The 57007-nt window shown below is 62.4% G+C and carries 55 protein-coding genes (1 of these 55 running past the window's edge); 35 read left to right on the top strand and 20 right to left on the bottom strand.

All coding sequences use genetic code 11. From position 1 onward, the window contains the following. The 10 genes from AC1DZU_RS06410 to AC1DZU_RS06365 form a co-directional block, all read left to right on the top strand. A protein-coding gene (locus AC1DZU_RS06410) for an ABC transporter ATP-binding protein (protein WP_477282824.1) crosses the window boundary here: on the top strand, nt 1–1809 show its 3' portion. It extends 54 nt beyond the left edge of the window; 1809 of the gene's 1863 nt are visible here — the last part of the coding sequence; its start codon lies beyond the left edge, outside the window; the stop codon is at nt 1807–1809. Beyond that, entirely contained in the window at nt 1809–3701 is a 1893-nt protein-coding gene (locus AC1DZU_RS06405) for an ABC transporter ATP-binding protein (RefSeq protein WP_477282822.1), read from the top strand. Before AC1DZU_RS06410 ends, AC1DZU_RS06405 begins: the two co-directional genes overlap by 1 nt. A gap of 110 nt (nt 3702–3811) precedes the next feature. After that, the gene (locus AC1DZU_RS06400) at nt 3812–4072 is read left to right on the top strand and encodes a hypothetical protein (RefSeq protein WP_477282820.1); all 261 of its coding nucleotides are present in this window, start codon (nt 3812–3814) and stop codon (nt 4070–4072) included. A gap of 95 nt (nt 4073–4167) precedes the next feature. Further along, a complete protein-coding gene (locus AC1DZU_RS06395; protein WP_477282818.1) occupies nt 4168–4860 on the top strand; it encodes a helix-turn-helix domain-containing protein in 693 nt (230 codons plus the stop codon). A gap of 4 nt (nt 4861–4864) precedes the next feature. Then, nucleotides 4865–5947 (top strand): extracellular solute-binding protein, encoded by a 1083-nt coding sequence (locus AC1DZU_RS06390; protein WP_477282816.1) that lies wholly within the window; start codon nt 4865–4867, stop codon nt 5945–5947. Between the two features lie 18 nt (nt 5948–5965). After that, nucleotides 5966–6874 carry an ABC transporter permease gene (locus AC1DZU_RS06385; RefSeq protein ID WP_477282814.1) on the top strand — a complete coding sequence of 303 codons (909 nt, stop codon included), beginning with the start codon at nt 5966–5968 and terminating at the stop codon, nt 6872–6874. Continuing rightward, nucleotides 6871–7659, top strand: a complete 789-nt coding sequence (locus AC1DZU_RS06380; RefSeq protein WP_477282812.1) for an ABC transporter permease — start codon at nt 6871–6873, stop codon at nt 7657–7659. Before AC1DZU_RS06385 ends, AC1DZU_RS06380 begins: the two co-directional genes overlap by 4 nt. Before the next feature lies 1 nt (nt 7660). Next, nucleotides 7661–8779 (top strand): ABC transporter ATP-binding protein, encoded by a 1119-nt coding sequence (locus tag AC1DZU_RS06375; protein WP_477282810.1) that lies wholly within the window; start codon nt 7661–7663, stop codon nt 8777–8779. Nucleotides 8780–8809: 30 nt separating this feature from the next. Further along, on the top strand, nt 8810–10195 hold the full coding sequence (locus tag AC1DZU_RS06370; RefSeq protein WP_477282808.1) for an NAD(P)/FAD-dependent oxidoreductase: 1386 nt from the start codon (nt 8810–8812) through the stop codon (nt 10193–10195). A 55-nt stretch (nt 10196–10250) separates the two neighbouring features. Next, complete coding sequence (locus AC1DZU_RS06365; RefSeq protein WP_477282806.1) at nt 10251–10610, top strand: cupin domain-containing protein; 360 nt, start codon at nt 10251–10253, stop codon at nt 10608–10610. Between the two features lies 1 nt (nt 10611). Here AC1DZU_RS06365 and AC1DZU_RS06360 read toward each other — a convergent pair whose 3' ends face one another. The 9 genes from AC1DZU_RS06360 to AC1DZU_RS06320 all read right to left on the bottom strand — a co-directional run bounded on the left by AC1DZU_RS06360 (nt 10612) and on the right by AC1DZU_RS06320 (nt 21999). Continuing rightward, a complete protein-coding gene (locus tag AC1DZU_RS06360; protein WP_477282804.1) occupies nt 10612–10869 on the bottom strand; it encodes a BrnA antitoxin family protein in 258 nt (85 codons plus the stop codon). Between the two features lie 164 nt (nt 10870–11033). Continuing rightward, complete coding sequence (locus AC1DZU_RS06355) at nt 11034–13904, bottom strand: nitrate reductase (RefSeq protein ID WP_477282802.1); 2871 nt, start codon at nt 13902–13904, stop codon at nt 11034–11036. Nucleotides 13905–13907: 3 nt separating this feature from the next. Beyond that, the gene (gene nirD, locus AC1DZU_RS06350; RefSeq protein ID WP_477282800.1) at nt 13908–14243 is read right to left on the bottom strand and encodes a nitrite reductase small subunit NirD; all 336 of its coding nucleotides are present in this window, start codon (nt 14241–14243) and stop codon (nt 13908–13910) included. Then, the gene (nirB, locus tag AC1DZU_RS06345; RefSeq protein ID WP_477282798.1) at nt 14243–16693 is read right to left on the bottom strand and encodes a nitrite reductase large subunit NirB; all 2451 of its coding nucleotides are present in this window, start codon (nt 16691–16693) and stop codon (nt 14243–14245) included. The genes nirD and nirB overlap by 1 nt, the downstream gene beginning before the upstream one ends. Before the next feature lie 4 nt (nt 16694–16697). Then, a complete protein-coding gene (locus AC1DZU_RS06340) occupies nt 16698–17495 on the bottom strand; it encodes an ABC transporter ATP-binding protein (protein ID WP_477282796.1) in 798 nt (265 codons plus the stop codon). A gap of 10 nt (nt 17496–17505) precedes the next feature. Beyond that, on the bottom strand, nt 17506–18396 hold the full coding sequence (gene ntrB / locus AC1DZU_RS06335; protein ID WP_477282794.1) for a nitrate ABC transporter permease: 891 nt from the start codon (nt 18394–18396) through the stop codon (nt 17506–17508). A gap of 85 nt (nt 18397–18481) precedes the next feature. Next, complete coding sequence (locus tag AC1DZU_RS06330; protein WP_477282792.1) at nt 18482–19810, bottom strand: CmpA/NrtA family ABC transporter substrate-binding protein; 1329 nt, start codon at nt 19808–19810, stop codon at nt 18482–18484. A 345-nt stretch (nt 19811–20155) separates the two neighbouring features. Then, complete coding sequence (locus AC1DZU_RS06325) at nt 20156–21394, bottom strand: CmpA/NrtA family ABC transporter substrate-binding protein (protein ID WP_477283269.1); 1239 nt, start codon at nt 21392–21394, stop codon at nt 20156–20158. A gap of 2 nt (nt 21395–21396) precedes the next feature. Further along, nucleotides 21397–21999, bottom strand: coding sequence for an ANTAR domain-containing response regulator (locus AC1DZU_RS06320; protein ID WP_477282790.1), 603 nt, complete (start codon nt 21997–21999; stop codon nt 21397–21399). Between the two features lie 325 nt (nt 22000–22324). Here AC1DZU_RS06320 and AC1DZU_RS06315 point away from each other — a divergent pair, with 325 nt between their 5' ends. The 14 genes from AC1DZU_RS06315 (at nt 22325) to AC1DZU_RS06250 (ending at nt 33102) form a co-directional block, all read left to right on the top strand. Beyond that, nucleotides 22325–23491: an alpha-D-ribose 1-methylphosphonate 5-triphosphate diphosphatase gene (locus tag AC1DZU_RS06315; protein WP_477282788.1), complete on the top strand. Its 1167-nt coding sequence runs from the start codon at nt 22325–22327 to the stop codon at nt 23489–23491. 52 nt (nt 23492–23543) lie between these two features. Beyond that, nucleotides 23544–23759 carry a hypothetical protein gene (locus tag AC1DZU_RS06310; RefSeq protein WP_477282786.1) on the top strand — a complete coding sequence of 72 codons (216 nt, stop codon included), beginning with the start codon at nt 23544–23546 and terminating at the stop codon, nt 23757–23759. Between the two features lie 126 nt (nt 23760–23885). Beyond that, nucleotides 23886–24362 carry a hypothetical protein gene (locus tag AC1DZU_RS06305; RefSeq protein WP_477282784.1) on the top strand — a complete coding sequence of 159 codons (477 nt, stop codon included), beginning with the start codon at nt 23886–23888 and terminating at the stop codon, nt 24360–24362. A 251-nt stretch (nt 24363–24613) separates the two neighbouring features. Further along, nucleotides 24614–25096, top strand: a complete 483-nt coding sequence (locus AC1DZU_RS06300) for a hypothetical protein (RefSeq protein ID WP_477282782.1) — start codon at nt 24614–24616, stop codon at nt 25094–25096. 138 nt (nt 25097–25234) lie between these two features. Continuing rightward, nucleotides 25235–25390, top strand: a complete 156-nt coding sequence (locus AC1DZU_RS06295; protein WP_477282780.1) for a hypothetical protein — start codon at nt 25235–25237, stop codon at nt 25388–25390. Nucleotides 25391–25496: 106 nt separating this feature from the next. After that, nucleotides 25497–26546 (top strand): PilN domain-containing protein, encoded by a 1050-nt coding sequence (locus tag AC1DZU_RS06290; protein ID WP_477282778.1) that lies wholly within the window; start codon nt 25497–25499, stop codon nt 26544–26546. 2 nt (nt 26547–26548) lie between these two features. Further along, nucleotides 26549–27148, top strand: a complete 600-nt coding sequence (gspM, locus tag AC1DZU_RS06285; protein ID WP_477282776.1) for a type II secretion system protein GspM — start codon at nt 26549–26551, stop codon at nt 27146–27148. Further along, nucleotides 27145–27738: a hypothetical protein gene (locus tag AC1DZU_RS06280; protein WP_477282774.1), complete on the top strand. Its 594-nt coding sequence runs from the start codon at nt 27145–27147 to the stop codon at nt 27736–27738. Before gspM ends, AC1DZU_RS06280 begins: the two co-directional genes overlap by 4 nt. A gap of 134 nt (nt 27739–27872) precedes the next feature. After that, on the top strand, nt 27873–28652 hold the full coding sequence (locus tag AC1DZU_RS06275; RefSeq protein WP_477282772.1) for a hypothetical protein: 780 nt from the start codon (nt 27873–27875) through the stop codon (nt 28650–28652). After that, on the top strand, nt 28649–30316 hold the full coding sequence (locus AC1DZU_RS06270) for a GspE/PulE family protein (RefSeq protein WP_477282770.1): 1668 nt from the start codon (nt 28649–28651) through the stop codon (nt 30314–30316). Before AC1DZU_RS06275 ends, AC1DZU_RS06270 begins: the two co-directional genes overlap by 4 nt. Beyond that, nucleotides 30316–31533: a type II secretion system F family protein gene (locus tag AC1DZU_RS06265; protein WP_477282768.1), complete on the top strand. Its 1218-nt coding sequence runs from the start codon at nt 30316–30318 to the stop codon at nt 31531–31533. The genes AC1DZU_RS06270 and AC1DZU_RS06265 overlap by 1 nt, the downstream gene beginning before the upstream one ends. Further along, nucleotides 31530–32003, top strand: coding sequence for a GspH/FimT family pseudopilin (locus tag AC1DZU_RS06260; protein ID WP_477282766.1), 474 nt, complete (start codon nt 31530–31532; stop codon nt 32001–32003). The genes AC1DZU_RS06265 and AC1DZU_RS06260 overlap by 4 nt, the downstream gene beginning before the upstream one ends. After that, complete coding sequence (locus AC1DZU_RS06255) at nt 31985–32371, top strand: PulJ/GspJ family protein (protein WP_477282764.1); 387 nt, start codon at nt 31985–31987, stop codon at nt 32369–32371. Before AC1DZU_RS06260 ends, AC1DZU_RS06255 begins: the two co-directional genes overlap by 19 nt. Continuing rightward, entirely contained in the window at nt 32368–33102 is a 735-nt protein-coding gene (locus AC1DZU_RS06250; RefSeq protein ID WP_477282762.1) for a PulJ/GspJ family protein, read from the top strand. Before AC1DZU_RS06255 ends, AC1DZU_RS06250 begins: the two co-directional genes overlap by 4 nt. Before the next feature lie 13 nt (nt 33103–33115). Here AC1DZU_RS06250 and gspG read toward each other — a convergent pair whose 3' ends face one another. The 6 genes from gspG to AC1DZU_RS06220 form a co-directional block, all read right to left on the bottom strand. After that, a complete protein-coding gene (gene gspG / locus AC1DZU_RS06245; protein WP_477282761.1) occupies nt 33116–33610 on the bottom strand; it encodes a type II secretion system major pseudopilin GspG in 495 nt (164 codons plus the stop codon). Then, a complete protein-coding gene (locus AC1DZU_RS06240; RefSeq protein ID WP_477282759.1) occupies nt 33610–34104 on the bottom strand; it encodes a prepilin peptidase in 495 nt (164 codons plus the stop codon). The genes gspG and AC1DZU_RS06240 overlap by 1 nt, the downstream gene beginning before the upstream one ends. Nucleotides 34105–34106: 2 nt before the next feature. Further along, on the bottom strand, nt 34107–36230 hold the full coding sequence (gene gspD, locus AC1DZU_RS06235; protein ID WP_184874463.1) for a type II secretion system secretin GspD: 2124 nt from the start codon (nt 36228–36230) through the stop codon (nt 34107–34109). Between the two features lie 382 nt (nt 36231–36612). Continuing rightward, a complete protein-coding gene (locus tag AC1DZU_RS06230) occupies nt 36613–37044 on the bottom strand; it encodes a hypothetical protein (RefSeq protein ID WP_477282756.1) in 432 nt (143 codons plus the stop codon). 235 nt (nt 37045–37279) lie between these two features. Continuing rightward, complete coding sequence (locus tag AC1DZU_RS06225) at nt 37280–37507, bottom strand: hypothetical protein (RefSeq protein ID WP_477282754.1); 228 nt, start codon at nt 37505–37507, stop codon at nt 37280–37282. A 181-nt stretch (nt 37508–37688) separates the two neighbouring features. Next, nucleotides 37689–39725, bottom strand: a complete 2037-nt coding sequence (locus tag AC1DZU_RS06220; RefSeq protein WP_477282752.1) for an oxidoreductase — start codon at nt 39723–39725, stop codon at nt 37689–37691. A 148-nt stretch (nt 39726–39873) separates the two neighbouring features. On the opposite strand from AC1DZU_RS06220, the gene AC1DZU_RS06215 reads away from it, so the two are divergent. The 4 genes from AC1DZU_RS06215 to AC1DZU_RS06200 all read left to right on the top strand — a co-directional run bounded on the left by AC1DZU_RS06215 (nt 39874) and on the right by AC1DZU_RS06200 (nt 44085). Next, nucleotides 39874–40503 (top strand): TetR/AcrR family transcriptional regulator, encoded by a 630-nt coding sequence (locus AC1DZU_RS06215; RefSeq protein ID WP_477282750.1) that lies wholly within the window; start codon nt 39874–39876, stop codon nt 40501–40503. 15 nt (nt 40504–40518) lie between these two features. Next, entirely contained in the window at nt 40519–41313 is a 795-nt protein-coding gene (locus AC1DZU_RS06210) for a pyrroline-5-carboxylate reductase family protein (RefSeq protein WP_477282748.1), read from the top strand. A gap of 48 nt (nt 41314–41361) precedes the next feature. After that, nucleotides 41362–43347, top strand: a complete 1986-nt coding sequence (locus tag AC1DZU_RS06205; RefSeq protein ID WP_477282746.1) for an oxidoreductase — start codon at nt 41362–41364, stop codon at nt 43345–43347. Nucleotides 43348–43602: 255 nt separating this feature from the next. Further along, nucleotides 43603–44085 carry a pyridoxamine 5'-phosphate oxidase family protein gene (locus tag AC1DZU_RS06200; RefSeq protein WP_477282744.1) on the top strand — a complete coding sequence of 161 codons (483 nt, stop codon included), beginning with the start codon at nt 43603–43605 and terminating at the stop codon, nt 44083–44085. Between the two features lie 171 nt (nt 44086–44256). On the opposite strand, the gene AC1DZU_RS06195 is transcribed toward AC1DZU_RS06200, so the two are convergent. Beyond that, on the bottom strand, nt 44257–44478 hold the full coding sequence (locus AC1DZU_RS06195; protein ID WP_477282742.1) for a hypothetical protein: 222 nt from the start codon (nt 44476–44478) through the stop codon (nt 44257–44259). Nucleotides 44479–44879: 401 nt separating this feature from the next. Here AC1DZU_RS06195 and AC1DZU_RS06190 point away from each other — a divergent pair, with 401 nt between their 5' ends. Beyond that, a complete protein-coding gene (locus AC1DZU_RS06190) occupies nt 44880–45143 on the top strand; it encodes a YMGG-like glycine zipper-containing protein (RefSeq protein WP_095091059.1) in 264 nt (87 codons plus the stop codon). 111 nt (nt 45144–45254) lie between these two features. Here the strand turns inward: AC1DZU_RS06190 and AC1DZU_RS06185 are convergent, their stop codons facing one another. Then, entirely contained in the window at nt 45255–45425 is a 171-nt protein-coding gene (locus AC1DZU_RS06185) for a hypothetical protein (RefSeq protein ID WP_477282740.1), read from the bottom strand. Between the two features lie 184 nt (nt 45426–45609). Here AC1DZU_RS06185 and AC1DZU_RS06180 point away from each other — a divergent pair, with 184 nt between their 5' ends. Together AC1DZU_RS06180 and AC1DZU_RS06175 are read left to right on the top strand one after the other, a co-directional pair. Beyond that, the gene (locus AC1DZU_RS06180; RefSeq protein WP_095091057.1) at nt 45610–45813 is read left to right on the top strand and encodes a CsbD family protein; all 204 of its coding nucleotides are present in this window, start codon (nt 45610–45612) and stop codon (nt 45811–45813) included. A gap of 365 nt (nt 45814–46178) precedes the next feature. Further along, nucleotides 46179–47267, top strand: a complete 1089-nt coding sequence (locus AC1DZU_RS06175; RefSeq protein WP_477282738.1) for a YihY/virulence factor BrkB family protein — start codon at nt 46179–46181, stop codon at nt 47265–47267. Between the two features lie 72 nt (nt 47268–47339). Here AC1DZU_RS06175 and AC1DZU_RS06170 read toward each other — a convergent pair whose 3' ends face one another. The 3 genes from AC1DZU_RS06170 to AC1DZU_RS06160 all read right to left on the bottom strand — a co-directional run bounded on the left by AC1DZU_RS06170 (nt 47340) and on the right by AC1DZU_RS06160 (nt 52624). Beyond that, on the bottom strand, nt 47340–47792 hold the full coding sequence (locus tag AC1DZU_RS06170) for an alpha-ketoglutarate-dependent dioxygenase AlkB (RefSeq protein WP_477282736.1): 453 nt from the start codon (nt 47790–47792) through the stop codon (nt 47340–47342). A 544-nt stretch (nt 47793–48336) separates the two neighbouring features. Continuing rightward, complete coding sequence (katE, locus tag AC1DZU_RS06165; protein WP_477282734.1) at nt 48337–50442, bottom strand: catalase; 2106 nt, start codon at nt 50440–50442, stop codon at nt 48337–48339. Nucleotides 50443–50578: 136 nt separating this feature from the next. Further along, nucleotides 50579–52624: a sensor histidine kinase gene (locus AC1DZU_RS06160; RefSeq protein ID WP_477282731.1), complete on the bottom strand. Its 2046-nt coding sequence runs from the start codon at nt 52622–52624 to the stop codon at nt 50579–50581. A 353-nt stretch (nt 52625–52977) separates the two neighbouring features. Here AC1DZU_RS06160 and tauA point away from each other — a divergent pair, with 353 nt between their 5' ends. From tauA to ssuD, 4 genes are all read left to right on the top strand, one after another. After that, nucleotides 52978–53985, top strand: coding sequence for a taurine ABC transporter substrate-binding protein (tauA, locus tag AC1DZU_RS06155; RefSeq protein WP_477283267.1), 1008 nt, complete (start codon nt 52978–52980; stop codon nt 53983–53985). Nucleotides 53986–54052: 67 nt separating this feature from the next. Then, complete coding sequence (locus AC1DZU_RS06150) at nt 54053–54847, top strand: taurine ABC transporter ATP-binding protein (RefSeq protein ID WP_263806790.1); 795 nt, start codon at nt 54053–54055, stop codon at nt 54845–54847. Further along, nucleotides 54844–55692 carry an ABC transporter permease subunit gene (locus AC1DZU_RS06145; RefSeq protein ID WP_263791458.1) on the top strand — a complete coding sequence of 283 codons (849 nt, stop codon included), beginning with the start codon at nt 54844–54846 and terminating at the stop codon, nt 55690–55692. The genes AC1DZU_RS06150 and AC1DZU_RS06145 overlap by 4 nt, the downstream gene beginning before the upstream one ends. A 44-nt stretch (nt 55693–55736) precedes the next feature. Continuing rightward, entirely contained in the window at nt 55737–56888 is a 1152-nt protein-coding gene (gene ssuD, locus AC1DZU_RS06140) for an FMNH2-dependent alkanesulfonate monooxygenase (RefSeq protein ID WP_477282728.1), read from the top strand. Nucleotides 56889–57007: the final 119 nt, after the last annotated feature.

Here is a 57007-nt window from a genome sequence, read left to right as displayed (position 1 = left end):
GTGGCCGAAGCCTCCTGGGGCAAGGGCCTCAGCACGTTGCTTCGTATCGTGCGCATGACGCTGCGCCATCCCTGGCAAGTCGCGATCACCCTCGTCTCGACCTTCATCGCCGCGACGCTGCAGCTCTTCATTCCACGCTTGCTGGGACGCGCCATCGACCAGGCGCAGGGCGTCATGACCGCCGGAGCCGGTACCGCGGCCGAGCACGCGCTGTGGAACACCGCTTTGACGCTGCTCGTCGTCAGCATCCTGCGCGGTCTATTCACCATGGCGCAGAACTACTACGGCGAGGCCGTCGGCCATCGGACCGGCTATGAGCTCCGCCTCGCTTTTTACGAGAAGATCCAGCGCCTGAGCTTCTCCTACCACGACCGGGTCCACACCGGCGATCTGATCACGCTCGGCCTGCTCGATCTCGACGGCGTGCGCATGTTCTTTTCCACGGGTATCCTTCGCGTCGTCCTGCTCGGGGTGCTGATCGGCGTCGGCGCCTATCTGTTGATCAGCACCGATCTGGTGCTCGGGCTGTTGAGCCTGAGCTTCGTGCCGTTCGTCGCCTGGCGCTCGTCGGTCACCCAGTTGGCGCTGCGCAGCACCTGGCTGACTTTGCAGCAGCGCCTGTCGGTGCTGAGCCGGGTGATGGATGAGAATCTCGGCGGCATCCGTGTCGTGCGAGCTTTTGCGGCGCAGCGGCATGAGCTCGAAAAATTCGACCGCGCCAAGCAGGATGCGCTGGACCTCGCCAACAAGCGCGTCGACATCCGCGTCGGCAACACCGGCGCCATGAACTTCTCGTTCCTGGCGGCCATGGGCCTGGTGCTGTGGTTCGGCGGCCAGAAGGTGATTGCGGGTCAAATCAGCATCGGCACGCTGGCCCAGTTCCTCACCTTCATGACCATCCTACAGATGCCGGTGCGCCAGCTCGGCCTGATGGTCAACTCCTTCGCGCGCGCCTCGACCTGCGGCACCCGGCTGTTCGAACTGCTCGACGCCGAACTCGACATCAAGGACGCGCCCGGCGCCAGGGACCTCGTCGTCACCGAGGGCGTGATGCGCTTCGACAATGTCGGTTTCCGCTATGCGGGCGCGGGCGACCGGCCGACGCTGTCCGGCATTTCCTTCGAGGCAAGATCCGGCCAGACCATCGGCATCGTCGGCCCTCCCGGCAGCGGCAAGTCGACCATCGCGCACCTGATCCCACGCTTTTACGACGTCACCTCGGGCAGCATCACCATCGATGGCCAGGACATCAGCAAGGTCACGCTGCAATCGCTGCGCAAGGCCGTCGGCGTCGTGCAGCAGGACGCGTTCCTGTTCACCACCTCGATCGAGAACAACATCACCTATGGCAATCCCTGGGCACGCGAGACCCGCATCGGACAGGCAGCCGAGTTCGCCCAGTTGCACAACTACATCATCGGCCTTCCCGCCGGCTACACCACGGTCGTCGGCGAACGCGGCGCCTCGCTGTCCGGCGGCCAGCGGCAGCGCCTGACCATCGCGCGCAGCCTGATGCTGCGGCCATCGGTGCTGGTCTTCGACGATTCGACCGCGGCCATCGACGCCGGCACCGAGCAGCGCATCCGGGCGGCGATGAAGCGCTTCGCGAGGGATCGCGTGACGCTGATCATTTCGCACCGGCTGAGCTCGCTGATGCATGCCGACCAGATCCTGTTCGTCGAAAGCGGCCGGATCGTCGAGCGTGGCACGCATGAGGAACTGCTGGCGCTCGGCGGACGCTATCGCGCGCTCTACGATCTGCAGCTGCGGCCTGACGACGATCGGCCCGCGGCGATGGGAGCCGCATGATGTCGACACCCGCCGACGACGACAAGGAAGACACCAGCGGGCGGCCGACAAAGGCTGTCGTCGGCTCGCATCGCGACGAGGAGGAGGTTTTCGGCAAAGCCTATGATCCGCGCATCGTGCGGCGCATCTGGAGCTTCGTGAAGCCGTATCAGAGCCGGATTTTCATCTCGGTCGCCGCGGTGCTGGTGTTCACGCTGACGCAATTGGCGATCCCGCTGGTCATTCGCTATGCCATCGACCACGGCATGGCGGCTGGCAGGCTTGACCAGTCGGTGATGATCTCTGCGACCAGCGCTTTCACGCTGATCATCCTCATCAACTATGCCGCCAGCCATGTGCAGGAAAGCGTCGTCGGAAAGGTCGCAGAGAACGTGCTGTCGGACCTGCGCCGCGCCATGTTCAGCCACTTGCAGCGGGTCTCGCTGAGCTTCATGGACAAGACCGAGGTCGGCCGCCTGATGTCGCGCCTGCAGGGCGACGTCAATTCGATGCAGGAATTCCTCGAGACGTCGGTAATGTCGGTGGGCGACATCGTGCTTTTGTTCGGCATCGTCAGCGTCCTGTTGTGGCTGGATTTCCGGCTCGGGCTGCTGACGCTGTCCACCATGCCGGTGCTGTTCATCGTTCGCCTGTTCTGGCTGCCGCGCGCCAAGGTCGCCTTCATGGCCGCGCACGAGACCAACTCGATCGCCAACGGCGCGCTGGCCGAAGGCATCCATGGCGTGCGCACAGTGCAGAGCCTGGAACGCCAGCACGTCAATTTCGACCTCTATGACGAGAAGGTGCTGGCCAATCTCAATGCCCATTTGACGTCGGCCAAATATGCGCAGGTGATGGTGCCGATCGTCGACACGCTGACCGGCATCGCCATGGCGACGGTCATCGTCGTCGGCGGTTCGATGGTGCTATCGCACAGCCTCGACGTCGGCGTCATGGTGGCGTTCCTGTTCTACATCCAGCGCTTCTTCGACCCGATCCGCTCGCTCACCATGCAGTACAGCGTCATGCAGCGTGCCATGGCTTCGGGCCAGCGCATCTCCGAAGTGCTCGACGTGCCGGTGGACGTCAGCGACAAGGACGGTGCCGTGGCGCTGTCGCGCGACATGGATGGCTCGGTCGAGTTCAGGAACGTCACCTTCGGTTACCGGCCTAACCTGCCGGTGCTGAAGGACATCTCCTTCCGCGTCAATCCGGGCGAGACCGTCGCACTGGTCGGCCCGACTGGGTCGGGCAAGTCGAGCTCGATGGCGCTGGTGCACCGCTTCTATGATGTCTGGTCAGGCCAGGTCCTGGTTGGCGGCCATGACGTGCGCGACCTGACCCAGGATTCACTCGGCGATCAGGTGGCCATGGTGCTGCAGGAACCGTTCCTGTTCTCCGGCTCGGTTTTGGAGAACATCCGCTATCACAAGACCGGCGCCACCCGCGAAGAGGTGGTCCGCGCCGCACAGGCCGTCGGCGCGCACGACTTCATCGAGAACTTGCCCGATGGCTACGACACCGAGCTCGAACAGCGCGGCGGCAATCTCTCGCTCGGCCAGCGCCAGTTGATCAGCTTCGCGCGGGCGCTGGTGGCCGACGCCAAGATCCTGGTCCTCGACGAGGCCACGGCCAGCATCGATTCCTACACCGAGATGCTGATCCAGAAAGCGCTGATAAAGCTGCTGGAAGGCCGCACCGGGCTGGTCATCGCACACCGGCTGGCCACCATTCGCGGCGCCGACCGCATCATCGTCCTGCAGAACGGCGAGATCGTCGAAAGCGGCAACCACGAACAGTTGATGGCACGAAAAGGGCTCTACGCCCGCCTCTACAACATGAACTACGCCTCCTTCGACGACATTTCGGAAGGCGAGCTGGAACTGGACGCGGCGGTCGGCAGGGCGACGTAACCAGGTTTGTCGACGATGACAGCCGATTTTTTTGGCTTCGGGCCTTAACTTTCGCGGTGTGGTCTTTACATCTTAGGGGGCTGGAGACGATCGAGCTTGAGGAGGCTCCCGTGCAGCAACCAGAAGACATCGCCGCCCGCCGATTGGGCATTCTCATCGAGCAATATGTGGAAGCGCGCAAGAAGCGCTACGACTATGTGTCGACCGAGCAGGCCTATCTGGCCATCCGGCAGATCCTCAAGCCCGCCATTTCCGATCGCGAACTGGACGACATGGTCGCCTCGCTTGCCGTCAAGAACGGGCTGGCCGTCGTTTTCGATCGCCAAACCAAAGCGCCTTTCGACGACATTCCTACACCGGCAAGCAGATAGTTAGGCTGGCCCATCTGTGATTTTCAGGTGGCCAAGCGAATCCGCTTGCCACGAAGCCTCACTTAATAGCATGTTAAGTGAACCCTGAGATCATCATGAAAACCGCTGCGGATCACGCACTCAACGACAACGCCGCAACCGGCGCGGAAGCCCGCCGCTCCACGGTGTTGGGCGATCGCATCAAGGCCTATCGCACCGCGCGACGCCTGACGTTGCGTCAGCTCGGCGACTTAATCGGCACCACCGCCAGTTTCTTGAGCCAACTCGAGCGCAGTCTTTCGGGAGCCAACACCAGCACGCTGATGCTGATCGCCAATGCACTCGGCATCGGCCTCGCCGATCTTTTCGACGAAAGCGAAGTCTCGGCGCACGCGGTGCTGACACGCGCCGAACGACCCGCGCTGCCGACCAGCGAAGGCTACCGCAAGACGCTGCTGTCGCGCCGGCCAATCCGCGAGATGGAAGTCTATTGCGGCGAATTCGCCGTCGGCGGCTCGACGGGCGATCTGCCGTACACACATGGCAACGCGCACGAAATGTTCCTCGTACTGCGTGGCCGGCTGCAGCTGACGCTGGGCGACGAGAGCTTCATCCTCGAAGAGGGCGACAGCATCGAATATTCGACCTCAACGCCGCACAGGACCATCAATGTCGGCGACACAGTGGCCGAAGTGCTGTGGATCATCGCGCCGTCGACAAGCGGCGCCGTCGATCTCGACCAATATGTGGCCCGGAAATCACTCGCACCCGGACTGCCAAAATCAAACAGCGAGTCATCGGAGGGTTAAGAAAATGGGAAGCAGATCAATAGTGTCCGGGCTTGTCGGCGCCGCCGCACTGGCCTTGATTGCAGCCGCCGCGGCTCATGCGCAGAGCGCGCCGCCGGCCGGCACCGTGGTGGACGGTTCGCTGAAAGGCAAGACGCTGACCTTCGTCTCCTATGGCGGCATCTACCAGGACGGCCAGGTCGCCGCCCTCAAGGAATTCGTCGACAAGAGCGGCGTCAAGCTGCTGAACGATGGCCCGACCGAAATCGCCAAGCTTCAGGCGCAGGTCGAGTCCGGCAATGTGACCTGGGATGTCGTCGATACCGACGATTTTCCGCCATTCGTGCATTGCGGCAAGCTGTTTCAGAAGCTCGACCTGACCAAGCTCGACGTTTCGCACATCCCGCCCGGACAGGTCGGCGAGTGCAGCGTGCCGGCGATGAACTACGGCACCGTGCTGATGTACAAGAACGCGACCTACAAGGACAACCCGCCGAAGGATTGGAAGGATTTCTTCGACACCAAGAAATTCACCGGCACCCGCGCCATCGACGGCAGCGGCAGCCCGATTGGCGGTCTGATCGAACAGGGCATTCTGGCTGACGGCGGCTCGGTCGACAACATGACGCCCGCCGACATCGACAAGGGTATCGCCAAGATCAAGGCCATCGGTCCGGACACGATCTTCTGGAAAACCGGCGCCGAGTCCCAGCAGCTGGCTGAATCCGGCGAAGCCGACATGATCATCATGTGGACGGGCCGAGCCATGACGGCGGTCAAGAACGGCGCTGCCTATACGCCGGTCTGGAAGGACTGGCTGGTCGTCATGGATCAGCTGACCATCCCGGTCGGGGCCAAGGACACCGACGCCTCCTATGCGCTGATCAACGCCTATCTCGGCAAGAAGTCGCAGGAGGTCCTGACCGAGCAGACTTCCTACTCGCCGATCAACACCGAGGCGCAGCCCAAGGTGGATGCTTCGGTCGCCGCCTTCCTGACCAACACGCCGGAACACGCCAAGCAGGGCTACCAGCAGAACATCAAGTTCTGGGTCGCCAATTTCGCCACCGCGTCCGACAAGTGGACGGCGCTGATGGCCGGCAATTGAGCCGGCCAAGGTGAAGGCGTGAGCCAGACATCGCATACTCTGGCGGCCGGGGGTGACAATCCCCGGCCGGCCGGTGGCGTGCAGGGGCCGCAACGGCGCCTGCGCCTCGCAGCCTATCCTTCGCTGCTCGCGATGCCTGCCTTGCTCCTGCTCATCGCGGCGATGGGCTATCCGCTGCTGACCGTCACGCTGCGCAGTTTCTCGGACCCCGCCTGGGGAATGCAGAACTATGTCTGGTTCTTTTCCACGCCGGTGAACGTCACGGTTCTGTGGCGCACCTTTTCCATCGCCGCCTGGGTCACCATCGTCTGCGTCATCGCCGCCTACCCCTATGCCTACCTGATGACGGCGGTCGGGCCGCGCATGCGGCTTGTCCTCATCCTGTGCGTGCTGGTGCCGTTCTGGGTCAGCGGCGTGGTGCGCACATTGGCCTGGGTCATCCTGCTGCAGGATTCCGGCATCATCAACTCCGTCGTCAGGTTGCTCGGGTTTGACACCGTGAAGCTGATCCGCACGCAGACCGGCGTGGTGATCGGCATGGCGCAGGTGCTGCTGCCGTTCATGATCCTGCCGCTCTATTCGGTCATGCGCGGCATCGATTTGCGCCTCGTGCAGGCGGCGCGCAGCCTCGGGGCGCGGCCCTCGCTTGCCTTCCTGCAGATCTATCTGCCGCTGTCGCTGCCTGGTGTGTTCGCCGGCGCCATCATCGTCTTCATCCTGTCGCTCGGATTCTACATCACCCCGGCCCTGCTCGGCGGCCCTCGCAGCACCATGCTGTCGACACTGGTGCAGAGCCAGGTGCTCAGCCTGCTCAACTGGGGCCGTGGCGGCGCCATGGGTGTCGTGCTCCTGGTCGCGACCTTCGTGCTTCTGGCGCTCGCCGCGCCGCTGATGCGCCAGCGCCACAAGCAGGCATCCAGATCATGAGGCTGGCGCCGTTCCGCATTCTGCTCGGCCTGTTCTGCCTGCTGGTTGCCGTGTGGCTGGTGATGCCGACGCTGGTCATCATCCCGATGTCGTTCAACGAGAAGAAGTCGCTTGCCTTCCCGCCATCCGGCTTCTCCTGGCAGTGGTACGAGAATTTCTTCACCAACCCCGACTGGCTGACCAGCTTCTTCAACTCGCTCAGGGTCGCGGGCCTCGTTGCCATCGCCGCCACGTTGATCGGCACGCTGGCGGCACTCGGCCTCAGCCGCATGAAACATCCCGGCGCCGGCCTGCTGCGCGCCGTCCTGATCACACCGATGATCGTGCCCGGCGTGGTGTTGGCGATCGGCATCTATGCCGTCTATCTCGACTACCAGCTAGTCGGCACCACCGCCGGCTTCGTCATCGCGCACACGATGCTGGCGATCCCCTTCGTAATCATCGCCGTGTCGGCAAGCCTCGAAGTCTTCGACGTACGGCTCGAGACGGCGGCGGCAAGCCTTGGCGCCGACCGCTTCACCGCATTCCGCACCGTGACCTTGCCGTTGATCGCGCCCGGCATCCTTTCGGGGCTGCTGTTTGCATTCGTCACCTCATTCGATGAAATCATCGTCGCGCTGTTCATCACCAGCCCCTATTTGAAGACCTTGCCCGTGCAGATCTTCACCAGCATCACCCGCGACGCCGACCCGACGGTGACGGCCGTCGGAACGATCATCTTCATTGCCACGACGCTGGTGATCAGCGCCGGGCTGATCATCAGCTCGAAATCGACCAGGAGTTGAGATGGCTGCGTCCAACAGCAAAGAACGTGGCGCGGCCATCGACATCAAGGCCGCAACCAAGCGTTACGGCAATTTCACCGCGCTCGACGACGTCAGCCTTCATATCGAGCCGGGCGAATTCATGACGCTGCTCGGCCCCAGCGGCTCGGGCAAGACCACCACGCTCAACGTCGTGGCGGGTTTTACCGACCTGACCTCTGGCGACCTCGCCGTCGGCGGCAAAAGCATCGTCGCGCTGCCGGCGCACAAGCGCAACATCGGCGTCGTCTTCCAGCACTACGCACTGTTTCCGCACATGACCGTCGGCAAGAACGTCGCCTATCCGCTCACCCTGCGCGGCATGGACAAGCAGGCGCGCGACCGTCACGTCGCGCGCGCCCTGGACATGGTCAAGATGGCCGACTTCGCGCATCGTTACCCGGCCGAGCTTTCCGGCGGCCAGCAGCAGCGCGTGGCGCTGGCGCGCGCCATCGTCTTCGATCCGCCTCTGCTTTTGATGGACGAGCCGCTCGGTGCGCTCGACAAGAAACTGCGCGAATGGCTGCAGCTGGAAATCAAGCGCATCCACCGCGAGCTCGGCACGACCTTCGTCTATGTGACGCACGACCAGGAAGAGGCGCTGGTGCTCTCCGACCGCATCGCCGTGTTCAACCAGGGACGCATCGAGCAGGTGGGAACCGGGCGTCAGCTCTACGACGAACCGGCGACATTGTTCGTGGCGAAGTTCATCGGGGAATCGACCAGTTTGCGTGGTGATGCCCAGACGTCGGGCGGCGAGACCAGCCTGACCATCGCCGGCCAGAAGGTCGTTGCCGGCGGCAAGCTCGCCAGCGGCCAGAAGCCGGTGGTGCTGCTGCGGCCGGAAAAGCTTTCGCTTGCCAGCACGAACACGCCTCCAGCCGCCGGACAGAACAGCCTCACCGGCCAGGTCAGCGAAGCGATCTATCTGGGCTCGGGTTCGAAATACCAGGTGACGCTCGGCGATGGTTCGGTCGCCATCGTGCGCGCGACGCTGGAGGCCACGCCTTTCTCGATTGGCGACACGGTCGATCTGCGCTGGTCAGTCGTCGATGCAAAACTTCTTGCCGACGACGACCGCGCCGACATGACGATGACCTGATCGCTCATTTCCCTCGCAGGATTTTTAAACATGGACGCCAAAGTCAACGGCAACGTCTCGTTCTGGTATGCCGACATTGGCGGCCTGCCAGCCTATCGCGCGCCGCTTTCGGGTGACCTCGAAGCCGATGTCTGTATCGTCGGCGCGGGCTATACCGGCCTGTGGACGGCCTACTACCTGAAGAAGGCCGATCCTACGATCCGCATCGCCATGGTGGAAAGGGAATTCGCCGGCTTCGGCGCGTCCGGCCGCAATGGTGGCTGGCTGTCCGGCGGCTTCAGCTGGTCACGCGAGAAATACCTGCAGACATCGACCCGTGGCGCCGTCATCGACATGGAAACCGCCATGCACGGCACGGTCGACGAAGTGATCGCGGTGACCGAGGCCGAAGGCATCGATGCCGACATCCGCCGCGTCGACAATCTGACGGTTGCCACCAACCCGCCGCAACTGGAACGGATCAAGGCTGCTTATGCGGATGCGGTCGGCTGGAGCGTCCCGCGGGAGCGTGTCAGCCTGATCGGCCAGGCAGAGGCCAAGGCCCGCATCAAGATCCGGAACGTGCTTGGCGGTTACATCCACCACGGCACCGCGCGCGTCCAGCCGGCCAAGCTGGTGCGTGGACTGTCCGAAGCCGTCGAGCGCCTTGGCGTGCCGATCTACGAACAGACAACGGTGACCGGCATAGAGAAGGGCAAGGTCACGACCGATCGCGGCACGGTGCGCGCACCCATCATCATCCGCGCCACGGAGGGATTCACGGCCGGTATTTCAGGCAATGAGCGGCTCTGGCTGCCGCTCAACAGCGCACAGATCATCACCGAGCCGCTGCGGCAATCGCTGTGGGACGAGATCGGCTGGGACGGCCACGAACTCCTGGGCGACGCAGCACACGCCTATTGCTATGCCCAGCGCACCCGCGAAGGCCGCATCACCATGGGCGGGCGCGGCGTGCCCTACCGCTATGGGTCGCAGACGGATGTGCGCGGACAAACACAGCAGGCGACAATAGAAAGCCTGCACGCGATCCTCACCCGCCTTCTGCCGCAGACCAGCAAACTTCGCATCGACCACGCCTGGTGCGGCGTGCTTGGTGTGCCGCGCGACTGGTGCACGACGGCCGGTCTCGACCTTCAGACCGGCATCGGCTGGGCCGGTGGCTATGTCGGACTCGGCGTGTCGAGCTCCAACCTGTCGGGCCGGACGCTGCGCGACCTCATCCTGCGCCGCGACACCGAACTGACCCGCCTGCCCTGGGTCAACCGCCAGGTCAGCAAATGGGAGCCCGAGCCGATGCGCTGGCTCGGCGTCCACTCGATGTATCAGCTCTACCGCGTCGCCGACGACCGTGAGGAAGCCGGCCTCCAGCACACGTCGAAACTGGCAGCCATCGCCGACCGCATCACCGGGCATTGAGCCCTGCGATGTTGCATATCGAGTTGAAAATTTCAGTGCCTGCCCGGAGACCGCCATGACCGACTTCCAGACCTTCGCCCATCTCGCTGCGATCGATCTCGGCGAGCCCGAGCCCAAGCCGACCTCGATCAGCGGTAATCAACTCGAAGCGTCGAAGACGCTGTGGACCTCGCCGGACGGGACGCTCGAAGTCGGCGTCTGGGCATGCACGCCCGGCCGCTTCACCGCCTCGCGCGACACCAATTCCGAAACCTGCCACATCGTGTCGGGCCGAGTCTCGCCGCATGGTCCCGATGGCCGCAGCAAGGAGGTTCGTGCCGGCGAAATGCTGGTGCTGCCGAAAGGCTGGAAGGGCGAATGGACGATCCACGAACCGACGCGCAAGCTCTACATCCTGCACTTCGAGGCGGCGTGAGCTAGTCGTCGTCCGAACCGCTGGCGACCGGCTTGTCCTCGATCGCCTGCCGCAATGCGTCGTTGATCCTGTCCTGCCAGCCGGGGCCATCGGCCTGAAAATGGTCCAGCACTGATCGATCGATCCTGATCGAAACAAGCTCCCTGACACCTGGAGCGGCCGAGGGCTCGCGAGGCAGAGCAACCAGCTTCTTGACTGGCTTGAAGGCGGCTTCGGCCGCCGTCATCGGATTTGTCGGTCGGCGCGGGGGATTTGCCATTGGGTGACCCTGACTGGAAGACGACTCATGCTCGCCGATGAGGCTACACGTTTGCGCCACCTTAGCCCAACTGGCGCCAATGCGCAGGCCCATTTGGCCAGGACCTGCCTTCGATCCCTACCCCCCAACCGGCCAGCGACTTTCGCGGCACACGCTGGCGCCGGTCACTCGGCGGCTTGAAGAATTTGTGCGTCGACGATGATCCTGATCTCGGCACGGCAAGAGCCGCAATTCGTGCCGGCATGCAACGCCGCCCCGATCGCCTCGACGCTGGCGCAGCCGCCTCGCACCGCTTGGGCGATCTGGTTGGCGCCGACGCCGAAGCAGGAGCAGACGATGGCCCCGCGATCAACGTCGACCCCGCCCGGCCGCCCGGCCACGATCGCCAGCCTGGCGCGCCGATCGACATGATCGGCGTTCAATTGATCCGCCGCCCAGCCGCGCGACACCGCGACCGGACCGGGCGCCACGAACAAGGCGCCTGACAAGTGATCGCCGTCGAAAGCCGCAATGCGATGCTGGCCGGCATCGCGGTCATGATAGGCGAGGATTTCGGCGCCAGGCGGCGTGCCGAACAAGGACCCGGCGAAGCCGACCCAGTCGATGCCGTCATCGGCAAAGGCGAGTTCGACCCGCCAGCCGCCCTTGCATTTGGCCGCGGCCCAGTAGGTCGCGGTATCCGGCGCCGGCCTCTGCCGCATCACCGCGAAGCCGAAGGCTTTTGCGGCGAATTTCTCGATGCGGGCGGCGACATGTTTCAGTGCCGGCTGGCCGGAGATCGGATCGGTGAGCGGCGCGGTCAGCGCGTCGAGCCGGCCCTTTGCCGAGAATTGATCCGTCCAGTGCATCGGTGCAAACAGGCTGCCCTGGCGCTGGCGTGCCGTCACCAGCGCGCGTACCAGCACGTCGCCGCGCGGGCTGGAAACGCGCGCGATGTCGGCGTCGCCGATACCGAAGCGCTGCGCATCTGCCGGATGGATTTCGACGAAGGGCTCGGCAATGTGCTGGGACAGACGCGGGCTTTTGCCGGTCCGCGTCATGGTGTGCCAGTGATCGCGAATGCGGCCGGTGTTGAGGATCAGCGGATAGTCCGGGCTGGTGCGGGTCTCGACGTCGGGACGGATGGCGATGAAGCGCGCCTTCCGGTCTGGTGTGTAGAAATTGTCGTCGGCGAAGAAGCGGGTGCTGGAAGAGCCCCTTGCGGCCTGAGCGCGCTCCTCTGGCTGATGTCCAGCTTGAGCACCCCCATCTGGCCTGCCGGCCATCTCCCCCGCAAGGGGGGAGATTGGCAGTTTCGGCGTCCCTGCTCTTTCTCCAGAGTTGGCGATTGACGAACGCCGGTGCGACATCCGATCTCCCCCCTTGCGGGGGAGATGGCCGGCAGGCCAGAGGGGGGTGGCTGGGCTCGGCGCTGGCCACTGGAACGGGGCCAGTTCCTCATACCCGTCCGCATCAATCCCGGCATAAGCGCCAATATCGAAATCCCGCACACCATCATTCTCGAACCCCGAAAGCGCCGCATGTTCGGCAAACACCTCCGATGGCGACGCATAGGAAAATGCCTTGCCAAAACCCATCCGCTTGCCGACTTCGGCGACGATCTGCCAGTCGGGCCTCGCCTCGCCGGGCAGGTCCAGAAACGCGCGTTGGCGTGAGATGCGGCGTTCCGAATTGGTGACGGTGCCGTCCTTCTCGCCCCAGGCGGCTGCGGGCAGCCGGACATGGGCGTGGCGGACGGTGTCGGTCCTGGCCAGCACGTCCGAAACCACGACGAACGGGCAAGCCTTGATCGCCGCTTCGACGGCATCGGCATCCGGCATCGAATCGACAGGATTGGTGGCCATGATCCACAGCGCCTTGATGCGCCCGTCGGCCACCGCCTGAAACATCTCGACCGCCTTCAAGCCGGGCCTTTCGGCAATGGCCGGCGCAGTCCAGAAGCGCTGCACGCGGTCACGATGTTCGGGATTCTCGATCTCCATATGGGCGGCCAGCATATTGGCCATGCCGCCGACTTCGCGGCCGCCCATGGCGTTGGGCTGGCCGGTCACCGAAAACGGCCCAGCGCCAGGTCTACCGATGCGGCCGGTGGCGAGATGGCAGTTGATGATGGCGTTGACCTTGTCGGTGCCCGAAGACGACTGGTTCACACCCTGGCTGTAGACCGTCACGGTTTTCGCGGTCGCGGCGAACAGGCCGTAGAAACGGCCAAGCTCGTCTTCGCTCAGCCCGGTGGCGGCGGCGACACCGGCAAGGTCGAGCGCCGATGCCGCGAAAAGCGCTTGCCCGAAGCCGGTCGTGTGATCGGTGATGTAGGCGCGGTCCAGCGCGTTGTGCTGGCCAAGATAGGCGAGCAGCCCGGTGAATAGAGCGACATCGCCATCGGGCGCGATCGCCAGGTGCATGTCGGCGATGTCTGCGGTCATGGTGCGGCGCGGATCGACCAGCACGAACTTCATCTCCGGCCGCTTTTCCCGAGCCGCGGCGATGCGCTGGTAGAGCACGGGATGGCACCAGGCGAGATTGGAGCCGACGAGCACGATGAGGTCGGCGAGCTCCAGATCCTCATAATTCCCCGGCACGGTGTCGGAGCCAAAGGCGCGGCGGTGGCCAGCGACCGAAGAGGCCATGCACAGGCGCGAATTGGTGTCGATGTTGGCCGAGCCGACAAAACCCTTCATCAGCTTGTTGGCGACGTAATAATCCTCGGTCAGCAACTGGCCGGAGACATAGAAGGCGACGGCATCGCGACCGTACTCGGCGATGGTTTGTGAGAAGGTCGAGGCGACGAGGTCGAGCGCCTCGTTCCAGCCGGCGCGGCGGCCGTAGATTTCCGGGTGAAGCAGCCTGCCGTCGAGGTCGATGGTCTCGGCAAGTGCCGAGCCCTTTGAGCAGAGCCGGCCGAAATTCGCCGGATGGTCGGGGTCGCCGCGGACGGACACTTGCCCGCCCGCGGCGACCTTCGCCAGCACGCCGCAGCCCACCCCGCAATAGGGGCAGGTGGTCCTCACCTCGCGCGCTACGTCAATCTCCATGTGTCAGGCCGCTCGGTTGGCCAGCGCTTCCAGCGCAATGAACAGACGCTCGCCCTCGACCCGCACCGGTATGGTGCGCACCGCGCCCTCGTCGGCGCCGAGCGCCCTACCCGTCTCCAGCGAGATCACCCAATTGTGCAAGGGACAGGTCACCGCCGTGCCGTGCACGATGCCTTGGCTCAGCGGCCCGCCCTTGTGTGGGCAATGGTCGTCAATGGCGTAGACCTGATCGTCGGCGGTGCGGAAGACGGCGATTTTTCCCTCGGGCGTGTCGACGCAGCGCGCGCCGCGGCGGGGGATGTCCGAGAGGGAGCCAATTGATACCCAGTTCATCTCCATCACTCCGCCGCCTGCGCAAACCCGACCGAAGCCATCGGCCGGAATTCGTGCTTGTCCTTGCCGGAAACGCGTTCTGACCACGGGTCGACCTGGGCGAATTTCTGGCTGAAGACGAAGCGGTCGAAATAGGCCTTGCGCTTGGCATCGTCGTCCATGATCTGGCGCTTGATTTCGGGGATTCCGATGCGCTTGGCCCATTTGTAGATGCGCTCGAGATAGCGGCCCTGTTCGCGGTACATCTGCGTCAGCGCCACGATATGCTCCAGCGCCTCGTCCTCGGTCCTGACCAGGCCGAGCACTTCGGTGCCCTTGATGTCGAGGCCGGCCGCACCGGCGAAATGGATCTCGTAACCACTGTCGACGCAGATCACGCCGACATCCTTGCAGGTCGCCTCTGCGCAGTTCCTCGGGCAACCCGATACCGCCATCTTGACCTTGGCCGGGGTCCACGACCCCCACATGAATTTCTCGATGCGGATGCCCAAGCCCGTCGAATCCTGCGTGCCGAAGCGGCACCAGTCCGAGCCTACGCAGGTCTTCACGGTACGCAGGCCCTTGGCATAGGCGTGGCCGGAGACGAAGCCGGCCTGGCCGAGATCGGCCCACACCGCCGGCAGGTCCTCCTTGCGGATGCCGAGCATGTCGATGCGCTGGCCGCCGGTGACCTTGACCATCGGGATCTCGAACTTGTCGACGACGTCGGCGATGGCGCGCAGTTCGGCGGCATTCGTCACCCCGCCCCACATGCGCGGCACCACCGAATAGGTGCCATCCTTCTGGATGTTGGCGTGGACGCGCTCGTTGATGAAGCGCGACTGGTAGTCGTCGGCGTAGTCGTCCGGCCAGTCGCAGACGAGATAGTAGTTCAGCGCCGGCCGGCATTTGGCGCAGCCGCAGGAGGTCGTCCATTCCAGCTCCTGCATGACGGCCGGAATGGTCTTCAGGCGCTTGGCGATGATCAGCCGACGCACCTCGTCATGGCCGAGCGTGGTGCAGCCGCACATCGGCTGGACCGCCGCCGGGTTGTATTTGTCGCCGATGGTCAGCACCATCAGCTTCTCGACCAACCCGGTGCAGGAGCCGCAGGAGGCCGACGCCTTGGTGTGGGCGCGCACATCGTCGAGCGAGGTCAGCCCCTTGGCCGTGATCGCGCCGGTGATCTTACTCTTGCAAACGCCGTTGCAGCCGCAGATTTCCGCATCATCCGGCAAGGCTGCAACGGCCGCCATAGGGTCCAGCGGGGCACCCCCCTGGTAGGACTGGCCGAAAATGAGCGTGTCGCGCATCTCCGATATGTCGGTCTGCTTCTTCTTGAGGTCGTTGAACCAGGCGCCGTCCGCGGTCTCGCCATAGAGCACGGTACCGATGATGCGGTCGTCCTTCAGCACCAGGCGCTTGTAGACGCCGGCTGCCGCATCGCGCAGCACGATCTCCTGGCGGTCCTCTCCCTCGGCGAAGTCGCCGAGCGAGAACAGGTCGATGCCGGTGACCTTGAGCTTGGTCGGCGTGTCCATGTGGACGAAGGCCGCCGCCTCGTTGCCGGCCAGTTGTTGGGCGGCGACGCGTGCCATCTCGTAGAGCGGCGCGACCAGCCCGTAGACCTGGCCGTTGACCTCGGCGCATTCGCCAAGCGCGTAGATGTCGGGATCGTTGCTGCGCATGCCGGCGTCGACGACGATGCCGCGATTGACGGCAATGCCGGCTTCCTTGGCAAGCGCCGAATTCGGCCTGATGCCGACCGCCATGACCACCAGCGTCGCCGGAATGACGGTGCCGTCGGCGAGTTCCACCTGTCCGACCTTGCCGTTGCCCGTGATCGCCTTTGTGTTGGCCTTGGTGATGACCTTGATGCCACGTTGCTCGACGGCGCGCTGCAGGAGATAGCCGGCGGCCGGATCGAGCTGGCGCTCCATCAATGTCGGCATGACATGAAGCACGGTGACGTCCATGCCTTGCGCGTTCAGCCCGGCCGCTGCCTCCAGCCCGAGCAGGCCGCCGCCGATGACCACCGCCTTGGCCCGCGACTGCGCGGCGAGCATCATCGCCTGCACGTCGTCGAGGTCGCGATAGGTCAGCACGCCCGGCAGATCATGGCCGGGCACCGGGATGATGAACGGCACCGAGCCGGTGGCGATGACGAGCTTGTCATAGGGTTCGGTGACGCCGTGATCGGACGTGACGGTCTTCGCCGCCCGGTCGATGGCGATGATCTTGTGGCCCTTGTAGAGGGTGATGTTGTTGGCGATGTACCAGCCGTCGCCGTGGATGATGATTTCCTCGTAGGCCTTCTCGCCCGACAGCACCGGCGACAGCATGATGCGGTCGTAATTGACCCGCGGCTCGGCGTTGAAGATGGTGACCGTGTAGCGGCCCGGCGCCTGTTCCAGCAGGTGCTCCAGCATGCGCCCTGGAGCCATGCCGTTGCCGATGATGACGAGTTTTTCGCTCATGATGCTACTCCGCGGCTTCGACGAAGCGGTGGCGTTCGTAGAGGAATTTCAGCACCGCCTCGCGGCAGCGCAGGAAGGTCCGGTCGGAGGCGAGCTCGATGCGCCGGCGTGGGCGCGCCAGCGGCACCGCAAGCACCTCGCCGATGGTCGCCGCCGGGCCGTTGGTCATCATGACGATGCGGTCGGAGAGCAGCACCGCCTCGTCGACATCGTGGGTGATCATGATCGTCGTCGAGCCGAGCCGCGAATGGATGTCCATCACTGCGTCCTGCAGATGGGCGCGCGTCAGCGCATCGAGCGCGCCGAACGGTTCGTCGAGCAGCAGGATCTTCGGCTCCATGGCCAGCGCCCGGGCGATGCCGACGCGCTGCTTCATGCCGCCCGAGATTTCCGCCGGGCGCTTGTCCCTGGCATGCGCCATCTGCACGAGGTCGAGATTGCGCATGATCCAGTCATGCCGCTCGGCCTTGCTCTTCGAACGGCCGAAGACTTTCGATACCGCCAGGTTGATGTTTTCGTAGACGGTCAGCCACGGCAGCAGGCTGTGGTTCTGGAACACCACGGCGCGTTCGGGTCCGGGGCTGTCGACCTCCTTGTCCTCGAGCAGCACGGCGCCTGCGGACACTTTGGTCAGGCCGGCGATCAAATTGAGCAAGGTCGACTTGCCGCAGCCGGAATGGCCGATGATCGAGACGAATTCGCCTTTGTCGATGGTCAGGCGGATGTCCTTCAACACCTCGCTGACCTGGTTGCCGCGGGCAAAGGATTTGTCGATATGGTCGAGCTTCAGATAGGCCGTCATGGCGCTTCCCTCACTTTGCCGTTGTGCCGCGGGTGACAAAGGCGCCGACCGCCGCGACCAGTCGGTCGAGGCAGAAGCCGGTGACACCGATATAGGCGAGCGCGACGATGATGTCGGGCAGCCGCGACGAGTTCCACGCATCCCAGATGAAGAAGCCGATCCCGACGCCGCCGGTCAGCATTTCGGCGGCGACGATGGCGAGCCAGGACAGGCCGATGCCGATCCTCAAGCCGGTGAAGATGTAGGGCGCGGCGGCCGGCACCATGATCTTCACGAAAAACTCGAACTGGTTGAGCCGCAGGATGCGCGCGACGTTGCGGTAGTCCTCGGGGATGTTGCGCACGCCGACGGCGGTATTGATGATGATCGGCCAGATCGAGGTGATGAAGATGACGAACAGCGCCGACGGGCTGGAATCGCGGAACGCGGCCAGCGACAGCGGCAGCCAGGCCAGCGGCGGCACGGTGCGCAGGATCTGGAACACCGGATCAAGGCCGCGCATCGCCCAGATCGACTGGCCGACCAGCGCACCGAGTGCAACGCCGACGATCGCCGCCAGGCCAAAGCCGATGGCGACCCGCTGTAGTGAGATCAGCACCCGCCAGGCAAGCCCGATATCCTGCGGGCCATTGTTGAAGAACGGATGCGCGATCAGGTCGTAAGCCTCGTTCCACACCTGGCTCGGCGGCGGCAGGCTGGCGGTCGGCGACGAGCAGGCGATTTGCCAGACGACCAGCATGAGAGCGATGACGATGGCCGGCGGCACCAGCGCGCTCGCCAGTTTGCCGGCGACCATCATCGGATCGAAGCGGCGCCGCGCCTTGGCGTTGAAGGCGATGACCTCCGCTGGTTTGGCGGGGAACGCTTTCACCGTTGAGTCCTCGATTGTCTGGATCGACATGTCTGGGAAAAACTCCTTGGTCGGGATCTCCGCAACGGCGCAAGGCGCCGTTGCGACAAAGGGCGCAATACGCCGTTTGCGCAGGCTATGCCGAGGCCTTGATCTTCAGGCTGTCGAGATAGGCGGACGGGTTGGCCGGATCGAAGATCTTGCCGTCGAAGAAGGTCTCGACGCCGCGCGACGAGGACGCCGGAATGTCGGCTGCCGCGACGCCAAGGTCCTTGGCCGCCTCGCGCCACAGATCCTCGCGGTTGACCTGATCGACCAGCGCCTTGATGTCGGTTGTCGGTACGAACTTGCCCCAGCGGATGTTCTCGGCGAGGAACCACGAGTCATGGCTTTTGAACGGATAGGACACGCCGCCCTTCCAGAACTTCATGTAGAGATCGGTGCCGGTGGCGACGCGGCCATTGCCGTAGTTGATGTCACCCTTGAGGCGGCCGATGATGTCGGCGACAGGCACGTTCATCCATTGCCGCTTGCCGATGATGGCGGCCATCTCGTCCTTGTTCTCCTTGGCCTCGCACCATTGCTGGGCTTCCATGACGGCCATTAGGATCGCCTTGGTGGCGTTCGGGTATTTGTCGATGAATTCGGCGCGCAGGCCGAGCGCCTTTTCCGGATGGCCCTTCCACAATTCGCCCGTCGTGGTGGCGGTGAAGCCGACGCCTTGGTGGACGAGCTGCTCGTTCCACGGCTCGCCAACGCAGAACACGTCCATGTTGCCGACCTTCATGTTGGCCACCATCTGCGGCGGCGGCACGACGATGGTCGAGACATCCTTGTCGGGATCGATGCCGCCGGCGGCCAGCCAGTAGCGCAGCCACAAATCATGGGTGCCGCCGGGGAAGGTCATGGCGGCCTTGATGTCCTTGCCGGCGGCCTTCTTGGCGGCGAAGGCCTCCTTCAGCTTCGAGGCGTCGAGGCCGACACCGGTGCCGGCGTATTCCTGGGCGACCGAAATGCCCTGGCAGTCGTAGTTGAGCCGCGCCACGATCGCCATCGGCATCGGCTGGTTGTTCTGCGTCACCTTGCCGGTGTGCATCAGGTAGGGCAGCGGCGTCAGGATATGGGCGCCGTCGATGCCGTTGGCCGCCCCGCCGAGCATCAGATTGTCGCGCGTCGCGCCCCAGGACGCCTGCTTGAGCACCTCGACATCGGGCATGCCGAACTTCTCGAAAAACCCCTTCTCCTTGGCGATCATCAGCGGTGCGGCATCGGTCAGCGCGATGAAGCCGAGCTTGGCGCCGGTGACCTCCGGCGATGTCGTGGCCGCATAGGCGCCGGAGGGGAAGAGCTTGCGGGCGGCCATGAACAGCCCCGCCGTCATCGCACTGCTGACCAGAAAATCGCGCCGCGTCACATCCCTGGGAGATGTTCCCGTCCCGATCCATGTCTTCACTGTCTTCTTCATCGTCATCTCCGGTTGAACGCGGTCCGCGCCGTCGATTGTTGGCCTAAAACAAAAAAGCCGCCGGCCAGGCCTTCGCGTCCGGAAATCCGGATCGCGTCTTGACCTGAGCGGCAGCTTTGCCTGTGGGCGCCCGCCATTGGACGCCTGTTCCGTGACCCAAGGGGGCCTGGTTATTTCAAAGCATGAACCATGCCAGTTTCGGCGAAAAGGAGAAATAACAATGAAATCAATGAAACGCGCCGTCCGCCTACGCAACAGACGACATGGCGAGCAGGCCAAAGATTGTTCATTAGAGCAATCGCACGCACAAATTTTGTGCAATGCACAAGAATGGCGCGAAAATGATCAGGCTTCCCTGCGGGCCGATTTCTGGGCGGAAATGTAGCCTTCGATCTCGTCGGGATCGAAGATCTGGCCGTCGAAGAACCCGTCGGGGCCGAGCACTAGGCCGGCCCCTGTCGCGCCGACCGCGGTGGCCACGCGCAGCGCGCCCTCGACCTTCGAATTGGCGCCGGGCAGTGCGACGCCAAGCGGCTTCAGCGCCGAACGGTAGAGGTCTGGACGGTAGCAGTCGCGGGCAATAGTGAGATTGTCAGGCGTGTGTTCGACATGCCCCCAGCGCACCATCTGCGTGTAGAACCACAGTGCATGGCTTTTCCACGGAAAATTCGCCGCCTTGTCGAAGGGCAGGAAGAAGTCGTCGATATCCAGCGCCGCGCCGCCACCCAATTGGAGATGGCCGGTCAGGATCGGCATCTGGACCGACGGCGGCAGGCCGAGGAAGCCGGGCTGCGCCATCACCGCGGCCAATTCGCCATGGTTGGCCGGATCCTGGCACCAGCGCGCCGAGTGGTGCAGCGCGCGCAGCAGCGCCGCCAAGGCGTCGGGGGACTGCTCGGCCCAGACCTTGCGCACGCCGATCACCTTCTCCGGGCTGTTGCGCCATATCTGCGCCTTGACGGTGACGATGTGGCCGGTGCCGGCGGCCACCGCGGCGCTGTTCCAGGGTTCGCCGACGCAGTAGCCGTCGATCCGTCCAGTGGCCAGCGCGTCGGCCATGAAGGGCGGCGGCACGATGACGATCTCGATCTCGCGCGTCGGATCGATGCCGCAGGCGGCGAGCCAGTAGCGCAGTTCGTAATTGTGCCCGGAATGCGGATGCACGACGGCGAAGCGCAGCGGGTCGCGCCCCGCAGCGACGCGCTGGCGGATGAGCGCGCCAAGTGCGGCACCGGCGCGCGCCGGGTCGAGATCGGGCTCAGCGCCATGCGCTGCCATGCCCGCCCAGACGGCATTGGAAATGGTGACGCAATTGCCGCCAAGACCGAGCGAGAACGGCACGATGGTTTCTGAAGCGAGCGGCGTCAGCCCGAGATTGCAGGCAAGCGGCATCGGTCCCAGCATATGCGCGAGATGGAAGTGGCCGATGGCGATGCGGTCGCGGATGTTGGCCCAGGACGTCTCGCGGTGCAGCGTGAGGTCGATGCCTTCGCGCGCGGCAAAGCCAAGCTCGCCGGCCGCGACCAGCACGGCGCTGTCGAACAGCGGCATGAAGCCGGCAGTGATCTGATGCTCGGCGCCCATGCTCATTCGTCCTCCGCCGGTCCCAGCAAGCCGGCGGCGGTCACCAGGCTCTGGGCGATGTCGCTGATCTTGCGGTTCTGGTTCATCGCCGTCTTGCGCAGCAGCGTGTAGGCGGCCTCTTCGCTGAGGCCGCGCGACTTCATCAGGATGCCCTTGGCGCGATCGATCACCTTGCGGCTCTCGAGCTCGCTGCGCGCCTCTTCCAGTTCGCGCGCCATGCGCGAAAAGGCGTTGAAGCGGCTGACCGCCATGTCGAGGATCGGCTTGACGCGCTCCTGCCGCAGACCGTCGACGACATAGGCCGAAACGCCGGCATCGACCGCCGCCTCGATCGAGGCCTGGTCGGAGCGGTCGACGAACATGGCGATCGGCCGCTTCACCGCGCGCGACAGCTGGAACATGTTTTCCAGCATGTCGCGGTTCGGGTTTTCGAGGTCGATGACGATGACGTCGGGCTCGATCTCGGCGATCCGTCGTGCAATGCCGGTCACGTCATGGATGACGGTGACCCGCTCATGGCCGGCCTCGCGCAACCCCGCCTCGATGATCGCGGCGCGGATGCGGTTTTCGTCGATCACCAGGACGGCGAGTGCGGTTCGGACCATGCCCCGCATTGTGACCAAGCGAGGGAATTGTGCAATGCGGGATAACCGGCGATCGCGACATTCGCTGCGCTTGGCACGCTGAAATGGCTGCACCGCCGCACCAGCATGATCCTGGCCTCCTATGATCTCGGTGTCATCAGAACGATAGCCGACCGGGTTATGCCTGCGCAGGGGCTTGTGCTGGAACAGGGGCCGACCAGGTCTTCCAGGATCCGCAGCACCGCTGTGCCCAGCAACGCGCCGACCTGGAGCTTGATCCCGCAAAGCGAATCCGTTTCGGGGAAGATCATGCTCAAACCCTGAGATAGAGCCAAAGAGAGACGAGATGTGGCTGAGTGATTTCGAAATCGTCCTGCGCGACCACGTCATTGCCAATGGCGCCATCCGGATCGAAAACGGCCGCATAGAAGAGGTCCGCGACGAGCCTGTCGAGAACGCCGACATCGTGGGTGGAGGCCGCCTGCTGCTCCCCGGTTTCATCGACATGCATGGCGACATGGTGGAGAGGGAAGTGGAGCCACGCCTCGGCGTCCACGTACCAATGACGATCGGCATTGCCGAGCTCGACAAGAAGCTGGCCTCCTGCGGCGTGACCACGGCCTATGCCGCGCTCTCCTTCATCGGCGCCAGCGTCACCAGCGGCGTGCTGCGCTCGGAAGAGCATACGTCTGATATCATCGAGACCATTGCCGGACTGAGGGACCACCTGTTGGTCGATCATCGCATCCATGCCCGCTTCGAGGTGACTTTCGCCGCGGCCATCGGCGTGCTGCAAAGGCTGATGGACGCCGGCAAGCTGCACCTGATCTCGCTGATGGACCACACGCCCGGACAGGGGCAGTACCGCGACGTTGAACTCTACATCGCCCGCATCGCCAAGGAGCGCGGCATGTCCGTTGCCGAGGCATCCGAGATCGTCGGCCAGCGCATCGCCGGTCGAAACGGACATGGCGACGTCCTCAGCACGCTGCAGGACCTGTCGGCATTTGCCCGTGCCCGCGGCATCGTGCTCGCCTCGCATGACGACGACACGGTGGAGAAGGTGGAATTCGTCCATGGCCTGGGCGCCGCGCTCAGCGAATTCCCGGTGACCCTGGAAGCGGCGCAAGAAGCCCGCAGGCTCGGAATGCACACCGTCATGGGCGCGCCCAATGCATTGCGCGGCAATTCCTATTCCGGCAATCTTTCCGCCCGGCAGGCCTATGAGGCCGGACTGCTCGACATGCTGGCCAGCGACTACCACCCAGCCTCGATCCTGCCCGCTGTGCTCAGCCTGGCGGCGCTGGATGACGGTGACCTTGTGGCGGCCGTGGCGCTAACCAGCACCAACCCGGCCAAGGCATTGGGGCTTGACGACCGTGGCGCCATCGAGACGGGACTTCTGGCCGATCTCGTCGTGGCCGATCGCCAGCCGGTCGCACGCGTCCGCGCCACCTTCCGCGCCGGCCACATGATCTACAGCGACGGCACGCTGATGCCGTGCCGGTATTGAAAAATAGTGCACTGTCACCGCATTACCTGGGTAAATGGAGCTACCAAGGGAAATGAGTACGCAGGTAGAATGGTCAAGCGAAGAAGATGCTCGTGCATACAGGGAAATTCGAGCGCTGGTCGAGAAGTGGAAAAATCTCGGGCACAAGACATATCCGGATGGGACCGAGTGGATCGGGCATACGCCTGATCGCGCGCCTGAGGCGTATTTGCACCAGCTGTATTGGATTACGGTGACAGTGCACTTTGTCGAGGCATTTCTGGACTGAATTGCCGAGCAACCCAGGGCAAACGGGGCAGGCGACGAAAAGAAAATAGTGCACTGTCACCATAATTCCCCGTTGAGCGTATAAACATGAGGCCATATACAGGAAATCCATAGGTGGAGCCGTCCGGTGGTCAAATCGTATTCAGAATCTAACCTGAATTTAATAACGGACGCGCTAGGACATATAGCCAGAAATCCAAGGATGTATATCGGAGATACGTACGTTCCAGAAAATCTCATTGCAAGATTTGTTAGCGATTTGATGCTGGCCGGATCTAATACTATTGCGATAGAAACAAATAAAGGCTGGTGGAAAATATCGTCAGACACGGATTGGCTTCAGAAGGAAGATGGCTATATATCCTATGACGAATTCTACACATTTGTCCCGATAAAGGGAGCAGAAATGTTTAGAGATAAGGCTGGAGTTATACTTAACACTTTCTCGATCGCGCTGGTTACAGTTGGGATCGACGGAGTAAAGGCGATAAAGGAGAGTTACGAGAACGGCGATCTGCGGCTGGATCATAACTATATCAAAGATGTTGTCGGTAGAGAGATGTTTGTAAAGCTGCCGTCCGAAATTTCATACCCCAGGCACTGACTGATCTGTCGACTGTGGAATTACCGGGGGTAATTACGGTGACAGTGCACTTTTTTGCCGAGGCATTTCAGGACCGACTTGCCGAGCAAACCGGAGGAACGAGGCAGACGAGAGAAGAAAATAGCGCACTGTCACCGTAATTCATCTCTTTAAGCCGCTGGGGTTGGCTTAGAAAAAGACGGCAAAAGGCCCAAACCACTGTACAGCGATGTTTCGTGGCGCTGTCACTAAGGAATTGGCACAGGTGTGGCATGACCTCTTCAAGTGATTTCTTGCGCGAGTTCGCACGACATCGCGGATCAAATCGCAATCCGAATTTTAGGATGATTATACCGTTTGACTTTTACGACGGCCTAGAAACGGGAGTGGCATTGTTTTCGTCTGGCGGAGCCGTCAGAATTTGGTCTCTCGGCGATTCCCGATCGCGTTTTTTTCGCGCCCTCGGGCTGGTACCCATTGGTGGAAATTGGCTGGAGACCGAATGGATTTCGAAGCAATCAGATACAGAGCACGGCTCTTTTTTGGAACCCGACAACAGTGAAGCCCTCCTGAAATTAGAGGCGGGCGTCATGGCGGCGCAAGCGACCGGTTATTTTGTTGGACTTGGCTCACCCTATTTGCATTGTATCGAAATAGTCGAGGTAGACGAAGACGAAGTAAATATTTTACGACAGAATGGCCCTTGTATTGAAAATTTTCGGCGGATTCATGACCTTTTGAAGCAGTCACGCTGATTCCCAATTGAGTGACAGTAAACTTCTTTTGAATTACGGTGACAGTGCACTTTTGCGATGTTCGCCCGACCGCCATTGTGTGTAGATTGCCCCCATGGCTCGCCTTGCCGCATCGTCATTCCCGGACTGCCGCATCACGTGACCCAGCGCGGTAACGGGCGCGCCAAGGTGTTTTTCGCGTCGCAAGACTATGCGCTCTACAAGACCCTGCTGGTCGAGCATTGCCGCGCCGCCGATGTCGGCATCTGGGCGTGGTGCCTGATGCCCCACCCAACCCACAAAACTTGTGGCTAATCCCCCTCCCGCGCCTTCACTGATATCCGCATCACACCAGCAATTGTAGTAGTCTCACCTTGAAAACCCTTGGCTGAGAATCAGCCGGGGTGGCGGGCGGCTGGTCGTGGCGACACTCAACGCGCAGGTTCTGGATTTTTTCGACTGGTGGCTCGATGAGCTGCGAGGGGTCTGGTCGCGGGTCGCGCCCGGGCAAAAGCAATCTTCCACCAGCGACTGGATCATCAGCCTGGCGGATGACGGCATCCGCGCCCGCGAGGCCAATGCGCCGGAGTTCCAGTCGATCCCGTTGGCGCTCACGGCGTCCTCGGACGAGATTCTGGCACTGCTCCAGGGCGGGCTCCGGCGCAAGCGGCCGAGCTTCGATATCCGGATCCAGCCCAGGCTGTTCCTGACCCGGCAACTGGCGGCGCGGCGGCTGCCGCTTCGGCAGGCGCGCGACATGGCCGAGCTTGACCTTCTGGCCTCGACGCCGATCGATCCGGCACAGGTGCATGTCGTCTTCACCAGACAGGTCGAGCAGGACTGCTTCTACCATGTCGTCAAGGCGAAGACGCTTGCTGCGGTCCTTGGCACGGTCCGCCGGGCCGGCGGGTCGATCCGGTGCCTGTCGCTGTCGCAGCCGGAGGGCACGCTGCGGGCCGATCCGCTCAGCCTCGCCGCCATCTGGCCGCCGACCGCGCGCGACCGTCGCGCCAGGACCGTCTGGGTGACGGCCTGTTCGATGCTGGCCGCGGCAGCGCTGTTCACATTCGCTCATGCACATTGGCGCACCTGGCAGGCCGGCGCAGAACTGGATGCGCAGATCGCCGATGCACAGGTGCTGGCCAAGGCGGCACGCACCGCGCTGCAGAAGCGCCAGACCGGCATCGAGCAAATTGAAAAGATCCGCACGGAAAAGAAGACGACCGCGTCGCTGGTGCGCGTCTGGGCCGAACTGACGCACCTGCTTCCTGACTCGGCCTGGCTGACCGATCTATCGGCCAAGGGCGACGACCTGACCATCACCGGGTTTTCCGCTTCCGCCGCCGAGCTGATCAAGCCGATCGACGATTCGCCGCTGTTTTCGGCGCCCGAATTCGCCTCGCCCGTGGTCAGGGTTCCCGGCCAGGACGGCGAACACTTCACCATTTCGGCCAAGATCGGAGCGCTCTGACCATGCTCTCCGCGATCCTCAACACCAGCCCGCTGGTCCGCCGCCTGATTGCGCTCGCCCTCGCTGCGGTGACGGCCTGTGTCCTGGCCTGGGCGGTGTTCGCGGGGCTCGACAGCGTCGCCTCGGCGCAAGCCGGGATCGAGGAAAAGCGCGAGCTTCTCGGCCAGTTGCAGAGCGTGGCGGCGCTGGCAAAGCGCCTCGACGGCGCAGCCAGCCCCGTGCCGACGGCAAATCCCGAGTTTCTCACCGGCGAGAGCGAGGCGATCATTCGCGGCGGGCTGCAGACCCGGTTGAACGCGATTGCCACGGCCAACGGGGTCAACGTGCTATCGGCCGGCAATGCGCCGGTGCTGAGCGAAGCGGGCGTCGATTTCATCGGGCTGCGGGCTAATCTTTCGGGGCCGCTGGAGGGCATTCACAACGCCGTTCTCGCCATCGAAACGTCGCTGCCGGTGCTGTTCATTCGCGAGGCCACTCTGCGCACGACCGATGTCGGGCCGGTCGCCGGGCGCAGCGGCGACCCGGAGATCTTTGCCGAAATCCTGTTCTACGGCCCGCTGCAAACGCCGGTGGCGCCGGCGCCCGGTGGGGTCAAGCCATGACCCGGAAATTCGCCGGCCTGGCGATTGCGGCCATGATCGCGGGTCTCGTCCTGGTCAATGTCGCGCTCTACGACACGCCGGTCGACCTCTCGCCGGTCGCTTCCGGCAAGGGGCATGACGGCGGCCTGGCCTCGGCGGCGGGAGCGCTGCAGTTTCCCGAGGTCGGCAATTTCAGCGAGACGTTCGAGCGGCCGCTGTTCACACCGACGCGCCGAAAATTCGTGGCCCCGCCGGCCGGGCCGCCGCCGGTTGCGGTCGTCGCGGCCGCCGTCGAACAGACGCCGGCACCGCCCGAGGCCCCGCCCGCCGCTGCGCCCTCGCTTTTGGGCATCAGCATTCACGGCGGGGCGGCGAAGGCATTGCTGCGCGTCGCCGGCAGCGAAACCGCGATCTGGTACGGCAGCGGCGAGAGCGTCGACGGCTGGACGGTGTCGGCTATCGACAAGGATCAGGCCGTGCTGGAGCGCAATGGCAAGGTGGCGCGGGTCCCGCTCTATCCGCCATGGAAGAACGCTCCGGCGCCACCCCCAAATGCCCCGCCAGCGGCCCCGGATGTCCCGCTGCCAGCCCCGAATGAACCGCAACTATGAGCGACCGCCACGAAAGCCCAAACGCCGATGGTGATAGCGCGAGCAGCGGCTTTTCGCTGGTCGCAGTGCTGGTGTTCATGCTGATCGTCTCGGCCATCGTCGTCCCTTTCGCAGTCACCGCAAAAACGCGGCTGATGATCGCCAACAACGAGCTCGAGCAGGAACGCCTGTCGCTGCTTGCCGAAGGCCTGGGCAATGTGGTTGCGAGCGAATTGACCGGCGGCTCGGGGGCGAAAACATTCCCGCTGGATTCCACACTCGCAGCGTGCCGGGAGGGAGACTTCAGCTTCGATGTCCGCGTCCAGGATCATGACGGGCTGATCGATCTCAATACCGCGGACGACCAATTGCTGGCGCTTGGTTTCGTATCGCTCGGCTTCCAGCGGGAGAGAGCCCAAGCCTTGGCCAAGGCCACGATCCGGTTTCGTGACAATGCCACGCTGTTCGCTGGCCAGCCCCAGTCCAGAAACCCTGTCGGGCCGCCCCAAGACAAGCAGGCGCCGTTCGAATCGGTGTCCGAACTGCAGGAGTTTCCGGCGCTTGCGTCGATGCCCTTGCAGACCCTCCATGCTGTTTTCACGGTCAACTCGAAACGCGGCACGATCAGCACCGATCGCGCGCCGAACCGTCTTCGTGCCGCTCTTGCCGGCGGCAGCAGCGCATCGGTCACCGAAGCGCCCGCCGACGCATCGGCCTACACGGTCGACGTGGTCGTGAGACGGGACGGATCCGGGATCACGGCCGAAGCCGGGTTCATCATCGAGAGGTCTCCGCTCAGCCCGACGGCATTTCAGCGCGTTGCCCGAAGCCCGCTCAGCGCGGCCACTGCACTGCCGCCAGCCATCGGCACAGCCGGCTGCGAGGTGCTTTTCGGCGCCGAGGCAGCGCGCATCCTGCGCGGGTGGAGCTCATGAACGCTTCTTCGCAGACGCTTGGCCAGACCCAGGGCCAGACCCAGGGGATCGAGGCGTTCCTCGCCTTTCTCGAGGGCGAGAAGGTGCTGACCGCGCATGCCGCCCAGCGCGCATTGGGGGCATCGCGAACATCTGGGCACCCGTTCGATACGGTGATGACCGAACTCGGCCTGATCGGCGAGCAGGACCTTGCCAACAGCCTCAGCCGCTACCTGAACGCGCCGACGCCGGTCGACATTCCCGAACAGGTCAGTCCCGAAATGCTGGCAGGCGTGCCGCTGGCCTATCTGCGTGAAAACGCGATCCTGCCGCTGCAGATGGATGCCGAGCGGTTGGTCGTCGCCGTGGCCGATCCGTTCTCGTCGGCAACCATCGACGCCCTCGCCTTTCACTATGAGCGGACGCTGGCGCTGCGCATTTTGCCGAGACGCATGATTGCCGAATGTATTGACCGCATCGAACAATCGGCCATGGCGGCCGTTTCAAATGGCGGCAACGGTGGCGAAACTCTGGATTTCGGCCCCGACGATCTCGAACGGTTGAAGGATTTTGCCCGCGAGGCGCCGATCGTTCGCTTCGTCGCCGAGACCATCCACAAGGCGGTCGATGCGAGAGCCACCGACATCCACATCGAGCCGCTCGAGGATCACGTCCGCATCCGCTTCAGGCATGACGGCATGCTGTCCACCGTCGACACCGCATCGATAGCGATGCTGTCCGGAATCTCCACCCGCATCAAGATCCTGTCGCGGCTCAACATTGCCGAACGGCGCCTGCCGCAGGACGGACGCATGCGCATCGCCGTGCGCGGCCGCGACGTCGACCTGCGCGTCTCGGTCATTCCGTCCATTCACGGCGAAGCCATCGTGCTTCGAATTCTCGACCGCGCTGGGGTCGAACTGAAGTTGGAAAAACTGGGCTTCGACGGCGCCGCGCAAGCCAAGATCCGCAACATGTCGCAAGCCGCCAACGGCATCGTGCTGATCACCGGGCCGACCGGAAGCGGCAAGACGACGACGCTCTATTCCATCCTCGCGGAACGTTCGCGGCCGGACGTCAAGATTTTCACCGTCGAGGACCCGGTCGAATACCGGATGGCCGGCATCACGCAGCTGCAGGTCAATCCGGCGATCGACCTCGACTTTGCCGCTGCCCTGCGTTCGATCCTGCGGCAGGACCCCGATATCATCCTGCTTGGTGAAATTCGCGATCGCGAGACGGCGCAAGTCGCGGTCCAGGCGGCGCTGACCGGCCATCTGGTGTTTTCGACACTCCACACCAACAGTGCCGCGGGCGCACTCACGCGCCTTCGCGACATGGGCATCGACGGCTATCTCCTCGGCGCGACGATCAGAGGCGTCATCGCACAGAGGCTGTTGCGGCGTATCTGCCCGGCCTGCCACGGCGCCGACCAAACCGGTCCGGCCTGCCGCACCTGCAACGGCTCCGGCTACAGCGGGCGCACTGTGACCTACGAAATGCTGCAGGTGTCGCCGCGCATCGCCGAACTTATCGACCAGGGTGCCGGCGAAATGGAGATCGGGAAAATTGCGGCCGAAGACGATCTCGTGCCGATGTCGGTTCACGCAACCGCACTTGCCCGATCGCAGGTCACCACGATGGACGAAGTCCGGCGCGTCATCGATCTCGCAGGAGATGACTGATGCCGGCCTTTGCCTATCGTGCCTATCTCGTCGACGGCAGCACCGAGACCGGCGTCCTCGATGCATCGACCAAGCAGGATGCCGCCCGCAAACTGGCGCAGCAGGGCCGCCGCTCCTACCATCTGGCTCCGGTGAACGGCGAAAGGCAGCAGCTTCGCCTGCCGGGGCCCAGCGCGCTGACGTTCACCCGCAGGGTCGATCTCAGCCGGCTGTTCTCCGAGCTTTCAGTGCTTCTCAACGCCGGCTTCACGGTCGACCGTGCCTTGAACGCGGTTATCTCGGGCGAGGCCAACCGCCAGCGGCGGCAACAGCTGCAATCGGTGCTCGATCTCACGACAGGCGGCCGGCCCATCGCCGAAGCATTTGCCGGGCTGCCGGGCATCACCTCTGACGTTGCCGCCTTGCTCGCCAGCGGCGAGCGCAGCGGCAAGATGGCCTACATATGCCAGCGGCTGGCCGATACGTTCGAGGCAACGGCCAAGCGCCGCGCGGCAATCGTCGAGGCGCTTGCGTATCCGGCTTTCCTGCTCATGGTCATGAGCGGCGCGCTGGTCATTCTGGCGACGGTTCTGGTGCCGGCGCTGGAACCGATCTTCGAAGGCTCATCCGCCCCCAAGCCGTTCACCATGACCGTGCTTTCAGCGCTCGGCACGGTGTTCAGGGACTATCCCTTCGTCTTCCCGTTGGCGGCGGTGCTGGGCCTGCTTTCCTATCTTTTCCTGTCCCGATCGACCGGTGCCAGGAAACAGTTTTCCCACTGGCTGTTGAAGATCCCGTTGATCGGCCCGCTGGTCAGGGATGCCGTGGTCGCGCGATACTTGGAAACGCTTGCTCTGCTGCTCGGCAATGGCGTGGCGATGACCGAGGCGCTTGGGCTGGCCGCCAACGTTTCCAGGCAGAGTTCACTGGCGGCAAGCTTTGCCTCGATCGAAGAAACCGTCGCCAATGGCGCCCGCCTGCATGGCGCGATCGTCAAGGCCGGGATTTTCGACAACGCGACGATGTCGCTGGTCTCGCTCGGCGAAGAGGCGAATGCGCTTCCGGTGGTTCTGGATCGCGCCGCGAAAATGCTTCAGCTGACGCTGACGCGGCGGATCGACACGGTGCTGAAGCTGTTGACGCCGGCGCTGACGATTTCACTCGGTTTTCTCGTCGGCAGCCTGGTCATTTCGGTAATGACCACGATCCTCAGCATCAACGATCTGGCGCTGCAATGACGGCCGCGCTGGGAGCCAGCCCATCGACGGACGCAACGGCCGGATTTACCTTGGTCGAAATGCTGGTCGTGCTGGCGATCATGGCCCTCGTCGCGGCCATCGCCGCGCCTGGGCTCGTCAGCAACTATCGCACCAAGAACCTGGAGACGCTGGCCGGCGAAATCACCATGCGGCTGCGCCTGTCGCGCACATCGGCAATCGCCACCGCCAGGCCGAAGCAGGTCGTTGTCGATCTCGGCACCCGCATCATCCGTTTTGGCGAACGAGACATCGTCGCCCTGCCGGACGATGTCAAAATGACCGTGGTCACCGGCCAGGAGACCGTCATCGCCGACCGGCAAACGGTCCTCACCTTCCTTCCCGATGGCAGCGCTTCCGGCATGGACATCTCGCTGCAGCAAAAAGGCCGGACCGCGCGCATCGCGGTCAACTGGCTGACCGGACTTCCGACGTGGCGCGCGCTGCCGTGACCGGGACATCGTCGCAGCCCTCCCCCGAAGACGGATTCTCGATCCTCGAGATGATCGTCGCCATGACCATCCTGGCGCTTGTGCTGGGCATCGCCAGCCAGTCGATCGTGCTGGCGAGCCGCAGCATCGCCGCGGCCAAACGCCAGGCCGAAGCCGCAAGGACCGTGCGTGTGATGCTGGCCGACTACGAAGCCCAAGTCCAACCCATGGCGCAAACCACGACGCAGTCGGGCTGGACCCTGAAGACCCGCACGATAGACGTGTCGAAGGCGAAGGTAACCGCTGTTGTCATCGAGAACAGCGGTGGCGCGTTTCCAGGCGGGCCGTTCCTGACCTTCGTGCCCGTGCGGGACCCGGCTATCCCATGAGCGGCCGGTTCTTCCGCGCTCTTTCCAAGGTCCGAGCCGGCAGGCTGCGGGAACGTCTTCCAGGCACCCGTCGGCCTGGCCGCAAATCGCCGCCGGGACCAACGGCGTCGGTTGAGGGGTTTGCGCTCATCGACGTGCTGGTCGGGCTGGCCCTGATCGGCGTGATTACGTCGCTGATGATGGTCTTCCTCAGCCAGGCCCGAACGATGATGCGCATCGAAAAGGCAACCGAATTCCAGATGGAGGTCGATGCCGCATCGCGGTTTCTGGAAACGGCGATCAGCCATGCCGAGCCATTGCCCCTGTCCAAATCGTCGCCGGACATGGTGCTCTATCTCAACGGCGACAATGCCCGGATCGAATTCAGTGCCGTTCAGGCGATCGGCTTCAAATCCACCGCGCTGCGCGAAATTGCTGTTTCGCTTGGTGATGGTGGCCAGGCCGGAGGCGTGCTGGCCATCGTCCAGAAAACACGGCGCGGCAGCGGATCCAACGCATCGACGCCGGGCGTACCGGTGCGGTTGATCGGCGGCGTGAGCGCCATGAAGTTCGAATATCTCGACGGTGCGGCGGCGGCCTCGTCGTGGTCGCCGAGCTGGACCGTACCACGGCGCCTGCCCGCCGCCGTGCGCTTCACCATCTCGGTTCTGCGGGATGGTGCGGCCTATTCAGCGAGAGGTTTTGCACGCCTCGACCTGGCAAATGCCCAGGTGATGCCGCGCACGAAGTGACTCCCAGGCCCTATCAGTTGCTCACGTCCTGGTCTTCGCCGGTTCCGTCCGGCTTGCCGTCCTTGCCCAGGCTGCGGATGACCACGCCGCTCGCATCGGTCTTCACTTCGTAGGAATAAGGCCTCCCCCACGGATCCTTCAGGCCGGTTGTTCCCTTGAGATAGGGTCCGTTCCAGCGCGCTTCGCCGGCAGGCGCGGCGACCAGGGCCGAGAGCCCCTCCTCCGCGGTCGGGTATTTCGCGTTGTCGACATAGTAGAGCTCGAGCGCGCTTTCGATGTTGCGAATTTGCGCCTTGGCGGCGTTGGTCCTGGCCGAGCCGAGATAGCGCAGGACCTGCGGCGCGGCCAGTGTCGCGATCAGCGCGATGATGGCGAGCACGACCAGGAGCTCGACCAGGGTGAAGCCGCCTTCGCGATCGTCGCTTTCACCGACAGATTTTCTGGCGCCGACAGATTTTTTGGCGCCGCCGGATTTTGCGGAAAGTCGAGTGAAGCGCTGAGTGATCATCAGAGCAGTCCCATGTTCAAACCTGCAAATTGCTCCAGCGCCCAGCTGCAGCCGAGGCCGATGGCGATAAACGGACCGAAGGCAACACGAGCCCGCGCCGCTGCAGGCCCTGTCGCAAGCACGTGCCCGCCGACGAACAGCAGAGCGCTGGCGCTGGCGATGAACAGCAGCACCGGCAACAGCAGCGGGCTGATCCAGCATGCGGCGGCGGCCAGCATCTTGACGTCGCCAAGGCCGAGCCCAATCCTGCCGGTCATCATGAAATGACCGCGCCGGATCAGCCAGGCAGCGGCAAAAGTCATGGCGGCAAACAGGAGTCGCAGCGGCAGGCCGTCTGCCTCCGTCGCCATCTGATAGCCAAGGCCGAGGACGGCCAGAGCCAGGTTGAGGCCGTCCGGGATGATCTGCCTGCGGAAATCGGCGATCGAAATCGCGGCCAGAACCGCCGCCAGGGCCACCGTGGCGGCCAGCAAGAGAGATGGGTGCGTGGCCATCGTCAATACGCCAGCCTCTTCAGATCCTGTTGCAGCTTGGTGCCACCGCGCCGCTTCTGGATCGGCGTCTGCAGGCTGATCTTGCCGCGGAATTCGTCCGTCACTTCGCGGGCTTCGTTGATGTCGCGGACAACGTGCGGCCGGATGAAGATGATCAGTTCGGTACGTCCGATACTATCAGTCTTTTGCTTGAACGCGTTGCCGATAATCGGGATGTCGCCGAGGATAGGCACTTGCGTGCGGTCGACATTGTTGCGCGACTGGATGAGGCCGCCCAGCGCCAGGCTCTCGCCATCATTGACCAGAACGCGGGTCTGGATCTTGCGCTGCTGGATGGTCGGTGAATCGATGCCGGAGCTGGTCGTCTTCGTTACATTGCTGACCTCCTGCTCGATGTCGAGCATGACCCTGCCGGCATTGTTGATGCGAGGCGTCACCGTCAGGATGACGCCGGTGTCCTTCATCTCGACCGAGACGACCGGCGCGCTGCCGAACGTCTGGTCCACCACTTGTCTTGTGGCGATCGGCACCTGGTCGCCGACCTGCAAGATCGCTTTCTGGTTGTTCAGGGCCATGATGGTTGGCGCCGAGATGACATTGACGTCGGTGATGCTGGACAGGGCGTTCAGCGTCACCTGGATGTTATCGGTTGCGTAGCTCCAGTTGAAGCCTGGCAGTGCTGCCGCGGCTGCTCCCTTCGCCACGTCGGACAGCGAGATCTTCATGCCGCCATTCTCGAAGAACCAGCGCAGGCCGTATTTCAGCTCGTCGTTGAGCGTGACTTCGGCGATGACGGCTTCCAGCATGACTTGCGTCGGCAGAACGTCGACCTTGGCCAGGATCTGCTCGATGCGTTCGTAATCGCGCGCCGTGGTCTGGATCAGCAGCGCATTGTTTTCGATATCGGCGACGACCGTGGCGTGGGCGGGCGGCTGTCCGTCCTGCGGGGGCAGCGAAGGCGAAGGTCCGGTCAATGGCACCGGCGTGACGCCATCCGATTGCATGGCGATCGGGGTCTGGTCGGGCGACACATTCGAGCCGCCAGAGTCTCCTTCGGTCTTGACGGTGGTGCCAAGAACGGAGCTCAGCACCGCGGCCAGTTCCTTGGCCGGGCGGTTCTGGATCTGGTAGACGAACAGCTGGCTTTCATTGGTCTCGGCTAGTCTGTCGAGCTTGTTGATCCAGGTCGCTGCACGGGCGAGATAGGCCGGGCGCGAGGTGATCACCAGCACCGAATTCAGCCTGTCGTTGGGGATGAACTGGATAAGCTTGGCACCCGGCCCATCCTTGGTGCCGAAGATCGAATCGAGTTCGGCGGCAACCGCTTCGGGTTTGGAGGTCTTCAGCGGATGCAGCGCCACCGACATGCCGCGCATCCAGTCGACGTCGAACACCGAAACCGCTTCGCGAATGGCATTGAGGTCGCTGTCATTGCCGGCGACGGTGATCAGGTTGCGGGTGGAATCGACCCGTAGCACCGAGCCCTGGCGGGTGATCGGTTCGAGAATGGTCTTCATCTCATCGGCCGCGATGAATTGCAGCTGCAGCACCTGCACCTTGACGCCGGGGCCGGACGGTGACGTCGACGGCACGCTGACCGGCGGCGTGCTGGACATGATTTCGGAAAGCGGCACAACCTGGTACGTGCCGGCGCGGTTGGTGATGCCGGCGCCATTCACCGCCAGCGCCGATTGCAGGATGTCGACCAGCGCATCCTTCGACACCGGCTGCGATGTCTGCAGCGTCACCGTGCCTTGCACGCGCGGGTCGACGATGTAGTTGAGGTGAAGCGCATCGCCAAGCACCGCCTTGGCCGCCTCGGCAATCGGCGCGTTGACCAAATTGAGCTCGAACTGGCCCGAGCCATCGGTCGTCACCTTGGTGACGGGGGCGCCGGAGGAGACGAACTGACCCGAGCCCTGGTATTGCGCGCCGTTGAAGCGCTGCGCCTGGCCGGAGGCCGACGTAACGGCGCCAGGCCCGGTATATCCCGCCCGCAAGGGCGAGTTCTTGGCATGCAGGCTGTCGATGGTCTCGGTGAAGAAGTCCTTGCCCGGCGCGGAGGTGCAGCCGGCAATCGCCAGCAGCGTGCACAACACGACGCGACAACTCGGCTTGCTCGACATCCACCCGATTCCCCTAGATTCCCAGTCTAGGGCTTCTTGCAAACGGATGTTTGGAATGATGGGCGTATTTGGGGTCTATCCACAGGGTAGGTGGTGCAGTGCAATGCGTGCGGCGGAAGCCCGGTAGCGGAACTTGACTGCTCCTGGCGGGTTTGTCCAATTGACCATCAGGTGCCCAAAATGCCGTCGACCGTGGTCCGAAACACCTAATAAGATCCGGCAACCAGAACGCTCTCCGTCTGGTTTGTCCCAAGCGGCGACAGCAATGACTACAAAGACGTCGCCCCGGCAACCTACGCCGTCTTCAGCCTGACCCAAACCGGTCAGATGGGATCGTATGGCGGCCCGGACGGGTGACGATCCTCACCTCAAACAGGCCAACTCAGTACATGATCCTTTGCCTCAGCCATGCAAAGAATCCGTTTCCTCCAAGCGTTGTGCGAACCCGCGCGGCAGCCCAATGCGCTTTCATGGTTGCGCCGACATGACAATCGCAGACGATTTCGTGCAGTTGCCAGTCGCTCAATTTGAAGAACCGCCTGGCCTCGCCATACGTGTCATCCTTCAGGCCGCACGCGCGCAACACCGGATCGTCGAACGCAACGGCAAGTGCTGATCCGTCCCCCCGCACGCTGGCACGTTCCTCCATGTGCAGATATTCGGTACCTGTAAACGCGGCAAGGCATCGCTCGGGATGTTGCTCGAGAAGTTCCGCCCAGCGTTCGATGCGCTGGTTGCGTGTCATTTCCGAATATGCGGCCGAAGTTTCAATCTTGGCGACCGCATGCAGTTGATCGAGTGTCTGATGTTTCATGGCAGTCTCCTGTCGAGAGGGAGAAGCGCCCACGCCCTTCAAGGGAATTATCGCGCGGTGATGCTTCGACAAGAGCCAGAAACCGCTGGGAAGGAATCTATCTTTGGCACCGGCCGGGCCGGGCCGGTCGAGACCATGAGAGTCTACTCGGTGCTCCACCTTCCGGTTGGCCATGAGCCACTTGCCGATTTCGCACCGACCGGCACCGGCGGCTGGCGGAGCCCGTGGCAATCGATCAATCGCGAGCGTCGAAAAGGACGGCCAGTCCCAGTTCCCTAGCCAAGTCGACGATCTCCTCCGTCAACTCGTCATCTGTATCCTGCAGATAAGGCGCGTCCCTGCGAGTTGCCTCGATTGCCGCTTTGACCGAGACGATATCGCCGTATCGCGAACTTGCCAGCTCTACCGCCAGAAAGTCCCTGGCAGTGCCGACAGGTCCTGTTGTCCGTCTGGCGATGCTCATGCGGCTCCTTCCCCATGATCACCTCCGGTTCATTTTGATCTCGTCCAAGATGCAGATCAATCGATAGTACGATTCCGTACCAACTGCCGGTTGACGACAGTTGTGGCGTCGCTGGGGTGGCCGGGTGATGCCGGGCCAACCCTTGTCGTGATTGAGCGGACGAGTTTGTCCGCCTCGCCGGTCAGATATCTTTCGCCAAGCGAAGTGCGTCGTAGATCGCTGCGTGGGTGTTGCGAGCTGAAACGGCGTCGCCGATGCGGAAGAGTTGGAACTGGCCCTGCGCATTGCGTACCACCGACTGCGGTTGTCCGGTGATGAGTTCATCGTGCGAAATCTCGCCGTGGTTGGTCGATTTCGGTTTCAGTTCGAAATAGATGTCGTCGAGCGGAATGGTGCCGTGATTGACGACAACCTGGTCCACGACGCGCTGTTTGGACACGCCGCCATAGTCGCTGCCGACATGGGCAATGAGCTGGTTGCCATTCTTTTCGACAGACTCCAGTCGATAGGTGACAGTGAAGAGCACATCGAGTTTTTGCAGGGACCTCATATACGGCACGAGGTTCATTGCCATGACCTCGGGTGAGAAGGACCGGTCCGGCGTCATGATTTCAACCTTCGCTCCGGCGCCCGCAAGAAATTCCGCGGCCTGGAGTGCCGCATGGTCACCCGCGTCGTCGTAGATGAGAACATTGGTTCCCGGCTTCACGTCTCCGGAGATGATGTCCCATGAAGACACCACAAACTCGTTGCCCTTCGAAAGGACGTCGGTGTGCGCCACCCCGCCCGTGGCGATGATGACGACGTCCGGGTTTTCAGCCTCGATGGTTTCGGCTTCCGCCCAGCTATTGAACTGAATGCTCACTCCGTGTTTTTCGCACTGCGCCATGCGCCAATCGATGATGCTCATCATCTCCTTGCGGCGTGGGCTCCGTGCTGTCAGGCGGATTTGCCCTCCCGGCCCGCTAGCGGCTTCGAAGACCACGACCTCGTGTCCGCGCTCACCCGCCACGCGGGCCGCCTCGAGGCCAGCCGGACCTGCACCGACGACGACAATCTTCTTGCGGGTCTCGGCCTTGGCGACAATGTGCGGCATGGTCAGTTCGCGACCAGTGGCGGGGTTGTGAATGCAGTATGCCGCCCCGCCCTGATAGATGCGGTCAAGGCAATAGTTGGCGCCGACGCAAGGCCTGATTTCGTCTTCGCGCTTTTCAATGATCTTCCGCACGATATGTGGATCGGTCATGTGGGCCCGCGTCATGCCGATCATGTCGACCTTACCCGACGCAATCGCGTGGCGCGCAGTCGCCACATCCGGAATTTTCGCCGCATGGAAGGTCGGGAAGTTGGTCGCGGCACGAATCTCGCCCGCAAAATCAAGGTGCGGCGCGTTCGCCATTCCCTGGATCGGAATGACGTCCGTCAGGCCCGCGTCGGTGTCGATGTGGCCGCGGATCACGTTGAGGTAGTCGATAAGTCCGCTTTCCTTGAGGCGTTTGGAGATTTCAAGGCCCTCCGACTTGCCAGTGCCGCCGGGGAGGCATTCGTCCGCGGTGTATCGCACGCCCAGGATGAAGTCCTCGCCCACCCGTGACCGGATCGCCTTCAAGACATCCATGCAGAAGCGCATGCGGTTATCGAGCGAACCGCCATAAGGACCGACAAGTTCGTTCGTGAGAGGAGACGTGAACTGTTCGAGCAGATGACCGTAGGCCTCGAGCTCGACGCCATCCATCCCGCCTGCCTTCATCCGCTCGGCGGCGTCCGCGAAGTCCTTGATGATGCGCTCGATATCCCAGTCTTCAATTTTCTTGGGAAACGCTCGGTGTGAGGCTTCACGATGATGGGACGGAGCCACAACGGGCAGCCAATCGCCTTTGTCCCAACGGGTACGCCGTCCAAGATGGGTCAGCTGGATCATGATGGCGGCGCCCTCTTCGTGCACCGCATCGGTCATTTGCTTGATCCACGGTACGATCTCGTCCTTGTAGGCGAGCAGGTTGTTGAAAACCGGGGGGCTGTCTTTCGAGACCGCCGCCGACCCGGCCGTCATCGTCATCGCCACACCGCCTTTCGCCCGCTCCAGCGTGTAGGCAAGATAGCGCTCCTTCGGCATGCCATCCTCCGGATAGGCCGGCTCGTGGGATGTCACGATGATGCGGTTGCGAAGGGTCAAATGCTTGAGTTTGTACGGCTGCAAAAGGGGATCGTTCGACATCTGACGGACTCCGGACTGGCGTGGCAGGTGCAAACGCTATTTGAAAATGTACAGACATGTCAAGTTTGAGTTCCTATGGGTCTATAAAATCGACGCAGGTGTACATTTTTCTGGTTTTCACTTTTTCATTTTGTTAGGTTGGTCGCCCATGGAGCAGATTTCGAACGATAGCGGATGGCGCGGATCGCCGGAGGGGTGGCTCGAAGCCGCCTACGACTTGCTTCTCGAATCCGGTGTCGACACGGTGAGAATATCGCCCTTGGCCAAGAAGTTGGGCCTGTCCCGCACCAGCTTCTACTGGTTCTTCAAGGATCGAGAGGAGTTGCTGGCTGCCCTCTTGACCCGCTGGCGGGACAAGAACACCGGCAACCTCGTCAAGCAGGCTGAGGCCTATGCCGAGACTGTGGCCGAAGCGATGCTGAACGTTTTCGATTGCTGGCTCGACAAGACCTTGTTCGACGCCCAGTTCGAATTCGCGGTCAGAAGCTGGGCGCTTCAATCTCCCGAGATCCTGGCAGAGGTACAGACAGCCGACCAGACGCGTCTCGACGCAATGAGCCAAATGTTCGTCCGCTTCGGTTACGAGGAAAGCTCAGCCGACGTTCGAGCGCGCACCATCTACCTCGTGCAGATCGGCTACATCTCAATGCAGACCAAGGAAGATCTCGCGGTCCGCATGAAGCGCATTCCCGGTTATGTCGAGATTTTTACGGGCGAGGCCCCGCAGAAGCGCGAACTGGACCGGTTCTTCGCCAGACATGGCCATGCGGCGGCTTGAGGAAGAGTTTCGACGATGGGCAAACCCTTGAGCATTGGAATAATCGGTGGAGGTGGCTGGCTTGGACGCGCCATCGCCGAGGCCATCGTCGATGCACAGATAGTCGCCACTGAGCACCTCACGCTTTCTTACAGAAGCGGGCAACCCGGCTTTCTGCCAAACGCTGCATGGACCAGGGACAACCAGGAACTGGCCGATCGATCCGATGTCGTCATCGTATCGGTCCGCCCCCAGGACTGGCCTGCCATCGACATCTCTGCGGATGGCAAGCTCGCCATGTCGGTCATGGCCGGAGTGCCTCTCGACCAACTGGCTCGACGTCTCAAGACCGAACGCGTCGTGCGCACGCTTCCGAATGCTGCGGCAGAGGTGCGCAATTCCTATACGCCCTGGATAGGCTCTCGGGGTGTTACTGCGGATGACCGCAATGTCGCTCGTCGGATTCTGGAGGCCTGTGGCGCCGCCGATGAAGTCAAAAGCGAAGCAGATATCGACTATCTGACGGGCCTCACTGGATCCGGCCCGGCCTTTCCTGCTCTCCTGGCCGCAGCGATGATGGACGATGCTGTCGGTCGAGGAATAAGCCCGGACATTGCCCGAAGGAGCGTCAGTGCGGTGTTGATCGGAACAGGAAAACTCCTCGATGCTCGCGCAGACAATCCCAAAGACATCGTCCAGACCTTCCTCGACTACCGCGGCACCACCGCAGCAGCAATCGAGGCCATGCGCGCGGCTGGGTTTGAAGCTGCCGTGGCAGACGGCCTTGCTGCAGCGCTTCAGAAATCCGTGAGCATGGGACAAGCCTCCTGATTGCCACACGAGGCGGATTGCCGTCCTCCGACCCGCAGGCGAGATACAATGTCAAAACTCTTTCCGCATCTGTTTTCGCCCGTAAAGCTGGGCAGTCGCACCCTGCGGAACCGGATCGTGTTCGGAGCACACACCGCCAACATGGCCGAAAATGGCGTGCCGACCGAACGACACGTTGCCTACTATGCAGAACGAGCGATCGGCGGGGCCGGCATGATTGTTGTCGAACCCATGCCCGTCCATCAGGCCGCAGTGCTGACACGCGGCAATTTCCGGCCTGGCGACGATAGCGTCATTCCTCATTTCCAGCAGGTCACGCGGGCGATCAAGGACAACGGGGCGATCGCCATCCAGCAGCTCTACCACGTCGGTGCGCATGGCGATTCGGACAACTCATTTCACGCACATTGGTCGCCCTCGGGCCTTCCGAGCTACCACGACAGCGACGGTTCCCACGCTATGTCGCAGGATGAGATCTGGGAGACCATCGACGGCTTTGTTCAAGCCGCGCGCCGCTGCAAGGAAGCCGGTTTCGATGGTGTCGAAGTCTGGGCTGCCTATGTCGGGCTGATCGATCAATTCTGGACGCCCTGGACAAACCAACGCGAAGACCAATGGGGAGGCTCGCTTGAAAACCGCACGCGGATCTCTCGCGAGATCCTGACCCGCATCCGGGAAACATGCGGCCGAGATTTTATAGTTGGGCTCTCGGTCAGCGATGAGCCAGACTACACTGTCGCGCTCAGTCGCCAGGAGCTGGCGGAGATCATTCGGTTGCATGATGAGGAGGGGCTGATCGACTACGTGACCTGCGGAACCGGCAGCTACCTCGATTTCTACAAGATAATGCCGACCTTTCTCTACCCGGAGAAGCTTGGCGCCGATCTTGCGGCGACCCTCAAGGGTGTGGTCAAGACGGCCCTCGTGGTGGCCGAGAGCCATATCAGGACGCCTGAAAACGCCGAAACCGTGCTCGGCGAGAGGGCTGCGGATCTGGTCTCGATCGTGCGGGGCCAGATCGCCGACCCGCATCTGGCCCGCAAGGCCGCGGCAGACCGGCCGGACGATGTGCGCGGCTGCATATCCTGCAACCAGATGTGCTGGGGCCGCCGTTCACGCGACTACTGGATCAGCTGCCTTATCAATCCCTCGGCAGGACGCGAGTTTGAATGGGGTGGTGACCGGTTCACGGCCGCCACCATCAAAAAACGGGTGCTTGTCGTCGGCGGCGGGCCGGCTGGCCTCGAGACGGCACGCGTTGCCGCCGAACGGGGTCACGACGTCGTGCTGGCCGAAGCCTCCAGCAGACTGGGCGGGAACTTTCTGCTCGCCGGGCTGCAGCCGCGCCGGGGGCAAATCCTCGACCTTCTTGGGTGGTATGAGCGCCAGCTCAACAAGCTGAACGTCGACGTGAGACTGAACACCTATGTCGAGGCATCGGAAATCCCCTCATTCCAAGCCGATACCGTCATCCTGGCCACAGGATCGGTGTCTCCCGAAACCGGATTTCAGAAGGCGCTCCCGGCAATGCCGAGCCTGCCCGGCATCGAAAAGGGAAATGTCTTCTCGATCGAAGCCGTGATGGCCCGCCATGCGCGACCAGGCAAGCGCGTGCTTTTGCTCGACGAAGGCGGAGGCTGGCGCGGCGGTGGCACAGCCTGGAAACTTGCCGAGGATGGCCATCAAGTGACCATTCTCACGCCCGACCCGCTGGTCGGCAAGGAACTGCAGCGGACGGCTGCCGATTTCCCGCTGCGACGGACTTTGCGCCAGCTTGGCGTCAAATGGGTGGTGGACGTCAGCGTTCTGGAATGGCACGGGGACGGCGTGACCGTCGTCGACCACAACACCCGTGAAGAAAGCTTCGTTCCGGGCGATTGCCTGGTTCTCGCAACCACCAACGTGGCGGTGGATTGGCTGGCGAAAGAGTTGAAAGGCACATCGCAACCTTTCACGGAGGTCGGCGATGCCGCCGCTCCGCGCCAGGCGCCTTACGCATTCCACGAAGGAAGGAAGGTCGCCTTGCGGCTATGATAGGCACGCTAGTCGCCAGGATGGCCGCGCAAAGCAGGCACCCTGCCCGCACCCTCCCGAGCGGCATTCGGACGAAGGGACGTCGACCCGAAAAGCGAGATGGCATCATTCCATCTCCCTGGTAAGAATCTCACGCGAGACCGAACAGTTTTACGACTTCCAGCAAGGAACGTTTTTCACCAATCGCCGGCCCCGTCGGAACCGACATGCCCAACAGTCGTTTGTCCCCTTTCGCCAATTCGAAAGGAAACGCCTATGCCAACCCCCGCCGAACTGAAATCCAAGTTCTGGGCATCCTTGAAGTCCGATATGACGATGATGATCGGACTCGATAACTCCAAGGTCATTCCTCGTCCGATGACTGCACAAATGGAGACTGACGGAAATGGTCCAGTCTGGTTCTTTACGGCGAAAGACACCGAACTCGTTCAGGGTCTGACGGATGGCAGCAAAGCGACCGCGACCTTCACGTCCAAAGGCCACGATCTGTTCGCCACAGTGCAGGGGAATCTTTGGCTCGACAACGACCGTGCAACGATCGATCGGCTTTGGAATCGCTTTGTGGCCGCATGGTTTGAGGGCGGGAAAGATGATCCGAGGCTAGCGTTGCTACGGTTCGATCCGCGGGAGGCAGAGATTTGGCTGGATGGATCGAGCGTAATGGAAGGGATCAAGATGTTGCTCGGGTTCGATCCCAAAGACGAATACAAAGACAACGTCGCCAAAGTCGAGCTTTGACTCTGACGCGCCGACCGCGCTGTGGGCTCTGGTCTAGTTCGATCATTGTGTACTCCGCGTAGGCAACCTGGCTGCTGCCCTCGGCACGAAGAGTCGAAGCCGCTATTGCCAGAAATAGTCAGCGCTTCAGAGTTCAAACTGATCCACTACCGCGTTGCCAAACCCATTGACTCATTCCGGCTCGCTCTTGATTGCAGTAACGAGAGCCTGGACCTGCTGGCCATGTTGCGTGGCAATCTTCAACAGAGTCGTGGCCGTTTCCAGGGGTGTCCAGCCCTGCGCCTCTGAGGCAGTTACCAAAGCAGCAAATGCGGTCTCCAGTGCGACTTCGCAATTGATCTCCCGATCTGCGTTACCCTCTGGCAATATTGGCGGTTCAACAGTCTGGGTCATGTCGGCTTTGCACTACCTCCTGAGGCCGAAAAAGCTCAGGACTGCAAGCACGACGACGACAAGCCCGACGAGATAGATAATGCTGTGCACGGTTCGATCTCCTCCAAATGATTTGGCAGACCAAGCTCTCTTGCCCGGTCTTTGAGGATTTGGTGGTAACCCTCGCATCGAGTGAACACTTGGAACTGTCTAATGTTCCAATGCCCATGCCGCCTTTTCCAGATGCGAAGGTTTTCCTCGCCGGACAGATGCGCCAAGCAGCCCCTGCTTGAGCCAGTACATGGCCCCCCTCGCTGAAGAGGGCTCGCGCAATCAAAAGCTAATTTAGCAAATCGACGGATCGAAAAAACAAATCGCGCATTTATCACCGGGCTCAATGTCGGGCCGCTGGAGGACAACTCATGAAAAAGACATTGCTCATATTGAGCCTTATCATTCCGCTAGCAGCATGCTCGCGCACCGAACAGGGCGCTGCAGTCGGTGGCCTGGGCGGAGCGGCAATTGGTGCCGCCGTAGCCGGTGATCCCGTTAAAGGCGCGATCGTTGGCGGTGCCGCTGGAGCCATCGCGGGCGCGGTGATCGGGCATGCCAGTGAAGCCGGTCAGTGCCGCTACAGAGATCGCAATGGGCGTGTCTACATCGCACGGTGTCCCGACGGATATTGATACTATCGAGCCGTGTGATCCCGTCAGCGGGATCACACACACGGCCCAAAGCTCGGCCGTTTGTCTTGGCTGCCGACAGGCTCCACATGATCCCAGTCAGAAAGTTGCGGTCTAAGGCTTCCTGTTTTTCAGCATCCGCGCTTCCCGCAAGAGCGATGCCCAATTGAGCCCGAGGAAGTCGATCAGCTCACGGGCCTGTGCTTCGGTGATGCCGGTCTCGCTAGCCAGACGACGAGCCATGCCGTCCGTCGCAGCCGGTGGCCTTCCTTGCTCGTCAACCATCAGTCGGATGTCCCTTCCTGTGACCCAACGGCCCGCGAGGTGGATGGTTCCTGCCGCCTGCCCAGCCCAACAGGCTCCGGCCATCTACACAGCGTTTTGAGAAAGTCCGAGCAGCGAGCACATCGTGGAACCTCCCTCTTCGGACGACGTTTGGCCTTGTGTGAAACGAAGGAGACCCTGTGTCATGGACTGGAACCGCGTCGAAGGAAACTGGAAGCAGGTTAAGGGTAAGATCAAGGAACAATGGGGCAAACTCACTGACGATGATCTTGATCGAATCGCCGGTAAACGCGATCAGCTCGAAGGCAAGATCCAGGAGCGTTACGGCATCGAGAAGGATCGAGCCCGTCGCGATATCGATGACTGGTATGGCCGGCAGGGGTGGTAGGTTCGAATTCTCCGCCCCGCGGAAGCGCGACTGATCATAACGCCCGTCGCTCCATTCACGGCAGCGACGGGCCGTCCTTAGGGGATAGCTTGTCGGCTAATAGAGCGCGCAGAAAGGGACGTAGCTGCGCCGATCTGAAAGCAAAGGGAACCGACCTGCAAGTCTGTTGTGGACCAGATCAAATCCCAGGCGAAGGATTTTTTGCGCGTGCACAACGGCGACAAAAGAAGGCCGTCGAAAGGGCAAAGAATTTCAAGGCCGAGGGATAGCGGTGCAGGCGGCGCTGGACGGCAAAGCAAAGCCAGATCAGGCGAGAGGTACTTTGCCGCGCTGGCGGCGCCCAACGACATCTGTGGAACGCGGGATTGATTAAGGCGCGCACAGTGGCTTCGAGGGCGGAAGGGAAACAGCAGCCGACCGGAACGAAGCCCTCACTCATCGATGGGGAAGCGGCCAGTCGTGCTGCATCAACCACAGAAGGCAGCAAAGCCACCCTGCGGTCGGAGCCTAGAGGCCGTGGACGCGATGCTGCCTGGCCATCACAGATCCCGGCGCTGGGCTGGAAGGATATCTTCTGGCGGCTGTGGGAAGAATTCAACAAGGACCGGGTCCTGCTGGTCGCGGCAGGCGCGACCTTCTATCTATTGCTCGCTCTGTTTCCGGCGCTGGCGGCCTTCATTTCGATCTATGGTTTCGTCGCGGATCCTGTCACGGTCGCGGATCATGTCGCCTATCTGGGCGGTTTGCTGCCGTCGGGCGGGCTCGATCTTATTCGCGACCAATTGCAGGCTCTGGCCAAGCAGAAACCGGGTGCTCTCGGAACCGGCTTCTTCATCGGCCTTGGCATCGCGCTATGGAGCGCCAACAGCGGCATGAAGGCGCTCTTCGACGCCATGAACATTGCTTATGAAGAGCGCGAGAAACGCAGCTTCATCACCCTCAACCTGATGTCGATCCTGTTTACGGTCGGAGCCTTGCTGATTGGCATCGTGCTGTTGCTGACCGTGGGCGTCGTTCCGGCATTGTTGCGCTATTTCTACCTTGATGCCTGGACCGAAACGCTTGTTGCGGCGTCCCGATGGCCGATCCTGGTTTGCACCACGCTGACCGGCATTTCCCTGCTCTATCGCTTCGGGCCGAGTCGGGAGCATGCCAAGTGGCGATGGCTGAGTTGGGGAGCCTTGATCGCGACCACTGTCTGGATCGGGGCATCGTGGCTCTTCTCGTTCTATCTGCAGCATTTCGCCAACTACAACGCCACGTACGGATCGCTTGGCGCGGTGGTCGGCTTGATGATGTGGACTTGGATTTCAGTCATCATCCTTATTGCCGGCGCCGCCATCAACGCGGAGATGGAACATCAGACGGCCGTCGACTCGACCACGGGCCCTGCCCTGCCCATGGGCAAGCGCGGTGCGGTCGTCGCCGACACATTGGGCAAGACTGCGGATTGATATTTCGGCTCGCCGTATCCCCTCTGCAGTGCTTGCCGGTCCGAACGCGCCGCCCACGCATTTGATTTTGGCCTACAGCCGCAATGTTCGCAGCGTGATTGAATAGCGATGCTTGGCCAAAGGCGGAATGCTGTGTTCCCATTCGCTGCGCGCCGGGCCTGACATGAGATAGGCTGACCGCGGTTCAACCGTGATGGTCTGACGATCCCATCTGTCGCCGTTCTTGCGACGCAGCCTGAAATCACACTGTGCCAGAAGCGACACGCCGGCAATCAACTCATAGTGCGGTTTGTCGCGATGCCACCCAATGCCGGCGCCCGGGCGATATTCGTTGATCAGCACCTGAGCCAAGTTCTGTTCAGGGACGCACGCAAACGCAGCGACCTTCTGCCGAAGCGGCAGAAGAAATTCCGGTATGGGCGGCGCCTCGACCACCTGGCGCCGCTGATAGTCATATCGCGCTCCGAAGCTGACGACATTGCGATTGGCGAGGTGGCCGTGGAAATCGAACGGTTCGAACGCCAACTGCTGGAGCGCTGAAACGAGAAATGCTTCATCGTCAGGCGAGATCAGCTCCGGCCGGTAATGTGGAAGCCGTTCGGTAATGCGTTGGCCTATGGGAGGCTTTCGAGATCATGCTGCACAGATGGTTTTGAAACGAATGTTGGACAAGGATCCTCAGACCATGCCCTGCACTTGGCTTTTCCAACAATTTTTTCATCAAGCGACCCGGTGCAACTAAGCGGCACCCGGCCGATCAACCTTCGGACGAGGCGAATGTCCTCGATAAATAGCAGCTCTTGTTCCGCTCCTTATTGGGTGCACTCGGAAAGAGCCCCGCCACTGGACCGCACCCAGTCGCGGACTCGTCGGGCATTGCCGGCCCCGACCGAGTCAGCGCGGCGCCACCAACTGAACTTGACATTCCAGCGCCGCCCCAACAACAGGATGCATGACGAAGGGCCACATGCCAAGGCGTTTGGCAATGCCCGTGGGACACGGCTGGTGAGGGAGGCGAAGGCGTTTATCTCGTCGTTCTCCTGAGATGGCCCGATGTCGCTAGCGGAATCTAATCCAACTTCACCTTCGGCTCGCGCGCCCACCAGCGCAACTCTCCAAGCCTTGCAACAAAGCCCGAAATATCCTTGGCCGATCCAAGCGAGATAACCGCCTCATCTTCGACAATTCCGGCCTTAGACAACAGCGGAGCTGCCGCTTCGACGAAGCCGATGAACTTGCAATGCGCAAAGGCATCGGCGACGAAGTCGCGGGCGGTCGATTCCTTCATCAGGTCGCCCATCGCAGGTTTTGCAGGCAACAGCGCGATGGCGTCGTAGAGAACCGATGGCGCGCCTGATATCATCTGGTGTGCGTCGATCCAACTTCCGTCGCTGGCCTTGGCCCCGCCGACCTTCGGCGCGATGATCTCGAAGGTTGCGCCAGCCTTGGTCAACGCCTGCTTCATTGCCTTCAGCAGGCCGGCGTCTGTTCCGTCGGTCACCAGGATGCCGAGCTTGCGGCCTTCAAAACGGCCTGGGCCGTTCTTGAGGATGCTGAGCGAATCCAACGCACCGAGATCCCGGCGCGTTGCCACTGCCGCATTGGCAGGCTTCGGCATAGCCTTCAGACCGAGCGCTTCCGCCACCTTGGCGGCCAGCCCATCGTCGATGTTCAGAAGGTGGGAAACGATGCGCTCGCGAATGATCGGGGTTTGCACTTTGCTCAGCTCAAACGTGAGCGCCGAGGCGATGTGCGTCTGCTCGACGGGCTGCTGACTGATGTAGAACTGGCGTGCCTGGCTGTAGTGATCGGCAAAGGTTTCCGACCGCAACCGGGCCTTTGGGCCTTCGACTTCGTCAAAGGACCGGGCACCCCTAGCGGGCGATTCACGTGGTCCTTCGTCCCATGAATTCGGCTGGTAGTTGGCACGCCCGACCGGGTTGCGCATCGCCATGTGTCCATCCTGTTGAAAGTGATGGAAGGGACATTTGGGTGCGTTGATCGGCAGGTGGGTGAAGTTGGTGCTGCCCAGCCGTTTGATCTGCGTGTCGAGGTAGGAGAAATTTCGGCCCTGCAGCAGCGGATCGTTCGAAAAGTCGACGCCGGGCGGCACGTTCTGCGTCATGAACGCGACCTGCTCGGTCTCGGCAAAGAAATTGTCGGGCATGCGATCGAGCACAAGGCGGCCAACCGCGGTCGGCGGCAGCACCTCCTCGGGGATGAGCTTGGTGGGATCGAGGATGTCGAAGTCGAACCTGTCCGCGAATGCCTGATCGAACAGCTGCAGTTGCAGTTCCCATTCGGGGAAGTTGCCGGCGTGGATGGCGTCCCACAGGTCGCGGCGATGGAAGTCGGGATCCGCGCCGTTGATCTTGACCGCTTCATTCCAGGCGACGGACTGGAGACCGAGCTTCGGCTTCCAGAGGAACTTGACGAAGGTCGATTCATCGTTGGCGTTGAGCAGCCGGAACGTGTGAACACCAAAACCTTCCATGAAGCGCAGGGAACGCGGGATCGCCCTGTCGGACATCGCCCACATGATCATGTGCATGCTTTCCGGGGTGAGCGAGATGAAGTCCCAGAAATTGTCATGCGCTGTCTGCGCCTGCGGGAAGTCGCTGTTGGGCTCAGCCTTGGCGGCGTGGATCAAGTCGGGAAATTTGATCGCATCCTGGATGAAGAACACCGGCATGTTGTTGCCGACGATGTCCCAGTTGCCCTCCTGCGTATACAGCTTGACGGCGAAGCCACGCACATCCCGGGCAAGGTCGGCAGAGCCCTTGTTGCCGGCAACCGTGGAGAAGCGGACGAAAGCCGGCGTCTTCTCGCCAGCGCGCTGGAAGATGTCGGCACGCGTGTATTTCGCCAGCGATTTATAGGTTTCGAAATAGCCGTGCGCACCATAGCCACGGGCATGGACGACGCGTTCGGGGATCCGCTCGTGATCGAAATGGAAGATCTTTTCGCGGAAGTGAAAGTCTTCGAGCACGGTCGGTCCACGTGGGCCGATCTTGAGCGAGTTCTGGTCGTCGGAAACCGGCCCGCCCTGGGCGGTTGTCAACACCGGTGTCGCGCCGGATGCTAGCTGGTGCAGTTCTCCGCCCGCGCCGCGACGCAGTTTCTGATCATGAACGGTCGCGGCCGTCCCAGCCGATTTGGATGTTTGCTTGGCCATGCAGGAAATCCTTGAGGTGAACGCGCGAGCTGCGCTGCTTGCTCAATGTCCCGAAAGGATTTGTGTTCCGTCGTCCGTTTGGATCCTGCTTGTGCCGCCCTGGTGCGCCCGAAATAATTCGGACCTACCGCGATGTCTAAGTTTCGCTACTTGGGAAAAGCGCTTCAGCCTCATTCGGCTCAGACAGGTTCACCTGAAATAGGCAGACCAGTCCTGACTTTTCGAAAGTCAGCACCACGCGTCCCGCGGAATCGGAGTCGAATATGCGCTCCAGGAGCTGGGTGCCAAACCCCTTGCGCTCGACAGGGCCGACGGTCGGGCCGCCAGTCTCTCGCCATTCGAGTTCAAGTTGGCGTTGCTGTTTTTGACCAACAAGCTTCCAGGATAGCGAAACCTTGCCGTTCGCATTCGACAGCGCTCCATATTTGATCGCATTTGTCGTAAGTTCATGAAGCGCGAGAGCACATGAAAGGGCAACGTTGGGCGGAAGCCAAACCTTCCCTCCGCTGATTTGAAATCGTTCGATCGGAGCATGTGGCTTGATCGAGGCTGCAACCAGATCATGGAGATCGGCGCCGCTCCAGTTCTTTTGCGTCAGGATATCGTGCGCCTTCGCCAGCGAGATGAGCCGGTCGGACAGGATCCGTCCTGCCTCCGGCAAAGTGGTTGCGTTGCGGATCGTCTGGCTGGCGATAGCCTGGACCACCGAAAGCGTGTTCTTGACGCGATGGTTGAGTTCGTTGACCAACAATTTGCGATGCTCTTCGCCGCGTCTGCGGTCGGTTATATCAAGGCTAATCTGCACGGCACCAATTATGCTGCCGCCCGGGCTGCGGATCGGACGCGCGCTTGAGAGCAGAAAGCGCTCCACGCCCGACGGAAGCGTATAAGCGAATTCTTCGTTGTCGGTCAGTTCTCCGCGCATTGCTCGACTTAGAGGCCGGTCCTCCCGGCTCACGGTATGGCCGTCCTTGGTCGCCACGGTGTTGATCACGAGGTCGGGCGCGCCAAACGATTTGCGGGCGTCGGTCGGCAGACCCATGAGTTCCGCCGCGAAGCGATTGCGAATGACCTGAAGGGCTTGGGGATCATAGGTGAACCAGACCGCTGCCGGCACCGTCTCCAGTACTGTCTCCAGTTCATACCGTCGCTCGGCGATGGCGCGCTCGGCGTCTACCAGCGCCTGCGCAATGGCACCGAACTCGGCAACCGTGGTGGACATGGGCTCAACTGTGCGGCCTTGCCCAAGCGCGTCAGCGCGGGCGGCAAGGTCGGTGGTCGCCCCAGTGAAGCGCTTTCCAACAACGTATCCGAGGGCGATCGACACAAGAAGCGCCAGGAGGCCGATCCCGCAAATTGCCGCGAGCGAACGCCACAGCGGCGCCTGCACCTCGGAAAGCGGGACGTTGGCGGTATAGAACCAATCCGAATATGAGGATCGATAGTAGCCCGCCAGCAGCGTGGTGCCCTCGAAGTTGCGGGACGTGAAGCTGCCGGAGCGACCAACGATTTTTTCCAGATATTCCGGCAATCCGGGTCTGCCGGTCATCTGCTCGTGCGAGCTGGAACGTGCCACGTACCTTCCGTGGCGATCTCCAACACCAACCGTCCACCCCTCGGGCACAGCAGGCATCATGACATCGCGGACGCGCGCGGTCGGGATGGAAATCGAAAGCATCAGATCTTCGCCCGTCGGAGCCGGCACCCGTATGGCAACGGCTACACGGTGGTTTTTGGAATCCTTGCTGGCAAAGACGTCGCTGACGTAAATGCCCGACGCTCGGAGTTTCTCCAAATCCTCCGTTGGCATCGGATCTACCGGCGGCAGAACCACACCGTACCCGATCTCTGTGTTCAACAACTGATTGCGAGCTAAATCGCGCAGGACAATGATCCGGTCCGTCCCTTCGACCAGGCTGAGCGCCTCGCCGCGAAAGGCCGACAGATCGCCATTGGCCAGAGCAGGCGACTTCGACAGACCGTTGAGAGTCGTTTGCAGGTTGGCCAGTTCGCCCTCGACGACGAGCGAAACCTGCCGGGCGGTTTGGCGGGCGTCCTGTTCGAAGCGGGACCGCTCATGCACAGCATATTGGACCAGCAGATAGGCCGCGAAGAGCCAGACGGGTATCACCGCGGCCGCGATCAGACCAAGCAGGTGCGATCGAGCTGATCGACGAGGCAAAATGCTGTTTCCCCTGCCGCCTCAGAAACTTGCCCAACCATAATCGCAAGCCGGTGAACAGCAAGCGTTAGTTCAAGCTAGGGCGGTCGCGGCAGTCGAGAGAAATCCGACCCGCCGACAACGGGCTGATCCCCGCAAACAATGCGTCGGACCGGCCCCTCGGGTCTGCGTGAGAATTATCCTTTGGGGCCGGTTCGCGTCGAAGCCGATTTTTTTATCGAGGATCGGCCTTTCGGAATATCATTCCTGTCTAAGTCTATAACATTAGTAGACTTTAATTCTCGGCCCCTCGATCAGGGCTGGCAATCGAAGCTGTGCCCTCTGTTCCAAAGGATTAAGATACCATGCATACCATGCGAAAACTGATTTCCGCTGCCCTTGTCGGGCTTGCCCTGGCGGCCAGCTCCGCCGCAGCGCTTGGAGCCGACAAGAAAGTCGTCATCGCCTACCAGACGGGTGCCAATCCATACAATCTCGGCATTGCCAATGGCGATCTTGCCAAGAAGACCGGCTGGAACATCGAATTCCGCCGTTTCAATTCAGGCGCCGACATCTTCGCCGCCATCGCATCCGGCGACGTCCAGATCGGCGATGTCGGATCGAGCCCGTTCGCCGCCGCCGTCAGCAGGGGCATCGACGTGAAGGCGTTCTACATCTCCTCGGTCTCTCGTGACGGCGAAGCCCTTGTGGTGCGGCCCGAGATCAAGTCGCCGGCCGACTTGCGGGGCAAGAAGCTCGCCGCAGCACCCGTCTCGACTGACCATTACCAGCTTCTCGCCGTACTCAAGCAGGAAGGTATCACGGAGAAGGAAACCCAGGTCATCGCCATTCCGCAGCCCGAAATCGTCGCTGCCTGGAAGCGCGGTGACATCGATGGCGCCTTCGTCTGGGATCCGGCACTCTCCGAACTCAAGAAGAACGGAAAGGTCCTGCTCACAGCCGGCCAGGTCGCCGATCGTGGCGCTCCGACCTTCAGCGCACTTGTCGTGACCGGTGAATTCGCCAAGGCCAATCCCGACTTCCTCGGCCAGTATGTCCGGCTGATCGATGGCTACACAACGTCATACCTGACCAACCCAGCTTCCTGGGGACCGGACTCCGAGAGCGCCAAGGCGATCGCCAAATTGCAGGGCGGCACGGCGGCCGAGAATTCGGAGCAGCTGAAGACGACGGTTGTTCCGCCGCTCGACGAGCAGGTTTCCGATAAATGGCTGGGCGGTGGTGACAAGAGCGCCGTCGCGAAAATCCTCAAGGACACTGCGGGCTTCCTGAAGGACCAGAAGAAGATCACCGCCATCAAGGACAGCTACGCCGCAGCCGCCGACCCACAATATGTGCAGGCTGCCAAGGCCTCCAACTAGACATCCCTGAACGACATTCGGTTCTGGCTGGCGGCAATCTCGCCAGCCAGAGTGCCTGGAGGCAACCATGCTTCGAATTCGCGACGCCAGCGTCACCTTTCCAGCTTCCGACGGCCAGGACGTTCACGCGCTCGATCACGTCTCGCTCGACATTGCACCTGATTCCATTGTCGTCGCCGTCGGTGCTTCCGGATGCGGCAAGTCGACATTGCTCAACGCGATCGCCGGCTTCCTGCCACTCACCGAGGGCACGATCACTCTGGATGGAAAGGAGATTGTCGCGCCCGGCGGCGATCGTGGTGTCGTCTTCCAGAAGGATACCTTGTTGCCCTGGGCCAATGTGCTGGAAAATGTTGCTCTCGGCCTGAAATACCGGGGCGTGCGGCGCAGCGAACGCCATGAGCGATCAAGGCGTCTGCTGGAACTGGTCGGGCTCGCCGATTTCGCCGAAAAGCCGCCCTATGAACTGTCCGGCGGCATGCGCCAGCGCGTCGGCATCGCGCGAGCCCTGGCCACCGATCCGAAGATCCTGCTGATGGATGAGCCGTTCGGCGCCCTGGACAGTCTGACGCGCGAGACAATGCAGCAGCTTCTGGCCTCGGTCTGGGCCAAGACCGGCAAGCAGATCCTGTTCATCACCCATTCCATCGAGGAAGCCCTCACGCTCGGCACGACCATCGTTGTGATGTCGCCCCGACCTGGCCGTATCGTTGCCCGGTTCGAGGCCGATTTCGTCCGCGAGTTTGCCAGGAGCGGCGACATCGGGCCGATCCAGTCCCACCCGCGTTTCATTGAACTGCGTCAGGAAATCCGCTCGCTGATCCACCAGCCGGAAGGCGCCCGCACAGGAACCTTGCAATGACGCTTGCCGCCAATTCCCCGACTTCGTTCCCACCTTCGACGACCCAGCGCAGGCCTTCCCTCCGGCCACGCCGATCCGCGTCGACAAGCACGCTCGGCATAAGCCTGGTCACGCTGGCTGCGCTGATCGCGTTGTGGTTCATCGCCGCGCGCTTTGGCTGGGCGTCGCCGCTGTTCCTGCCGTCGCCGGCCGAGGTGCTGACCCAGTTCAGTGCCGTCTGGGCCGACGGCTATGCCAACGGCACGCTTCTCGACCACACATTGGCAAGCCTGGGCCGTATCGCGGCGGCGCTCGGCGTCGGCATTTTCCTTGGCATTCCGCTCGGCCTGCTGATGGGCCTCAATCGCTGGGTCAAAGGCATCTTCAGCGTGCCGATCGATCTCTACTGGGGCTTGCCGCCGCTGGCCTACCTGCCGCTGCTGATCATCTGGCTGGGCATCGGCGAGACTTCCAAGATCGTGCTCCTGTCGCTGTCAACCTTTGCCCCAATCTGCTTTGCCGCACAGGCCGGTGTCCGGTCAGTGCCGGCTGAACGCATCAATGCCGCGCTGTCGCTCGGCGCCAGCCGACTGCAACTATTCACCAGCATCATCCTGCCGTCCGCGTTGCCGGAAATCATGACCGGCCTGAAGATTGCCATCGGTGCCGGATTGTCGACGCTGGTCGCGGCCGAGTTGATCGCGGCCCAGTCGGGCCTTGGCTACATGATCATGTCGGCCGCCAATTTCCTCGCCACCGACGTCGTCTTCGTCGGCCTCATCGTCATCGCCATCCTTGCCTTTGCCTTCACCAGCGGCATGCGCTGGCTGGAGCACCGCCTCATCCCCTGGAAGGGCAAGCTCTGAGGCTTACCTGCCCACCCATTCCACATCGCTGAAGGAACAATCCGATGCCCAGCAAGCCGCTCGACCTCTACTGGTACCTGCCGACGCATGGCGATGGACCGTATCTCGGCACCGACGAGCGGCACCGCCCGGCAACCTTCGGCTATCTCAAGGAGATCGCCCAGGCCGCCGACCGGCTGGGCTTCAAGGGCGTGCTGCTGCCCACCGGGACGCGGTGTGAGGATGCCTGGATCGTGGCGGCCGGGCTGATCCCGCTCACCGAACGGCTGAAGTTCCTCGTGGCGCTTCGGCCGGGCAGCGGAACACCGGCCCTGTTTGCCCGTCATGCCGCCACCCTGGACCGCATCTCCGGCGGCCGCGTCCTGCTCAATGTCGTCACCGGTGCAGATCCAGCCGACCTCGCCGGCGACGGCAACAAGCTCAGCCATGACGAGCGCTATGCGCAAACCGACGAGTTCCTGACCATCTGGCGGCGGATCCTTTCGGGTGAGCCGGCGGATTTCGAGGGCAAGTACCTTTCTGCCCACGGCACCGACATTTCCTTCCCGCCGGTTCAGCAACCCCATCCGCCAGTCTGGTTCGGAGGCTCTTCCGACGCCGGCATTGCAATCGCCGCCAAGCATGTGGACACCTATCTGAGCTGGGGCGAACCGGTGGACCAGCTCGCCGAGAAGATCGATCGCGTCAGGAAGGCGGCGGCAGCGCAGGGCCGCACGATGCGCTTTGGCCTTCGCATTCATCTGATCGTGCGCGAAACGGAGGATGAGGCCTGGGCTGCTGCTGACCGGCTGATCAGCCACGTCACCGACGACCTGATCGCCGAAGCCCAGAACGGATTTGTCCACATCTCGGAATCCGTTGGGCAGAAGCGAATGTCGGCACTTCATCAGGGCCGGCGCGACCGGCTGGTTGTCGGTCCGAATCTGTGGGCTGGACCTGGGCTGGTGCGTGGCGGCGCGGGAACGGCGCTGGTCGGCAATCCCGACAATGTTGCAGCGCGCATACGTGAGTATCAGGACATCGGCATCGAAACGATCATCGCGTCCGGCTACCCGCACCTGGAAGAGGCGTTCAACGTCGCCGAACTGCTTTTCCCCAAACTCGGGTTGAGTGGCGAAGCCGCACCCGTGGAGCGAAGCTGGGACGTCGAGTTCGGACGCGGTGTGCCTTCCAAGGTCGCAGCCTCCGCATCGTGACGTCCTGTCTGCTCCGCACTCGGAACAACCACACCTACTGGTGACATCGAAGGACTGAGATAGGGCCGGCAGCAGACCGGCAGCTTAGGGGAACGTGGCATCCCGGTGGACAGTCCGCG

The sequence above is a fragment of the Mesorhizobium sp. P2_A12 genome (assembly GCF_056405075.1).
The sequence above is the reverse complement of the archived record's forward strand: the minus strand, read 5'-3'. Positions and strand labels throughout refer to the sequence as shown.

Coding starts and splice junctions, on each gene's coding strand:
- AC1DZU_RS06405 (WP_477282822.1), top strand. CDS start 1,809: ATGTCGACACCCGCCGACGACGACAAGGAAGACACCAGCGGGCGGCCG.
- AC1DZU_RS06395 (WP_477282818.1), top strand. CDS start 4,168: ATGAAAACCGCTGCGGATCACGCACTCAACGACAACGCCGCAACCGGC.
- AC1DZU_RS06390 (WP_477282816.1), top strand. CDS start 4,865: ATGGGAAGCAGATCAATAGTGTCCGGGCTTGTCGGCGCCGCCGCACTG.
- AC1DZU_RS06380 (WP_477282812.1), top strand. CDS start 6,871: ATGAGGCTGGCGCCGTTCCGCATTCTGCTCGGCCTGTTCTGCCTGCTG.
- AC1DZU_RS06375 (WP_477282810.1), top strand. CDS start 7,661: ATGGCTGCGTCCAACAGCAAAGAACGTGGCGCGGCCATCGACATCAAG.
- AC1DZU_RS06370 (WP_477282808.1), top strand. CDS start 8,810: ATGGACGCCAAAGTCAACGGCAACGTCTCGTTCTGGTATGCCGACATT.
- AC1DZU_RS06365 (WP_477282806.1), top strand. CDS start 10,251: ATGACCGACTTCCAGACCTTCGCCCATCTCGCTGCGATCGATCTCGGC.
- AC1DZU_RS06360 (WP_477282804.1), bottom strand. CDS start 10,869: ATGGCAAATCCCCCGCGCCGACCGACAAATCCGATGACGGCGGCCGAA.
- AC1DZU_RS06355 (WP_477282802.1), bottom strand. CDS start 13,904: ATGGAGATTGACGTAGCGCGCGAGGTGAGGACCACCTGCCCCTATTGC.
- nirD (WP_477282800.1), bottom strand. CDS start 14,243: ATGGAGATGAACTGGGTATCAATTGGCTCCCTCTCGGACATCCCCCGC.
- nirB (WP_477282798.1), bottom strand. CDS start 16,693: ATGAGCGAAAAACTCGTCATCATCGGCAACGGCATGGCTCCAGGGCGC.
- AC1DZU_RS06340 (WP_477282796.1), bottom strand. CDS start 17,495: ATGACGGCCTATCTGAAGCTCGACCATATCGACAAATCCTTTGCCCGC.
- ntrB (WP_477282794.1), bottom strand. CDS start 18,396: ATGTCGATCCAGACAATCGAGGACTCAACGGTGAAAGCGTTCCCCGCC.
- AC1DZU_RS06330 (WP_477282792.1), bottom strand. CDS start 19,810: ATGAAGAAGACAGTGAAGACATGGATCGGGACGGGAACATCTCCCAGG.
- AC1DZU_RS06325 (WP_477283269.1), bottom strand. CDS start 21,394: ATGGGCGCCGAGCATCAGATCACTGCCGGCTTCATGCCGCTGTTCGAC.
- AC1DZU_RS06320 (WP_477282790.1), bottom strand. CDS start 21,999: ATGGTCCGAACCGCACTCGCCGTCCTGGTGATCGACGAAAACCGCATC.
- AC1DZU_RS06315 (WP_477282788.1), top strand. CDS start 22,325: ATGTGGCTGAGTGATTTCGAAATCGTCCTGCGCGACCACGTCATTGCC.
- AC1DZU_RS06310 (WP_477282786.1), top strand. CDS start 23,544: ATGAGTACGCAGGTAGAATGGTCAAGCGAAGAAGATGCTCGTGCATAC.
- AC1DZU_RS06300 (WP_477282782.1), top strand. CDS start 24,614: ATGACCTCTTCAAGTGATTTCTTGCGCGAGTTCGCACGACATCGCGGA.
- gspM (WP_477282776.1), top strand. CDS start 26,549: ATGCTCTCCGCGATCCTCAACACCAGCCCGCTGGTCCGCCGCCTGATT.
- AC1DZU_RS06280 (WP_477282774.1), top strand. CDS start 27,145: ATGACCCGGAAATTCGCCGGCCTGGCGATTGCGGCCATGATCGCGGGT.
- AC1DZU_RS06275 (WP_477282772.1), top strand. CDS start 27,873: ATGATCGCCAACAACGAGCTCGAGCAGGAACGCCTGTCGCTGCTTGCC.
- AC1DZU_RS06270 (WP_477282770.1), top strand. CDS start 28,649: ATGAACGCTTCTTCGCAGACGCTTGGCCAGACCCAGGGCCAGACCCAG.
- AC1DZU_RS06265 (WP_477282768.1), top strand. CDS start 30,316: ATGCCGGCCTTTGCCTATCGTGCCTATCTCGTCGACGGCAGCACCGAG.
- AC1DZU_RS06260 (WP_477282766.1), top strand. CDS start 31,530: ATGACGGCCGCGCTGGGAGCCAGCCCATCGACGGACGCAACGGCCGGA.
- AC1DZU_RS06250 (WP_477282762.1), top strand. CDS start 32,368: ATGAGCGGCCGGTTCTTCCGCGCTCTTTCCAAGGTCCGAGCCGGCAGG.
- gspG (WP_477282761.1), bottom strand. CDS start 33,610: ATGATCACTCAGCGCTTCACTCGACTTTCCGCAAAATCCGGCGGCGCC.
- AC1DZU_RS06240 (WP_477282759.1), bottom strand. CDS start 34,104: ATGGCCACGCACCCATCTCTCTTGCTGGCCGCCACGGTGGCCCTGGCG.
- gspD (WP_184874463.1), bottom strand. CDS start 36,230: ATGTCGAGCAAGCCGAGTTGTCGCGTCGTGTTGTGCACGCTGCTGGCG.
- AC1DZU_RS06230 (WP_477282756.1), bottom strand. CDS start 37,044: ATGAAACATCAGACACTCGATCAACTGCATGCGGTCGCCAAGATTGAA.
- AC1DZU_RS06225 (WP_477282754.1), bottom strand. CDS start 37,507: ATGAGCATCGCCAGACGGACAACAGGACCTGTCGGCACTGCCAGGGAC.
- AC1DZU_RS06220 (WP_477282752.1), bottom strand. CDS start 39,725: ATGTCGAACGATCCCCTTTTGCAGCCGTACAAACTCAAGCATTTGACC.
- AC1DZU_RS06215 (WP_477282750.1), top strand. CDS start 39,874: ATGGAGCAGATTTCGAACGATAGCGGATGGCGCGGATCGCCGGAGGGG.
- AC1DZU_RS06210 (WP_477282748.1), top strand. CDS start 40,519: ATGGGCAAACCCTTGAGCATTGGAATAATCGGTGGAGGTGGCTGGCTT.
- AC1DZU_RS06205 (WP_477282746.1), top strand. CDS start 41,362: ATGTCAAAACTCTTTCCGCATCTGTTTTCGCCCGTAAAGCTGGGCAGT.
- AC1DZU_RS06200 (WP_477282744.1), top strand. CDS start 43,603: ATGCCAACCCCCGCCGAACTGAAATCCAAGTTCTGGGCATCCTTGAAG.
- AC1DZU_RS06195 (WP_477282742.1), bottom strand. CDS start 44,478: ATGACCCAGACTGTTGAACCGCCAATATTGCCAGAGGGTAACGCAGAT.
- AC1DZU_RS06190 (WP_095091059.1), top strand. CDS start 44,880: ATGAAAAAGACATTGCTCATATTGAGCCTTATCATTCCGCTAGCAGCA.
- AC1DZU_RS06185 (WP_477282740.1), bottom strand. CDS start 45,425: ATGGTTGACGAGCAAGGAAGGCCACCGGCTGCGACGGACGGCATGGCT.
- AC1DZU_RS06180 (WP_095091057.1), top strand. CDS start 45,610: ATGGACTGGAACCGCGTCGAAGGAAACTGGAAGCAGGTTAAGGGTAAG.
- katE (WP_477282734.1), bottom strand. CDS start 50,442: ATGGCCAAGCAAACATCCAAATCGGCTGGGACGGCCGCGACCGTTCAT.
- tauA (WP_477283267.1), top strand. CDS start 52,978: ATGCGAAAACTGATTTCCGCTGCCCTTGTCGGGCTTGCCCTGGCGGCC.
- AC1DZU_RS06150 (WP_263806790.1), top strand. CDS start 54,053: ATGCTTCGAATTCGCGACGCCAGCGTCACCTTTCCAGCTTCCGACGGC.
- AC1DZU_RS06145 (WP_263791458.1), top strand. CDS start 54,844: ATGACGCTTGCCGCCAATTCCCCGACTTCGTTCCCACCTTCGACGACC.
- ssuD (WP_477282728.1), top strand. CDS start 55,737: ATGCCCAGCAAGCCGCTCGACCTCTACTGGTACCTGCCGACGCATGGC.